Origin of the sequence: Enterobacter sp. Res13-Sevr-PEC09-46 (genome assembly GCF_015672585.1) — a bacterium.
GTDB lineage: Bacteria > Pseudomonadota > Gammaproteobacteria > Enterobacterales > Enterobacteriaceae > Enterobacter > Enterobacter hormaechei_C.
The window spans coordinates 115343-171888 of record NZ_JADABR010000020.1 but is presented as its reverse complement, the minus strand read 5'-3'; the positions used below and the strand labels follow the sequence as shown (position 1 = coordinate 171888).

Annotated in this window: 55 protein-coding genes (2 of these 55 running past the window's edge); 15 read left to right on the top strand and 40 right to left on the bottom strand. The window is 56.0% G+C overall.

Translation table 11 applies throughout. The features are described from left to right. From IMQ56_RS14455 to IMQ56_RS14440, 4 genes are all read right to left on the bottom strand, one after another. A protein-coding gene (locus IMQ56_RS14455; protein ID WP_196063982.1) for a peptidase domain-containing ABC transporter crosses the window boundary here: on the bottom strand, positions 1-977 show its start. It extends 1231 nt beyond the left edge of the window; only the first 977 of its 2208 coding nucleotides appear in the window; it begins with the start codon at positions 975-977; the stop codon falls past the left edge of the window. Continuing rightward, on the bottom strand, positions 977-2230 hold the full coding sequence (locus tag IMQ56_RS14450; protein WP_032624257.1) for an HlyD family efflux transporter periplasmic adaptor subunit: 1254 nt from the start codon (positions 2228-2230) through the stop codon (positions 977-979). The genes IMQ56_RS14455 and IMQ56_RS14450 overlap by 1 nt, the downstream gene beginning before the upstream one ends. Before the next feature lie 14 nt (positions 2231-2244). Beyond that, a complete protein-coding gene (locus IMQ56_RS14445; protein ID WP_023300106.1) occupies positions 2245-2889 on the bottom strand; it encodes a type II CAAX endopeptidase family protein in 645 nt (214 codons plus the stop codon). Between the two features lie 497 nt (positions 2890-3386). Further along, positions 3387-3719, bottom strand: coding sequence for a hypothetical protein (locus IMQ56_RS14440; RefSeq protein WP_071524110.1), 333 nt, complete (start codon positions 3717-3719; stop codon positions 3387-3389). Between the two features lie 444 nt (positions 3720-4163). Here IMQ56_RS14440 and IMQ56_RS14435 point away from each other — a divergent pair, with 444 nt between their 5' ends. Beyond that, complete coding sequence (locus IMQ56_RS14435) at positions 4164-4712, top strand: GNAT family N-acetyltransferase (protein ID WP_023303733.1); 549 nt, start codon at positions 4164-4166, stop codon at positions 4710-4712. On the opposite strand, the gene IMQ56_RS14430 is transcribed toward IMQ56_RS14435, so the two are convergent. The 8 genes from IMQ56_RS14430 to sad form a co-directional block, all read right to left on the bottom strand. After that, positions 4700-5614, bottom strand: a complete 915-nt coding sequence (locus tag IMQ56_RS14430; RefSeq protein WP_003857155.1) for a bestrophin family protein — start codon at positions 5612-5614, stop codon at positions 4700-4702. The two genes, IMQ56_RS14435 and IMQ56_RS14430, sit on opposite strands and share 13 nt — an antisense overlap. Positions 5615-5815: 201 nt before the next feature. Further along, positions 5816-7267 carry a tagaturonate reductase gene (locus IMQ56_RS14425; RefSeq protein WP_150325889.1) on the bottom strand — a complete coding sequence of 484 codons (1452 nt, stop codon included), beginning with the start codon at positions 7265-7267 and terminating at the stop codon, positions 5816-5818. A 117-nt stretch (positions 7268-7384) separates the two neighbouring features. Next, positions 7385-7912 carry a GNAT family N-acetyltransferase gene (locus tag IMQ56_RS14420; protein WP_150325890.1) on the bottom strand — a complete coding sequence of 176 codons (528 nt, stop codon included), beginning with the start codon at positions 7910-7912 and terminating at the stop codon, positions 7385-7387. A gap of 82 nt (positions 7913-7994) precedes the next feature. Beyond that, positions 7995-8960, bottom strand: a complete 966-nt coding sequence (locus IMQ56_RS14415; protein ID WP_048220057.1) for a sensor domain-containing diguanylate cyclase — start codon at positions 8958-8960, stop codon at positions 7995-7997. A gap of 58 nt (positions 8961-9018) precedes the next feature. Next, entirely contained in the window at positions 9019-9381 is a 363-nt protein-coding gene (locus IMQ56_RS14410; protein WP_003857163.1) for a DUF4186 domain-containing protein, read from the bottom strand. Beyond that, entirely contained in the window at positions 9381-10307 is a 927-nt protein-coding gene (gene glsB, locus IMQ56_RS14405) for a glutaminase B (RefSeq protein ID WP_023303730.1), read from the bottom strand. Before glsB ends, IMQ56_RS14410 begins: the two co-directional genes overlap by 1 nt. A gap of 62 nt (positions 10308-10369) precedes the next feature. Beyond that, positions 10370-11959 carry a methyl-accepting chemotaxis protein gene (locus tag IMQ56_RS14400; protein ID WP_023296615.1) on the bottom strand — a complete coding sequence of 530 codons (1590 nt, stop codon included), beginning with the start codon at positions 11957-11959 and terminating at the stop codon, positions 10370-10372. A 127-nt stretch (positions 11960-12086) separates the two neighbouring features. Then, positions 12087-13469, bottom strand: coding sequence for a succinate-semialdehyde dehydrogenase (gene sad, locus IMQ56_RS14395; protein ID WP_196063983.1), 1383 nt, complete (start codon positions 13467-13469; stop codon positions 12087-12089). A 99-nt stretch (positions 13470-13568) separates the two neighbouring features. On the opposite strand from sad, the gene IMQ56_RS14390 reads away from it, so the two are divergent. After that, a complete protein-coding gene (locus tag IMQ56_RS14390; protein WP_196063984.1) occupies positions 13569-14447 on the top strand; it encodes a LysR family transcriptional regulator in 879 nt (292 codons plus the stop codon). On the opposite strand, the gene IMQ56_RS14385 is transcribed toward IMQ56_RS14390, so the two are convergent. Together IMQ56_RS14385 and IMQ56_RS14380 are read right to left on the bottom strand one after the other, a co-directional pair. Beyond that, positions 14444-15256 carry a PhzF family phenazine biosynthesis protein gene (locus IMQ56_RS14385; RefSeq protein WP_196063985.1) on the bottom strand — a complete coding sequence of 271 codons (813 nt, stop codon included), beginning with the start codon at positions 15254-15256 and terminating at the stop codon, positions 14444-14446. The two genes, IMQ56_RS14390 and IMQ56_RS14385, sit on opposite strands and share 4 nt — an antisense overlap. A 22-nt stretch (positions 15257-15278) precedes the next feature. Continuing rightward, on the bottom strand, positions 15279-16067 hold the full coding sequence (locus IMQ56_RS14380; protein ID WP_039270760.1) for a PhzF family phenazine biosynthesis protein: 789 nt from the start codon (positions 16065-16067) through the stop codon (positions 15279-15281). Between the two features lie 176 nt (positions 16068-16243). Here IMQ56_RS14380 and IMQ56_RS14375 point away from each other — a divergent pair, with 176 nt between their 5' ends. Next, positions 16244-17440, top strand: a complete 1197-nt coding sequence (locus IMQ56_RS14375; RefSeq protein ID WP_023296611.1) for a sugar transporter — start codon at positions 16244-16246, stop codon at positions 17438-17440. A gap of 237 nt (positions 17441-17677) precedes the next feature. On the opposite strand, the gene IMQ56_RS14370 is transcribed toward IMQ56_RS14375, so the two are convergent. After that, entirely contained in the window at positions 17678-18343 is a 666-nt protein-coding gene (locus tag IMQ56_RS14370; protein WP_196063986.1) for a MarC family NAAT transporter, read from the bottom strand. 255 nt (positions 18344-18598) lie between these two features. Here IMQ56_RS14370 and marR point away from each other — a divergent pair, with 255 nt between their 5' ends. From marR to marB, 3 genes are read left to right on the top strand one after another with little or no spacing between them, the layout of a single operon-like run. Further along, on the top strand, positions 18599-19033 hold the full coding sequence (gene marR, locus IMQ56_RS14365; protein ID WP_017383983.1) for a multiple antibiotic resistance transcriptional regulator MarR: 435 nt from the start codon (positions 18599-18601) through the stop codon (positions 19031-19033). Between the two features lie 20 nt (positions 19034-19053). Then, positions 19054-19434: an MDR efflux pump AcrAB transcriptional activator MarA gene (gene marA / locus IMQ56_RS14360; protein WP_001303241.1), complete on the top strand. Its 381-nt coding sequence runs from the start codon at positions 19054-19056 to the stop codon at positions 19432-19434. A gap of 32 nt (positions 19435-19466) precedes the next feature. Continuing rightward, positions 19467-19682, top strand: a complete 216-nt coding sequence (gene marB, locus IMQ56_RS14355; protein ID WP_015570538.1) for a multiple antibiotic resistance protein MarB — start codon at positions 19467-19469, stop codon at positions 19680-19682. A gap of 38 nt (positions 19683-19720) precedes the next feature. On the opposite strand, the gene eamA is transcribed toward marB, so the two are convergent. Continuing rightward, on the bottom strand, positions 19721-20620 hold the full coding sequence (eamA, locus tag IMQ56_RS14350) for an O-acetylserine/cysteine exporter (RefSeq protein WP_023303725.1): 900 nt from the start codon (positions 20618-20620) through the stop codon (positions 19721-19723). A gap of 193 nt (positions 20621-20813) precedes the next feature. Here eamA and ydeE point away from each other — a divergent pair, with 193 nt between their 5' ends. Then, complete coding sequence (gene ydeE, locus IMQ56_RS14345) at positions 20814-22031, top strand: efflux MFS transporter YdeE (protein WP_196063987.1); 1218 nt, start codon at positions 20814-20816, stop codon at positions 22029-22031. A 46-nt stretch (positions 22032-22077) separates the two neighbouring features. Here the strand turns inward: ydeE and zinT are convergent, their stop codons facing one another. From zinT to IMQ56_RS14305, 8 genes are all read right to left on the bottom strand, one after another. Next, on the bottom strand, positions 22078-22716 hold the full coding sequence (gene zinT, locus IMQ56_RS14340; RefSeq protein ID WP_017693437.1) for a metal-binding protein ZinT: 639 nt from the start codon (positions 22714-22716) through the stop codon (positions 22078-22080). Positions 22717-22768: 52 nt separating this feature from the next. Next, complete coding sequence (gene urtE / locus IMQ56_RS14335; protein WP_032103021.1) at positions 22769-23467, bottom strand: urea ABC transporter ATP-binding subunit UrtE; 699 nt, start codon at positions 23465-23467, stop codon at positions 22769-22771. A gap of 9 nt (positions 23468-23476) precedes the next feature. Further along, entirely contained in the window at positions 23477-24274 is a 798-nt protein-coding gene (gene urtD / locus IMQ56_RS14330; protein WP_015570541.1) for an urea ABC transporter ATP-binding protein UrtD, read from the bottom strand. Further along, positions 24274-25347, bottom strand: a complete 1074-nt coding sequence (urtC, locus tag IMQ56_RS14325; protein ID WP_015570542.1) for an urea ABC transporter permease subunit UrtC — start codon at positions 25345-25347, stop codon at positions 24274-24276. Before urtC ends, urtD begins: the two co-directional genes overlap by 1 nt. Beyond that, positions 25347-26921, bottom strand: a complete 1575-nt coding sequence (gene urtB, locus IMQ56_RS14320; protein ID WP_015570543.1) for an urea ABC transporter permease subunit UrtB — start codon at positions 26919-26921, stop codon at positions 25347-25349. Before urtB ends, urtC begins: the two co-directional genes overlap by 1 nt. Positions 26922-26943: 22 nt before the next feature. Beyond that, entirely contained in the window at positions 26944-28215 is a 1272-nt protein-coding gene (urtA, locus tag IMQ56_RS14315; protein WP_015570544.1) for an urea ABC transporter substrate-binding protein, read from the bottom strand. 200 nt (positions 28216-28415) lie between these two features. Continuing rightward, positions 28416-29519, bottom strand: a complete 1104-nt coding sequence (locus IMQ56_RS14310; RefSeq protein WP_047062814.1) for a cobalamin-independent methionine synthase II family protein — start codon at positions 29517-29519, stop codon at positions 28416-28418. Between the two features lie 156 nt (positions 29520-29675). Further along, a complete protein-coding gene (locus tag IMQ56_RS14305; protein WP_015570546.1) occupies positions 29676-30086 on the bottom strand; it encodes a rhodanese-like domain-containing protein in 411 nt (136 codons plus the stop codon). Positions 30087-30159: 73 nt separating this feature from the next. Here IMQ56_RS14305 and ftrA point away from each other — a divergent pair, with 73 nt between their 5' ends. After that, positions 30160-31158 carry a transcriptional regulator FtrA gene (gene ftrA, locus IMQ56_RS14300; protein WP_047062812.1) on the top strand — a complete coding sequence of 333 codons (999 nt, stop codon included), beginning with the start codon at positions 30160-30162 and terminating at the stop codon, positions 31156-31158. Between the two features lie 148 nt (positions 31159-31306). Here ftrA and IMQ56_RS14295 read toward each other — a convergent pair whose 3' ends face one another. After that, on the bottom strand, positions 31307-31669 hold the full coding sequence (locus IMQ56_RS14295) for a hypothetical protein (RefSeq protein WP_015570547.1): 363 nt from the start codon (positions 31667-31669) through the stop codon (positions 31307-31309). Positions 31670-31912: 243 nt separating this feature from the next. Between IMQ56_RS14295 and IMQ56_RS14290 the strand changes: the two genes are divergently transcribed. Next, the gene (locus tag IMQ56_RS14290; protein ID WP_047062810.1) at positions 31913-32146 is read left to right on the top strand and encodes a DUF2554 family protein; all 234 of its coding nucleotides are present in this window, start codon (positions 31913-31915) and stop codon (positions 32144-32146) included. Here the strand turns inward: IMQ56_RS14290 and IMQ56_RS14285 are convergent. Then, positions 32143-34107 (bottom strand): U32 family peptidase, encoded by a 1965-nt coding sequence (locus tag IMQ56_RS14285; protein WP_015570549.1) that lies wholly within the window; start codon positions 34105-34107, stop codon positions 32143-32145. The genes IMQ56_RS14290 and IMQ56_RS14285 overlap by 4 nt on opposite strands. An 80-nt stretch (positions 34108-34187) precedes the next feature. Beyond that, the gene (locus IMQ56_RS14280) at positions 34188-34715 is read right to left on the bottom strand and encodes an XRE family transcriptional regulator (RefSeq protein ID WP_015570550.1); all 528 of its coding nucleotides are present in this window, start codon (positions 34713-34715) and stop codon (positions 34188-34190) included. Positions 34716-34807: 92 nt separating this feature from the next. On the opposite strand from IMQ56_RS14280, the gene IMQ56_RS14275 reads away from it, so the two are divergent. Then, positions 34808-35974: a benzoate/H(+) symporter BenE family transporter gene (locus tag IMQ56_RS14275; RefSeq protein WP_196063988.1), complete on the top strand. Its 1167-nt coding sequence runs from the start codon at positions 34808-34810 to the stop codon at positions 35972-35974. Here the strand turns inward: IMQ56_RS14275 and IMQ56_RS14270 are convergent. Beyond that, positions 35954-36826: an AraC family transcriptional regulator gene (locus tag IMQ56_RS14270; RefSeq protein ID WP_006810606.1), complete on the bottom strand. Its 873-nt coding sequence runs from the start codon at positions 36824-36826 to the stop codon at positions 35954-35956. The genes IMQ56_RS14275 and IMQ56_RS14270 overlap by 21 nt on opposite strands. A 174-nt stretch (positions 36827-37000) precedes the next feature. Between IMQ56_RS14270 and IMQ56_RS14265 the strand changes: the two genes are divergently transcribed. After that, on the top strand, positions 37001-37897 hold the full coding sequence (locus IMQ56_RS14265) for an EamA family transporter (RefSeq protein WP_023303719.1): 897 nt from the start codon (positions 37001-37003) through the stop codon (positions 37895-37897). Between the two features lie 34 nt (positions 37898-37931). Here IMQ56_RS14265 and IMQ56_RS14260 read toward each other — a convergent pair whose 3' ends face one another. Both IMQ56_RS14260 and IMQ56_RS14255 read right to left on the bottom strand, forming a co-directional pair. Beyond that, positions 37932-38606, bottom strand: a complete 675-nt coding sequence (locus tag IMQ56_RS14260) for a DUF3313 domain-containing protein (RefSeq protein ID WP_003857221.1) — start codon at positions 38604-38606, stop codon at positions 37932-37934. A gap of 134 nt (positions 38607-38740) precedes the next feature. Continuing rightward, positions 38741-40336: an ABC transporter substrate-binding protein gene (locus tag IMQ56_RS14255; protein ID WP_196063989.1), complete on the bottom strand. Its 1596-nt coding sequence runs from the start codon at positions 40334-40336 to the stop codon at positions 38741-38743. A 111-nt stretch (positions 40337-40447) separates the two neighbouring features. Here IMQ56_RS14255 and pepT point away from each other — a divergent pair, with 111 nt between their 5' ends. Beyond that, entirely contained in the window at positions 40448-41677 is a 1230-nt protein-coding gene (gene pepT / locus IMQ56_RS14250) for a peptidase T (RefSeq protein WP_196063990.1), read from the top strand. Here pepT and tehB read toward each other — a convergent pair. Further along, a complete protein-coding gene (tehB, locus tag IMQ56_RS14245) occupies positions 41674-42267 on the bottom strand; it encodes a tellurite resistance methyltransferase TehB (protein ID WP_048220065.1) in 594 nt (197 codons plus the stop codon). The genes pepT and tehB overlap by 4 nt on opposite strands. Continuing rightward, on the bottom strand, positions 42267-43262 hold the full coding sequence (gene tehA / locus IMQ56_RS14240; RefSeq protein WP_023296595.1) for a dicarboxylate transporter/tellurite-resistance protein TehA: 996 nt from the start codon (positions 43260-43262) through the stop codon (positions 42267-42269). The genes tehB and tehA overlap by 1 nt, the downstream gene beginning before the upstream one ends. Positions 43263-43383: 121 nt before the next feature. Between tehA and ydcK the strand changes: the two genes are divergently transcribed. After that, complete coding sequence (gene ydcK, locus IMQ56_RS14235) at positions 43384-44364, top strand: YdcK family protein (RefSeq protein WP_196063991.1); 981 nt, start codon at positions 43384-43386, stop codon at positions 44362-44364. On the opposite strand, the gene rimL is transcribed toward ydcK, so the two are convergent. The 4 genes from rimL to IMQ56_RS14215 form a co-directional block, all read right to left on the bottom strand. After that, positions 44359-44898, bottom strand: a complete 540-nt coding sequence (rimL, locus tag IMQ56_RS14230; protein ID WP_047050892.1) for a 50S ribosomal protein L7/L12-serine acetyltransferase — start codon at positions 44896-44898, stop codon at positions 44359-44361. The two genes, ydcK and rimL, sit on opposite strands and share 6 nt — an antisense overlap. Positions 44899-45003: 105 nt before the next feature. Then, positions 45004-46659 carry a glucan biosynthesis protein gene (locus tag IMQ56_RS14225; RefSeq protein WP_032619695.1) on the bottom strand — a complete coding sequence of 552 codons (1656 nt, stop codon included), beginning with the start codon at positions 46657-46659 and terminating at the stop codon, positions 45004-45006. A 230-nt stretch (positions 46660-46889) separates the two neighbouring features. Then, positions 46890-47663 carry an ABC transporter substrate-binding protein gene (locus tag IMQ56_RS14220; RefSeq protein ID WP_003857237.1) on the bottom strand — a complete coding sequence of 258 codons (774 nt, stop codon included), beginning with the start codon at positions 47661-47663 and terminating at the stop codon, positions 46890-46892. Between the two features lie 10 nt (positions 47664-47673). Further along, positions 47674-48843, bottom strand: coding sequence for a pyridoxal phosphate-dependent aminotransferase (locus IMQ56_RS14215; protein WP_196063992.1), 1170 nt, complete (start codon positions 48841-48843; stop codon positions 47674-47676). Between the two features lie 113 nt (positions 48844-48956). Between IMQ56_RS14215 and IMQ56_RS14210 the strand changes: the two genes are divergently transcribed. Further along, the gene (locus tag IMQ56_RS14210) at positions 48957-49799 is read left to right on the top strand and encodes a LysR family transcriptional regulator (protein WP_196063993.1); all 843 of its coding nucleotides are present in this window, start codon (positions 48957-48959) and stop codon (positions 49797-49799) included. On the opposite strand, the gene IMQ56_RS14205 is transcribed toward IMQ56_RS14210, so the two are convergent. Both IMQ56_RS14205 and IMQ56_RS14200 read right to left on the bottom strand, forming a co-directional pair. Further along, positions 49786-51291 carry a carboxylesterase/lipase family protein gene (locus tag IMQ56_RS14205; protein WP_196063994.1) on the bottom strand — a complete coding sequence of 502 codons (1506 nt, stop codon included), beginning with the start codon at positions 51289-51291 and terminating at the stop codon, positions 49786-49788. The two genes, IMQ56_RS14210 and IMQ56_RS14205, sit on opposite strands and share 14 nt — an antisense overlap. A gap of 42 nt (positions 51292-51333) precedes the next feature. Continuing rightward, positions 51334-52677 (bottom strand): VOC family protein, encoded by a 1344-nt coding sequence (locus IMQ56_RS14200; protein ID WP_196063995.1) that lies wholly within the window; start codon positions 52675-52677, stop codon positions 51334-51336. Between the two features lie 227 nt (positions 52678-52904). Here IMQ56_RS14200 and IMQ56_RS14195 point away from each other — a divergent pair, with 227 nt between their 5' ends. Beyond that, on the top strand, positions 52905-53828 hold the full coding sequence (locus tag IMQ56_RS14195) for a LysR substrate-binding domain-containing protein (protein WP_003857247.1): 924 nt from the start codon (positions 52905-52907) through the stop codon (positions 53826-53828). A 41-nt stretch (positions 53829-53869) separates the two neighbouring features. On the opposite strand, the gene IMQ56_RS14190 is transcribed toward IMQ56_RS14195, so the two are convergent. Continuing rightward, positions 53870-55561, bottom strand: a complete 1692-nt coding sequence (locus IMQ56_RS14190; RefSeq protein ID WP_196063996.1) for a methyl-accepting chemotaxis protein — start codon at positions 55559-55561, stop codon at positions 53870-53872. A gap of 159 nt (positions 55562-55720) precedes the next feature. Then, positions 55721-56546 carry the 3' portion of an S-(hydroxymethyl)glutathione dehydrogenase/class III alcohol dehydrogenase gene (locus IMQ56_RS14185; RefSeq protein ID WP_017693450.1) on the bottom strand. It continues 293 nt past the right edge of the window, so the window shows 826 of its 1119 coding nt (coding positions 294-1119); its start codon lies off the right edge, out of view; its stop codon occupies positions 55721-55723.

The following is a 56546-nucleotide window of genomic DNA, read 5'->3' as shown; positions in this document are numbered from 1 at the left end:
GGATACCACAGTGCCCTCAACACACCATAGAAAATGGCTGCAAGTACGGCGATCAATGTCATTTCAGGACTGTACAGCAGCATCATGCAAAGCGCAGTCACCACGAGCAACACATCCAGAATACCTTCCAGCACTTGCGTAGTCAGCGCCTGCTGGATGGTATCTACCGCCTCAAAACGAGCATTAATACTCCCCTTACTGCGTGCATCAAACCAGGCCAGAGGAAGATGGACCAGATGATGGAAAACCCGTGCTGTCCACTGCATGTTAAAATTGACGGACAGTGTAATACTCGCCCACTGGCGGGCCAGTGACAGCAGCATCTGGGTCAGTGACATCAGCAGAAGCGCAATAATAATGACGGTCAACAAACTCTGGTCGGCAGCCACCAGGACTTCATCAATCACCAGCTGGTTGAGAAGCGGGCTTCCCAGTGTCAGGATTTCGAGTGCCACGGCAAAAACGATAATTCGCGACATTGCCGACAACAGACCCGGTGTTTTACCTGTCAGTTGGCGCAGATGGATTTTTTTCCTTTCATCCCGAGCGGTAAAATCACTGGCTGGCATCAGCTCCAGCGCGACGCCGGTGAAATGTTTTCCAGCATCCTGTAGGGAGAGCGTTACTTTTCCCTTTTCCGGATCATGAATAACCAGCCTGCTTCCGCGAACTTTATGTAGCACAACAAAATGATTCATGTTCCAGTGGAGAATACACGGGAGAGAAAGGGATCTTAGGTCCTCAAGCTCCAGCCGAACTGCCCGGCTGGATAATCCGATACCGGCCGCACATTCAGTCAGTCTCTGCGGGGTCATCCCTTGTGAGCTGATACTGAAACGTTCGCGCAGTGTGGGTAAGTCTGTTTGCAGACCATGCCAGCAGGCCATCATGACCAGGCATGCCAGACCACATTCCGCTGACTCTGTCTGTCGGGTGAGAGGAAGCTGTTTTCTCCCGGTCCATTTAAGTGTATCCATCACAGCTTTCCTTTCAGGCTCCAGAGCGGCTCAGTCAGCCACTCCCACAAATTGCGGGTATCCAGGCTGACATCCCCCTCAAGAACCATGCCGGGGCGCAGGGCTTCCTGTTTCCCATAAGCCAGAATAAAAGTATTTTCAGGTTCAACGATGACGCGGTAATGACCTTCATTCTCCTTCCAGGTCACAGGAGATACGGAGAGTAAATCAGAAGATGTCAGCGTTGTATGGCTTATTTCACGGATAGTCCCGTACTGCACACCAAACTTCTGATAGGGGAAGGCAGAGAACCGCAGGGCAACACGCTGCCCCGCCTGAATAAAGCCAGCATTCTGACTGGTAGCATAGAGTTCTATCTGCAAACGGGCATTGTCGGGAATGAGGGTCATGACAGGTTCAGATGCCCTGACAGACTGTCCCTGTCTGACCAGCACGGCAGCAACGGTTCCGGATACCGGTGAAGTCAGCGTGAAATTTTCCTTACCTGCCAGTTCGTCCTGCTGTTGCCTGATCACCTGCAACTGCCTGTCCATTTCAGCCTTCCGGCTTTCACCCTGAACGATGAGATGGTCAAGGTCGTCTTTAGCAGCCTCCATCGCGGTGTGCAGTTGCAGAAGCCCCTGACGCTGATCCTCAACGTTTTGCTGTGACGTTGAAACGTCAATCTGCTTCTGCTGGTATTCGATATCTGATACGTAATGCGTATCAGCAAGTTTCTTATAGCGCTCCATAACAGACACGGCCAGCGCAGCCTGATGCACGGCAAGTGACAGACGCTTTTCTGCACTTTTAACCTGAGGTTTCAGGGAAACTATTCGCTGTTGTATGGCATGCTGCTGCTGACTGTTGTCACGCAATTCCAGGGTCTGTTGAGAAGTCAGCATTGTAAACTGAGTTTGTAGGGAAAGTCTTATAGCAGCGAGTGTACCTGCCCCCTGTTCGTTGAAATGTTCACCGCTGATATGATAAAGAGTCTCACCGGCAATAATGTGTTGACCTTCTGAGGCGGTCAATTTGGTTACGTAGCCAGCATATTGAGGAGTGATTTTTACCAGCCCGGATGAGGGCATAACGATTCCGGAAAGGTGAGCCTTACGTGTATAGCTACCATAAAGAATAAAGAGTATCAGGCACAGAAATATGAATAACGTTGTGAGTGCGCTTACTGATAAACCGAATGACGCAGGTAAGACAATCTCACCATAATCAGAATCTGTTTGATGATTTAAAGCCTCTTCCCTGAAGATATTCATATCCCAAATACCCTTCAAAAATTTAACGACAAAACAAAAGCATTCATGCACGAATGAATTATAATAGGATAAAAAAGCCCTCTGCTTCTTATTCTAACTATTAATAGCAATATTGACACCAAAAAAAGAATGGATTGATCTAAAATGTTATAATACTGTCCATGCATCAGACAAAAAGACAATGAAGTCAATATACATGGGATAATATACTTTTTATTAAAAATTGAGTGGAAAACACCGAAGATACAGCCCCTGTATATAATCTCCTCATAATATGGGACTACGAAGGTGGCTATTATAAATGCTATAAAACTAATATGGGAAGGTCCATAATGATATAAATTATCCCTGTAAAGATAAACATTATACTGAACCAGCAAAATGACAAACAACACAACAATAGAAAATTTTATTGAAGTTAAATCTCTACTTGGGCGTAATTTAAAACCATCCAACTTCCTTAAGTAAAAAATATACAAGAAAAATGCAATTGAAAATTCCGCAATAAACAATAAGAAAAATGACACATCGAGAGTAAGATAGCGGAGGGTTATGGATGGCGATAACGTAATTATTATTGAGATAACAGACGCAATAAAAAGAACAATTACGTTTTTCTTACTATAAATGAATGGATAGACATGCCTAAAGATTATCATGTTCAACCTATTATTAATTCATATTTTATATAAGAATCAACAAATATGGCTATGATATCGTAATCATTTTTTGATATCATGCACTTTAACTTCAGTGAACATTTGTAATGATTCCATTCTGCAACACAACAATTTTTATCGGAGTGTACTTTATTTACTTTTAAACCTATTCATCAAGTTAACGCCCCATCGAGTTACTGCTATTAATACAATCAACGCAATAAGAAACCTTGATATAATCCCTGGCCGTGATACTTCGTCAAACTCAAGAACTTCAGCATATTTCAAAAGGGTAAATGCGATAATGAAAAAAAATAAGTAAATTAGGAAATTTAAAAATTGTTTCATGCTTAACCCGATACTTGTGATTACATTAACTTTATCAAAAATTATAGCTCATCATGACTACTTCGAATAATCATTAAATATCGAAACACCTAGAATAACATTCAGTTATAATGAGCTTTTAAATTATTATCACACACAACTCAAATTACTTACCAACGGCATTGTCCGGGGCCGTTGTAATTATTACTTTTATCTTTACTACCACGATCTGAAAAACTATCTTTTGTGCACTGACCAGCTATAGCTCCACCAATTACCCCAGCGGTCATACCCACTGGCCCCCCAGGAGAGCCGGCGATTAGACCACCGATGATTCCTGCGCCGCATGAGTCAACGCCCTTGTAAATAGAGCCATTGTTTCCTTTTGAATTACCAGGTTTAGAGCTGGTGTTACGACTACCGGCACCTTCATAATTACCGCTTCCATTGCCGCCACTTACTAATGCTATCTCATTAAGGCTTAATGCTCTTATATTCGACATAAATCATCTCCATTTAATTTAGTTTTGCATTTTGTGCTAAAAAAATATCTTACATTACTTAATGTAAAGAAAGTGTATTTATGTAAGCAAATGTAAATAAGCTATTGAACTTCGTAAACCGTAGCTCCATTTGGGAGCAGTTCAGCTCCTGCATGGGCAGGCCTATAACACGAAATCGACCTGGAGGTACGGTAATGTTCAGGCATCTTTTCTGACGTCCAGCGCGCAATCACTTCTGCGTCGTAATAGATTATACAGCCATGGCGCATCGCTTCGTTACGGACGTGCCAGAGTGTTTCGGCTTCTTCGGGCCTGGCTTTTCTTGGCATTACATACTCCTTTATGGATAAATCTGAATAACAAAAGCACGACCAACTGGAATGTGATATTGATGAAATATCAGAACCCAAACAAATGATAACGCTCAAATATGGAGATCACCGGATGACGATACCCACGCTTACGACAGAACGCTTATTACTTAAACCCCTTGTTGCCGCCGATGCCGTCCAGATCCAGCAACGCTATCCGCGCTGGGAGATTGTCCGCTATATGGTGGCTTCAGTCCCCTGGCCCTACCCGGAAAACGGTGCAGAAAATTATGTCAACAACGTTGCACTGCCCGATATGGCCAAAGGTATTGCGTGGTTCTGGACGATTCGCCGTCGCGAAGCGCCTGACGAACTGATGGGGTTGATTTGCCTGTATGACGTGGAGGACAACAATCGGGGCTTCTGGCTCGCGCCGGAATTTCAGGGCCAGGGATATATGCGCGAGGCGAGTATTGCGGCCACGGATTACTGGTTCAATACGCTCAATAAACCGGTGTTACGCGCGCCGAAAGCGGCGGCCAACAGCCGCTCCCGACGTATTTCAGACAGCAGCGGCATGCGGCTCATCAGGACGGAGAAGAAAGCCTATGTCAGCGGCCTGCTGGATTCGGAGCTGTGGGAAATCACCCGCGACGAGTGGAATGCCCGTCAGGTCAGCTGATAATGCTTATCAGGCATCAGTCTTTCAGGGATATTCTCTTCATCGTTCATCTGCAACAGATCGCGCTCCATCATGTTGCAGATGGCGTCCAGCGGCAGATCGTTATCTTCCGTCCCAAACGGATCTTCCAGCTCTTCCGCCAGCGTGTCCAGCGAGATAAAGGTGTAGGAAATCAGCGCAGAGACAAAGGGCGTCATGTAATGCAGATCAACTACCAGCGCAAACGGCAGCATGATGCAGAACAGATACACCGTCCGGTGCAGGATCAGCGTATAGGCAAACGGGACTGGCGTATTGGCGATACGCTCACAGCCAGCCAGCACGATGGACATATCATTCAGGCGGTTGTTGAGGCTGTGAAACAGAATGTCTGAAAGGTGCCCGCTACGCCGCCGTACGGCCAGCCACTCCCCCATGATCAGCAGGATACGGTTCGCCGGCGAGTTGGCGTCCATCACTTTGCGTAAATCGTCAGGAGCCAGATAGCGGGACAGCTGATCGGCATTGGTTTCTCTGCGAAGGGTCATACGCAGACAGTTAGCAAACGCGATTTGCAGGCGGACAAACTCTCCAAGATGTTTATCATCCGGCAAGGTGTTTTTTACCTCGCGAAACAGCGAGCGCGCCGCTATCATCAACTGCCCCCAAAGCAGACGCGCCTCAACGTAGCGCGAATAACAGGCGTTATTGCGAAATCCCAGGAAGATGGCGATAGCCACGCCCAGAATGCTGAACGGCGCGACGGTAAACCGGATACCCAGCGAGGTGTACCACGGCAGCATGACAATCACGGCGATGGAAAGCAGGAAGTTAAGCAGCAGTCGGGTATAAATTTTGGGAAGTACCGAACCATGCCAGACAAAAATCAGTTGCAGCCAGTGCTGTTGAGGACGAACAATCATAATCAGCTTCAGAAAAGTAAAGAGCGCGGCTATTAAACGTGATCCCCCTCACGGTTGCAAGCATGTTAATAGTTCATTGCATTTTCTGACCTGTTAAGCCTCAACCGCACGGTGCTGCATGTGCTTTTTAAAAAAAGAACGTATAGTATGTTGTAACTAAATTGGGTCTCTAAAAAACCCGGCCAACGCCGGGCATTATGATTAGCAGAGCGGTTTTACCGCATCGCGCATGCCTTTGCTTAAAATTGCATCCAGATCCAGCACAACCTGGTCTACCAGTCCGTTCACCAGAGTGAGATCCTGTTCCCAGTGCTCGCTCACGCTTAACACTGACGATACCAGTTCACGGGTAGTGACCTGTTTGTCGTGATGTTGCGTCCACAACTGCTGGTAACGTTCAAGCCAGTGCGCATCGTCCTGCACCGGATAGCGCTCACCGTTGCGCTCGGCACGGTAAAATGCAATCAGCGCCGCCAGAGCAAAGGTCAGACGTGCTGGCAGTTTGCCGGTCGCCTTCTGCCCTGCCAGCAGTTGCGGCAGAATGCGGGTGCGGTACTTGGTCATCCCGTTCAGGGCAATCGACAGCAGCTGATGCTTAATGTACGGATTTCGGAAACGCCCCGTTACGGCACTGGCGAAGGAGTGCAGCTCGTCGCGCGGCAGATCCAGGACCGGAATAATCTCCTCATAAATAGCCTTCTCTACGAACGCGCAAATTTCCGCGTCGTTCATGGCTTCCCCTACCGTATCCAGGCCGGCCTGAAAAGCGACCGGAACCAGCGCCGTGTGCGCGCCGTTGAGGATCGCCACCTTACGCTCTTTATACGGCTTGATATCGTCAACAATCAGGACGTTGAGCGGGTATTTATCCAGGCGCAGTTCAGCTGCAAGTGATTTCGGCCCCTGAATAACAAACAGATAGAAATGTTCCGCCGTGTCGAGGAAGCTGTCGTGATAGCCCAGCCCGGCTTCCAGCTCTGCCACCTCATCACTCGGATAGCCGGTAACAATGCGGTCAACCAGCGTCGAACAGAAAGTGTTAGCATCATTCAGCCACGCAATGAATGCCGCCGGCAGCGCCCACTCCTGTGCATAGCGCAGCACCAGTTCACGCAGGGCATCGCCGTTGTAGTCGATGAGTTCGCAAGGAATGATAATCCAGCCTTTATCCGCTGCCCCGTTAAAGTGGGTAAAGCGCTCGAACAGCAGACGCGTCAGTTTGGCCGGATAGCTGACAGCTGGCGCATCGTCAAACTTATCCCCCGCGTGATAGCTGATCCCCGCCTCCGTGGTATTGGAGAAGACAAACCGCATGTCCGGGTTATGGGCGAGCTTCAGAAATTCATCGTACTGGCTGTAGACGCTGATTTCACGATTCACGGAACGAATAAGACGCGCATCGCTTACCGCTTCCCCCTGCTCATTCAGACCACGAATAATCGTGGTATACAGACCATCCTGGGTGCTCAGGGACGGCGGAAAATCGCTCTGGATCGGCCGCACAATCACCACACCTGAATTGAGATCGGTATGCTCGTTTAAGAGGTCGATTTGCCAGTCAACGAACGCGCGCAGGAAGTTACCTTCGCCAAACTGGATGATACGTTCAGGATAGCGCGCACCGGGGAAATCACGACGGTTGAGTGTGTTCACAATGGAGGTCCTTTATGATTAGTCATACAGCCTGATAAGATTGGTGTGATAACTTATCAAAACTTCAGGACCATAACCCCTGTCTGGATCAACTCAGGACGCGATGGTGAAAAATAATCACAGAAATTTATAGAACACCGAGGTCGCCGTCATGTCCCCGTTCGGCATCAGGGCGTAGCGTGGGATCTCCCCCGCCTTTTGCCAGCCTGCTCTCTGGTAAAACGTCTCCGCGCCGCTGCCGGTCGAGGTATCAAGCACCAGCACCGTAAGCGCTTTTTTACGCGCAACCGCCTCCAGGGCTTCCATCAGCGCCATTGCCGCCCCTTTACGGCGCGCGTTCTCATGAACCAGCAGTTTCGCGACATCTGCACGGTGCGGCTGGTTTTCAGGCTGATCGGTGATCAGCTGGACCGTGCCAACCAGCCCCTGCTCCGCATCAAAACAGCCCAGGACGGTACGCTCGTCGCGCCCGACGCTGTCTGCGACGCCGACCCAGAAGGTTTGGGCTTTCCCGGCAGAAAAAGGCAGCATAAAGCTGACGGAGGCGCCGCCGTTGACACAGTTGACGAGAATATCGTTCAGGGCATCGATGTGGGTGAGGATGTCCTGCCGGGAGAGAGGTTTAATCAGCATGGGAGAGTTCATTGCGCGTCCTTAGGTTGAATCTCTCCACTTTGCTATTAACATTTTTGTAACGCAATAAGTGATGACATAGGATTTCGTTATGTCATTTCTCGCCGTGGTGTTGCCGCTTCATGGCGTACATTTGCGCATCCGCGTGTTTTAGCCATGCCTGCATATCGTTGCGGTGATGATCGAACTCGCTCAGCCCCCAGGAGAACTGTAACGACCAGGGATGCAGCTGACGCGCGTTATACTTTTCCGTTTGTTCCACGAGATACTGCATGGCGATCCAGGCGCCAGGCTCATCGGTATCCGCAAACAGCACCGCGAACTCATCTCCCCCGAAACGTACCAGCAGATCGGCCTCGCGGAACGAGGAACGCATCAGGGCGGCCATAGCTTTCAGAGCTTTGTCCCCCTCCTGATGTCCGAAGCGATCGTTAATGGTTTTGAAATGGTCCAGATCCAGCCAGCCAAGGGTTAAGGGTTCTGCCCGACGCTGCGAAACCGACAGTGCAAACTGCGCAAACTGGTTAAACCCGCGACGGTTAAACAGCCCCGTGAGTTCATCGGTTGTGGCCGCGCTAACGGCCGCAAATTCATCCTCTGCCAGCGCGCTGAGATCGGCCAGTACGGCGGCATCCGCCGCGGTAAACTCACGAGGCGCGTAATCAATAAGACACAACGATCCCACGCACGCCCCGTCACGTAAACGCAGCGGGAAACCGGCGTAAAAGCGCACGCCCGGATCTCCCACCACCTGCGGATTATCCGCAAAGCGTTCGTCCAGCTGCGTGTCACTCACCACCAGCGGCGCGTCACCCAGGATCGTATGACCACAAAACGAGAGATCGCGAGGCTGGGTGGCAGGTACCTGGCCGTCGGCAGACTTCACGATCGCGGCGTGGTCATCCACCAGCGTAATCATCGCCAGCGGCACCCTGAAAAAGCGTGTTGCCAGCCGAGTAAGACGATCAAACGCGGGGTAATTGTCGATCTCAAGCAGACCGGACTCGCGCAGAGCATTCATGCGCTCCGCTTCATTCACGGGAATTTGAGGTGCCTTCATAACGTCTCCTGACGCTGAGCATTAGTAAAAGCGTAGCTTAAACAGAGACATTGTCAGTTCAGGAGGCACGATTTACCTCTATGACCAGCCAATGATGGATTACGTTGACGATATACTGTTGCTGCTGCGCACTCAGCGGCACGCCCTGCGGGATAGCGTGCCACTTAGCCAGACAGCCCCGACAGCAGGTTGCCGTGGCATGCTGGGCGATAAAAACCGGATGGCCGCGCATTGGCGTCTGCTTACCGTCATTCACCGGGTGTGCAGGCGCCAGCCGCGCGGCGACAAAATCAGCAGCATGCTTATCGATAGTCTCCGCGCCCTTATCCCAGCAGTATTGCCGCTCTTTCGTCCCTAAATGAAATCGTGAACGGAACGTGGAGCGAGCCAGGCGCGCGAACAGAGGATCTAACGTGGACATCAGTATACGGACCGTCCAAGGCGTTTGGTCAGCTGTTCCAGCGCCGCCACGCCCGCCAGTGAATTTCCGGTCTCGTCCAGTTCCGGGCTCCAGACGGCAATCGCCATCTCGTGAGGGACAATCGCCACGACCCCACCGCCAACGCCGGATTTAGCCGGCAGCCCCACGCGCCAGGCAAACTCCCCGGCATTCTGATACATCCCGCTGGTTGCCATTAAGGCGTTGATCTGCCGGGCCTGCATCGGGGAGACAACGTCCTCGCCCAGATGCGGGGCATGGCCCTGATGCGCCAGAAACAGAAAAGTCTGCGCCAGTTCGACGCAGTTCATCTTCAGCGCGCAGTAATGAAAATAGTTTTGCAGCACCGTGGCGACGTCATTATGAAAGTTGCCGAAGGACTTCATCAGCCAGGCAATGGCGGCGTTACGTGCAGAGTGTTCAAACTCAGAGCGCGCTACCACCGGATCGTAGGCGATGTCCTGCACGCCGGAAAGCTGCCGCACAATCTGGAGCATCCGCTGGCGCGGCGCGCTAAGCCGGCTTTGCAGCATATCGCACACCACCAGCGCCCCGGCGTTAATAAACGGGTTACGCGGCTTACCCTGTTCGATTTCCAGCTGGAGAAGGGAGTTGAACGGCTGACCGGACGGATCTTTGCCCACCCGCTGCCAGATCTCCTGCTCGTCATACTGGCGCATGGCGGCAACGAGGCTAAGCACTTTTGAGATCGACTGAATCGAAAAGCGCTCAAGCGCGTCTCCCGCCTGAAAACGCTGACCGTCGACAGTACAAATGGCGATACCGAGCTTATTACCGCTGACCGAAGCCAGCGCGGGAATGTAATCGGCAACCTTACCCTGCCCCAGTAACGGACGAACCTGCGCCAGAATCTCGTCCAGCATCTCATTATGGATGACCGCAGCCACACTTTGCTCCTTGCCCTCAGGCTAAAACGGGCTGCGAGTATAACAGAGGCTGATACGTCACGTCAGGCAGGGAGACGAAAACGCGAGACGGCCTGCAACAAAAGATCGGACTGCTGATGCAGGCGCTCAGAGGCATTTGACGCTTCGCTAACCAGCACATCTGTCCGACGCGATACCTGATTCAGCGCCTGAAGCTGACGGGTCATCTGATGAATGCTGTCCCCCTGATTCAGGGTGGCCAGCGAAATATCATTCAGCAGGCTGCTCAGATTCGCCACCAGCCCGGTGACCTGTTGCAAATTCTCTTCCAGACGGTTTACCACCTGAGAACCTTCTTCAATGCCCTGTAGCGAGTGGTTAATCAGCGCCTGGATGGTTTGCGTAGAGTGACTGCTTTTTCTGGCCAACAGCCCCACTTCCCGGGCAACCACCGCAAATCCGCGCCCCTGCTCTCCTGCATGGGCGGCTTCAATGGCAGCGTTGAGGGCGAGAATGTTGGTCTGAAACGCCACGCTGTCGATCATCGCGACGATCCCGCGCATCTCTGAGGATCGGTCGACGATCGTCTGCATCGAGCCATTCACCGCTGACATCATTTGCTCCCCACCAGCGGCAGCCTGTCGGGCTTCATCCGCGCGCGAGCGGGCGAGTTTTGCATAACCCGTGTTCCCCTCAACGTGGGTTTCGAGATCGGCGATGTGTGCGGTCACCTCCTCCAGCTCTTTGGCCTGTCGCGTAGACTGCTGATAAAGCTTCTGATTCCCCTGCGCAAGCGATCCGATATTTTCAACCATGGAGGTAGTGGCCTCGCTGACCTGGGTCACCAGTTGCTGGAGCCCGCGCTGCATGGCGGTAATACTGCCGCTGAGCTGGCTGATTTCACGGTTAAAGCGCACAACGTCAGGCGGCGTGCCTGACAAATCCCCTGCCGCAAGCTGGTTAATATGGATAATCAGACGGCGTAGCGGGGATATCACCCACTTCGCCATTCCGAACCAGACGGCTATGGCAATGGCCAGTAGCGCCAGCGGCGCAAACAGGAACAGCCGTTGCAGACCTGAGAGTTGTTCCATGAGCGACTGACGCCCCTGTATCGTCTGCTTCTCACTCCGTTGCTGATAGCGTGCGAAATTGTCATTAAAATCGGTCTGAAACGCCTGGGCGGGTACGGCGAAAAAGAGGTCGATGCTGTTGGTTTTCACCAGCCCCTCCGCCTGCTCTCGGATGGCGTCGAAAAACAGCTGATAGCTGTTAACCAACCCCTCGTCTTTCGGCGGATTAAGCGCGAGCCAGGCCTGCCATGCCTGCTGTGACGCAGCCAGGGATTTTTGCGCCTCGTCCATCAGGCTATGCCAGCTCCCTTCCGAGCCGGTCTCCTTGTCCTGCATAAAGTACACGCCGGAGCGGTTGAGCAGATCGCTGGCCGCCAGCAGAGAAATACGGGCCTGATCCAGCCTGCTCTGCTGCTGCCAGGCCAGCTGATTGCGCTGTTCGTTACGCTGGGCTTCATTCAGGGAGGCGGTCAGCAGGAAGGAGGAAGAGAGTTGCAGGGCGGAGAAAAGGCCAATAATACAAAAGATGCCGGTCAGCAGGCCAAACTGACGAGGGATAAAGCGCGGCGCAAGACGACTAAAAATTTGCGTTAGGTTCATAATTTTCTTCTGTAACAATACGTTAGACGCGAGCGAGTCTACGAAACGAAAATGACAGAACCATTACGCAAAAATGACAGGAAACGTGAATTGCCGGGTAGCGGCCTGGCCTTACCCGGCAACAAGACTAGACGCGATCCTTCCACACCGTCTGCACATTACAGAACTCATGCAGGCCGAAATGAGAAAGCTCTCGCCCGAAGCCGCTCTTCTTCACCCCTCCAAACGCGACGCGCGCATCGCTGGCGCTGTAGCCGTTGATAAAGATCCCGCCGCACTCCAGCTCGCGCGCAAAGGTTTCAGCCAGCGCATCGTTCTCGGTAAAGACCGTCGCCGATAAGCCAAAATCGCTGTCGTTAGCCAGCTGCAATGCGTGCGCCGCATCGTTCGCGATGGTAATTGCCGCCACCGGACCAAACAGCTCCTGACGAAAGGCCGTCATCTGTGGGGTGACGCCGCCGAGTACGGTTGGGGCATAATAGTTACCGGTCCCGGACATCTTCTCTCCGCCCAGCAGCAGGGTCGCCCCTTCCGCCAGCGTAGCCTGCACCTGCTGATGCAGTTCATCGCGAAGATCAAATCGCGCCATCGGGCCAATATAGTTATCTTCCTCATCCGGTGCGCCCATCTTCAGCGCCTTGACCGCGTCAACAAAGCGTTGGGTAAAGGCGTCCGCCACGCCCGCTTCCACAATAAAGCGTTTTGCCGCCGCGCAAACCTGCCCGGTATTCTGATAACGTCCGGCCACCGCCGCGTTGACGGCCAGATCCAGATCGGCATCGTTCAGAACGATAAACGGATCGGAACCGCCCAGCTCCAGCACGCATTTCTTCAGCGCCGCGCCCGCCTGCGCGCCAATCGCCCCACCAGCCCGAACGCTGCCGGTTACGGTCACCGCCGCGATACGACGATCGTTAATCGCCTGGCTGACGCCGTCATTCGTCGCGTTCACCCAGCCAAAGACCCCCTCCGGGAAACCGGCATCCGCGAATACCTTCCCGATCAGCTCCGCCGAGCCGAGCACATTAGGCGCATGTTTAAGCAGATAGCTGTTCCCTGCCAGCAGGATCGGCACCGCACCGCGCAGCACCTGCCAGAGCGGGAAGTTCCACGGCATCACCGCCAGAACGGGCCCAAGCGGACGGTACTCAATCACCGCATTTTCGACCTGGGTAGATTCCGGGTGCAGCATCGCCGGGCCGTGTTCAGCGTACCAGTCGCAAAGGCTGGCAGACTTAGCCACCTCCGCACGCGCCTGCATAATGGGCTTGCCCATCTCCCGGGAGATAGTCTGCGCCATCTCTTCCGCACGACTACGCAGCGCCGCACCCAGATCGCGAAGTTTTTGCGCCCGGTGCGCCACGCTTTCGCGTCGCCACTGACGAAAACCGGTATCCGCCTGCGCAATGGCACGCTCAACGTCATGGGACGTTGCCCACGGGTAAGCAGCCCGCGTTTCGCCGGTAGCCGGGTTGACAGAGTGGGCATGGGTAGCAGATGAATAGGTCATGATGTTCTCCACGTAATAACAGTTGATTGATTGTGGCCTACTCTGCTATTTCTTAAAAATGAATAATACTCACCACCTTATTCACAATACGAGAACGGTATGGACTTAACTCAGCTTGAGATGTTTAACGCCGTCGCACTGACCGGCAGCATTACCCAGGCGGCGCAGAAGGTACACCGGGTGCCGTCAAACCTCACCACCCGCATCCGAAAGCTAGAAGCGGATCTCGGCGTGGAGCTGTTTATTCGCGAGAATCAACGCCTGCGGCTTTCCCCCGCCGGGCACAATTTTTTGCGCTACAGCAAGCAGATCCTGGCGCTGGTTGACGAAGCGCGAATGGTCGTCGCCGGGGATGAACCGCAGGGATTATTCTCGCTCGGCGCGCTGGAAAGTACCGCCGCCGTACGCATTCCGGAAAGTCTGGCGCGGTTTAACCAGCGCTATCCGCGCATTCAGTTTGCGTTGTCTACCGGGCCCTCCGGCACGATGATTGACGGCGTGCTTGAGGGGACGCTCAGCGCCGCCTTTGTCGACGGGCCGCTCTCGCACCCGGAACTGGAAGGGATGCCGGTTTACCGGGAAGAGATGATGCTGGTCACCCCTGCGGGTCACGTAGAAGTATCAAAAGCCACGCAGGTGAGCGGCAGCGACGTGTATGCCTTTCGCGCCAACTGTTCTTACCGGCGTCATCTGGAGAGCTGGTTCCATGCCGACCGCGTAACGCCGGGAAGGATCCATGAGATGGAGTCCTATCACGGGATGCTCGCCTGTGTGATTGCCGGGGCAGGCATTGCGCTGATGCCCCGCTCCATGCTGGAGAGCATGCCGGGGCATCATCAGGTGGCGGCGTGGCCGCTGGCGGAAAACTGGCGCTGGCTCACCACCTGGCTGGTGTGGCGGCGCGGGGCGATGACTCGCCAGCTTGAGGCGTTTATAGGGCTGCTAAACGAACGTCAGCCACCAGCGCCCAGTTGTTAATGATGAACGTAGTCCTGGAGTCGAAGGAAAATTTTTCCCTTCATATACAGCGTGGCCTGCCCGCCAATCAGCACGCGGTCGCCTTTCAGCTCGCAGCGCAGATCCCCGCCGCGCAAGGAGACCTGGCGGGCCGACATCTGCGTTTTACCGAGCTTTTCGCTCCAGTACGGGATCAGCATGCTGTGAGCTGATCCCGTCACCGGATCTTCCGGCACCCCTTCCCCTGGGCAGAAGAAACGGCTGACGAAATCATACTCATCCCCCCGCGCCGTAACGCAGACCATTTTCCCCAGCGGGAGCATGGCCGCGATATCCGGCGTCAGCGCCTCCACCTGACGCTGGCTGTCGAGCACCACCATGTAGTCACGCCCCACACGCACCTCGTTTGCCGCGTTAATGCCCAGCGCGCTGAACAGCACTGCGGGTGGAGTATCGACAACCTCGGTTGACCACGCCGGGAAATTAAGCGTCAGCCAGTCGCCGCTGCGTTGTACCGTCAGTTCGCCGACAAAGCGCGTGGTGAAGGTGATTTCCGTATGCGGATAATCCAGGTATTCGAAAATAACGTGAGAAGCCGCGAGGGTTGCGTGGCCGCAGAGGTTAATTTCATCCTGCGTGGTAAACCAGCGCAGTTCAAACCCGTTATCCGTTCGGACAAAGAACGCCGTCTCTGACTGATTATGCTGCTTCGCCATCTTCAGCAGCGTCTCATCCGGCAGCCACGCTTCCAGCGGACACACCGCCGCCGCATTGCCGCCGAACGCCCTGTCGCTGAAGGCATCTACCAGATAAAAATCAATTTCCTGCATCGTTGGTTCCTCTTAGATTTGTTCAGCGCAGAAATACTGTGCCCTTCAGATACAGTGCCGCCTGCCCGCCCATCCGCACGCGGTCGCCCTTGAGTTCGCAGCGTACGTCGCCACCACGGGCAGAAACCTGGCGGGCAAACATCTGTGTTTTGCCAAGCCGTTCACTCCAGTACGGGATCAGCATGGTGTGCGCGGAGCCGGTGACAGGATCTTCCGGCACGGCCACGCCTGGCGAGAAGAAACGGCTGACAAAGTCGTATTCCCCCTCGTCCCGGGCAGTGACGGCCACTTTATGCTCGCCCGGCGTCATGGCGGAGAAACCCGGATTAAGGGCTTCAACCTGCTCGCGGCTTTCCAGTACCAGCACCCAGGCGCGGCCTTTTCGCGCCTCGACGTAGTGGCTGATACCGAGTGCGGTGAGCATCTCCGGTGGCGGCGTCTGTGCCTGCGTCGGGCAGGCCGGGAAGTCCAGCGTCATCCAGTCACCTTCACGACTGACGGTCAGGCGACCAGAGGCGGTGTCAAAATGAAGGCGTGAGTCCGGATAATCCAGTTCGTGAAACAGTACATACGCCGCGGCAAGCGTCGCGTGACCACAGAGATTAACCTCGGTGAGCGTGGTGAACCAGCGCAACTCGATCCCCCCTTTGGTACACACAAAAAACGCGGTTTCTGACTGGTTATGCTGTTGTGCCATTCGCAGTAACGTCTCATCCGGCAGCCACGCGTCGAGCGGGCACACCACCGCCGGGTTGCCGCCAAAGGAGGACGCGCTGAACGCATCTACCAGATAAAAATCAATCTCCTGCATCGTGTTACCGCCTGTTTTTGTTGTGTTGTTCTTTATCTTCGATGAAAACAACCCCGTTCGCTACCGCTGCATGAAGGTAAATTTTGTGATTCACATCACATAACGGTTGAGTTTTCGCCGTTTAAGGCTTTAAGATCGTCTCCTCATCTTTCAGGCAACGAATCCCAGATATCCCTATGACAACACACACGGTTTCCCGCAGAGTCGCGTGGCTACGCGTGGTCACGCTCGCCATCGCCGCGTTTATTTTCAACACCACGGAATTTGTTCCGGTTGGGCTGTTGTCCGACATCGCCGCCAGCTTCCATATGGAAACGGCACAGGTTGGCATTATGTTGACCATCTATGCATGGGTGGTGGCGCTGATGTCGCTGCCGTTTATGCTGCTGACCAGCCAGATGGAACGCCGTAAGCTGCTGATTGGGCTGTTTGTGGTGTTCATTGCCAGCCATGTGCTGTCATTTATGGCATGGAACTTTACCGTACTGGTCATCAGCCGCGTTGGCATCGCGTTTGCCCATGCCGTTTTCTGGTCGATCACCGCGTCCCTCGCCATTCGTCTGGCTCCGGCGGGAAAACGCGCCCAGGCGCTGAGCCTGATTGCCACCGGTACGGCGCTGGCGATGGTGTTAGGCCTGCCGATCGGGCGCATTGTGGGACAATACTTCGGCTGGCGCACCACCTTCTTTGCCATCGGCATGGGGGCGCTGATCACCCTGGTGTGTCTGATCAAACTGCTGCCAAAACTGCCCAGCGAACACTCCGGCTCGCTGAAAAGTCTGCCGCTGCTGATGCGTCGACCGGCGCTGATGAGCATCTATCTGCTGACCGTGATTGTGGTGACCGCCCATTACACGGCCTACAGCTATATTGAGCCGTTTGTTCAGGTTGTGGCGGGCTTTAGCGCTAACTTTGCCACCGTTCTGCTGCTGATCCTGGGCGGCGCGGGGATTATCGGCAGCATCCTGTTCGGGAAGCTGGGCAATAAGCACGCGTCTGCGCTGGTAAGCAGTGCGATTGGTCTGCTGCTGGCATGCCTGCTGTTACTGATGCCTGCGGCAGGCAGCGAGAGTCATCTGGCGATCCTCAGTCTGTTCTGGGGCGTGGCAATCATGATTATTGGTCTGGGAATGCAGGTCAAAGTGCTGGCGCTGGCCCCGGACGCCACGGACGTAGCGATGTCGCTCTTCTCCGGGATTTTTAATCTGGGGATTGGAGCCGGTGCGCTGGTGGGAAATCAGATCAGCCTGCATGTATCGATGTCGGCCATTGGTTATCTCGGGGCGATTCCGGCGCTGATCGCGCTGATCTGGTCGGTGCTTATCTTCCGTAAATGGCCGGTCGCGATGGAAGAACAGTCCAGCCACGGTTGACGTTTGTTATGCCGGGTGGCGGCTTCGCCTTACCCGGCCTACGAAGCATTAATATCCGTGTTCTTCATCACCGCCAAGATAACGGAATCTTTCATCTGTCATTTTGGTCTGACAATCATAGATACCCATTCTCGTTGCCAGAGGAGTGGTTGCAGAAGACGCATCGCTTTATATTCATAAGAATTATATCCATTGCGAGTAGGCCGGGTAAGGCGAAGCCGCCACCCGGCAACGTTCTCAATGATACGTCTTAACAATCTCCAGCACGCCGTTAATAATAAACTGCACGCCCATACAGACCAGCAGAAAACCCATCAGTCGGGAGATAGCTTCAATCCCCCCCTTACCCACCCAGCGCATAATCGCCCCGGAGCTGCGCAATGACCCCCAGACGATAATAGCGATAAGCGCAAAAATGATCGGCGGCGCAACGGTGATAACCCAGTGCGGAAATGTCGACCCATCACGCACCGTTGAGGCGGAACTGATGATCATCGCAATCGTCCCCGGCCCCGCCGTGCTCGGCATGGCTAACGGCACAAACGCGATGTTGGCGCTCGGTTCGCTTTCAAGCTCTTCCGATTTGCTTTTGGCTTCCGGGGATTCGTGCGCTTTATGCGCCGGGAACAGCATCCGGAAACCAATAAAGGCCACAATCAGCCCGCCAGCAATACGCAGACCGGGAATCGAAATACCAAAGGTATTCATCACCAGTTGCCCGGCGTAATAAGCCACCATCATTATGGCAAAGACATGGACAGAGGCCATCATCGACTGCTGATTGCGCTCTGCGCTGTTCATGTTCCCCGCCAGCCCCAGAAAAAGCGCCACCGTCGTTAACGGGTTCGCCAGCGGCAGCAACACCACCAGTCCAAGCCCCACTGCTTTAATCAAATCCAACATAATGCACCGCAGTCCTTATCCTTATTCAACATCGCAATTATAGGGGCAAATCCTCGTCCGGAGCCATCCGACAGCGTAACCATAATTGTCTCGCGTAATTCATAACCCCAGATTATCTGTATGATTTAAAAGCGTACAGAATAAGTTCCTGAAGCGTTTTAGCATTTCGTGGCATCGGCCGATTCATTCAGTTGACTTATACTTGCCTGAGCAATAATATCTGCCGTGACTAAACTACTTGCCAGGGCAACCATTGTGAAAAGCACCAGTGACCTCTTTAACGACATAATTCCACTGGGTCGTCTTATTCATATGGTTAACCAGAAAAAAGATCGCCTGCTCAATGACTATCTGTCACCGCTGGATATCACCGCAACACAGTTCAAAGTGCTGTGTTCCATTCGCTGCGAAGTGTGTATCACGCCGGTTGAGCTGAAAAAGGTGCTCTCTGTCGATCTGGGTGCGTTAACCCGCATGCTGGATCGTCTCGTCTGTAAAGGATGGATAGAACGAAGCCCTAACCCGAATGACAAACGTGGCGTACTGGTGAAACTGACCAGCGATGGCGCGGCCATGTGTGAGCAATGTCATCAATTAGTAGGACAAACACTGCACCAGGAACTGACAAAAAACTTATCGGCAGATGAAGTGGCAACGCTTGAGCTCTTACTCAAGAAAATCCTGCCGTAAACAGAAAAAGAGGTATGACGATGTCCAGACGCAATACTGACGCTATCACCATTCATAGCATTTTGGACTGGATCGAAGATAACCTGGAATCTCCACTCTCTCTTGAGAAAGTGTCTGAGCGTTCAGGTTACTCAAAATGGCACCTGCAACGGATGTTTAAAAAAGAGACCGGCCATTCATTAGGACAATATATTCGCAGCCGCAAGCTGACGGAGATTGCCCAAAAACTGAAAGAAAGCAATGAGCCGATCCTCTATCTGGCGGAACGCTACGGATTTGAATCGCAACAGACCCTGACGCGTACGTTCAAGAACTACTTTGACGTGCCGCCTCATAAGTACCGTATTACCAGTATGCCGGGTGAATCCCGTTATCTGTATCCGCTAAAACATTGCAGTTAATCATCGCCTGTTAAGACGTAACCGAGGAAATCATGAAATTTATCGCCTCCGCCGCCCTCACCTTGCTGGTGCTGGTTTCCGGCCAGAGCTTCGCGGAGCAAACCCCCAATGCGGGGCAGCAAAATAATCGTGACACCATGATTATGCCGTCCACGCAAAACCAGTCGCCCTGGGACTTCAATCACATGGGCGCTGGCAGCGACAAATCCGACGAATTAGGCGTGCCGTATTACAACCACGACCTGTAATTCGTTTTTGCCCCGCTCATGCGGGGCTTTTTTCTGCCTTAACCCCGCACCTGCGTTGCCCGACGCACCCGCAAGCCAAAGACGTTGATATACAGCCCGGCCATAATCAGCCCTGCGCCACACAGTTGCAGCGCGCTGAGCGTTTCATCCAGCAACAGTGCGGCGCTGGCAAGCCCGACCACCGGTACCAGCAGCGATAACGGCGCCACACGCCAGGTTTCATAGCGTCCGAGCAGCGATCCCCAGATACCATAGCCAATGATTGAGGCGACTAACGCCAGGTAGATCAGCGACAAAATGGTCGTCAGGTCGATCTCCACCAGGCTTTTCAACATCGCCTGCGGACCATCCAGAATAAACGACGCGGCCATAAACGGCACGATTGGGATCAATGCGCTCCAGACCACCAGCGATAAGACCGGCGGACGCGTCTCGTGCTGCATTATCAGTTTGTTAAAGATATTGCCGCACGCCCAGCTCAGCCCCGCCGCCAGGGTGAGCATAAAGCCCAGCAGCGCGACATGCTGACCGTTGAGGCTGCCTTCAATCAGCACCAGCACGCCAAAGACCGCAAGGCTAATGCCCGCCAGCTGCTTGCCCTGCAAGCGTTCGCCGAAGACAAATGCGCCGAGAATGATGGTAAAGAACGCCTGCACCTGAAGCACCAGCGAAGCCAGGCCCGCAGGCATACCGAATTTGATGGCGCAAAAAAGAAACGCAAACTGACCAAAGCTGATGGTAAGGCCGTAGCCCAGCAGCAGCTTAAGGGGAATTTTCGGGCGGGCAACGAACAGCAGCGCCGGGAAGGCCACCAGCAGGAAGCGCAGCCCCGCCAGCATCAGTGGAGGCATGTTGTGCAACCCCATTTTGATGACCACAAAATTGAGTCCCCACACCACGACAACCAGCAACGCTAACAGCCCGTCTTTCCGCGTCATTTTCCGCCCCTGAATTATTAAAATTTTGTAAACACTTCAAGGTAACAGAAAAAATAGCCCCGCGAGAAGATCATTAATTCTGGTACTGGAGAGAAGCACCTGCGGATAAATTGGGTGCTATACAAGCTGCCGATCCCATGATAATCCTGTAATAACACAACAAAAAAAGCATAAGCATTTGTCGGGCAGGAAAATGAAACCATCAATCAGGCGCTCAACCGCAGCGCTGCTGGCATCGTCATTGTTATTAACAATTGGCCGCGGGGCAACGCTGCCCTTTATGACCATATATCTCACACGCGTGTACGATATGAGCGTGGAGAATATTGGCTATGCCCTTACCGTGGCGTTGACCATCGGCGTGGTGTTTAGCCTGGGGTTTGGCATCCTGGCGGATAAGTTCGACAAAAAACGCTATATGCTGATCGCCATCGTGGCCTTTATCGCCGGGTTTGTGGCGATTCCGCTGGTGAATAACGTGACGCTGGTGGTGCTGTTCTTTGCCCTGATTAACTGCGCCTATTCCGTCTTCTCAACGGTGCTGAAAGCATGGTTTGCCGACGTGCTGACCTCCAGCGAAAAGGCGCGCGTTTTCTCACTCAACTACAGTTTCCTGAACATTGGCTGGACGATCGGGCCGCCGATCGGCACCCTGCTGGTGATGTACAGCCTGCAACTGCCGTTCTGGCTGGCCGCCTTCTGCGCCGCACTGCCGCTCGGGTTTATCCATTTCTTTGTGCAGAAAAGCATAGCCTCAGACAGCCCTGAGGAGAAAATGCCGTGGCAGCCCTCGGTGCTGCTGAAAGACCGGGCGCTGTTCTGGTACACGCTCTCCGGCCTGCTGGCGTCGTATGTGGGTGGATCGTTCGCCACCTGCATTTCCCAGTATGTCCTCGCCGCACATGCGGACAGTGATTTCGCAGAAAAGGTGGTGGCCGTTGTGCTGCCCGTCAACGCGGCGGTGGTCGTCACCCTGCAATACGCGCTTGGACGTAAGATCACCGCCAGCAATATCCGTCCGCTAATGACCGCCGCGACGCTTTTTTTCATCCTCGGGCTGGGCGGGTTTATGCTTTCCGGCGAGAACCTGATTTACTGGGGGCTCGCGGCGGCGATTTTCACCCTGGGTGAAATTATTTATGCACCGGGTGAATACATGCTGATCGACAATATCGCCCCGCCGGGCATGAAGGCGAGCTATTTCTCCGCCCAGGCGCTGGGCTGGCTCGGCGCGGCGGCGAACCCGATGATCACCGGGCTCATCCTGACCCATCTACCGCACTGGTCATTATTTATCATTATGATGGCCGCCATCATTGCGGCCTGGCTGATGATATTGCGCGGGATGCGCGTGAAAAGTGAAGATAGCGTGTCGGGTGGCGCTGCGCTTACCCGACCGACAAAACCCTAATCGTAAGCCGGGTAAGGCGAAGCCGTCACCCGGCAAAACCAACACCCTAGTGGTGCAACATCTCCTCCACCACCTGCTCTTTGTACATCTCATTCGGGTAGTAGGTCGGCCAGTTATCCATCTCTTTCAGCAGCGCCTCGTGGGAGGTGTTGCCCATAAAGATATGGAAGTGTGAAGAGGCTTTCGGCCCGATGATATGGTCGCTGAACTGCACAAACTTAGGCGCCTGGCTCGCGTTATCCTTGCATTCAAACAGGTAGCGCACGCCTTTTTTCCCCGACGCATAGGTCAGAATTTTGTAGCCGCTGTAGTCGTAGCGGCAGCTGCTCACCGTTTTGCCTCGGTGGAATTCCATCACGTTGTTTTCAATGCCGATGGCGTCCACGTCCGTCGCGTACCCCTTACGGTAGTAGGCCTTCACCTCGGCAGCGGATTTTTCTCCCTTCTGCGCTTTCTTTTCGAAAACCGGATCCAGCGAACCATCAAGCAGGAACGGATAAACGGACTGCCAGGTCCCGTCCCAGTCAGACAGCTTCCTGTCCCTGACGTCTTTATCCTCAAAGACGCCGTTTGCCGCCTTCTGTTCCGCCTCTGTCATCTGATGACCGTGCGAATGGGCAAAAAGCGAGCCGCTTACCAGCAGCGTTCCCAGAGTCAGCGCAATTTTTGCAAGTTGTGCAGCCACAGCAAAATCCTCATTCCGTTTTATAAGAATGAGGATGTTATATTATAACATTTCAGATCGCAACCAGCCCGCGAACGCCCTCCTGCTCCATGTTCTCCCCGCGCCCCTGCTGGACGATGCTGCCGCGCGACATCACCAGATAGCTGTCGGCCAGCTCTGCCGCAAAATCATAAAACTGCTCCACCAGCAGGATGGCCATATCCCCCCGGTTCGCCAGGCTGCGGATCACCTGCCCAATCTCTTTAATCACCGACGGCTGAATACCTTCCGTGGGTTCATCCAGAATCAGTAACCGTGGACGGCTCGCCAGCGCGCGACCTATCGCCAGCTGCTGCTGCTGACCACCGGAAAGATCGCCTCCGCGTCGGTGCTTCATCTCCTTCAGCACCGGGAAAAGCTGCCAAATCTCCTCTGGTACGCTCCTTGCGTTTCCCGCGGAGAAGCGTGACAGCCCCATCAGCAGGTTTTCTTCTACGGTCAGACGCGGAAAAATCTCCCGCCCCTGCGGAACATAGGCCACGCCGGACTGCACCCGCTGGTGCGGTTTACTGTGAGTGATGCTCTTTCCCTGCCAGACCACCTCCCCGCCTTTCACCGGGATCAGCCCCATCAGGCACCTCAGCAGCGTGGTTTTGCCCACCCCGTTGCGCCCCAGCAGGCAGGTAACTTCCCCGACGACCGCCTCAAAGCTCACCCCGCGCAGAATATGACTTCCGCCGTAGTACTGATTCAGTTCGCTAACCTGTAACATCACCTCTCCTTAACGTCCCAGATAGACGTCAATTACCTGTTCATTGGCCTGTACCTCGCGAAGCGAACCTTCCGCCAGTACCCGCCCCTGATGCAGCACCGTGACGTGGTCGGCGATGGTCTCGACGAAACCCATATCGTGCTCAACCACCATCAGCGAATGCTTGCCTGCCAGGGTGCGGAACAGCTCGGCAGTGTATTCCGTCTCTGCGTCGGTCATACCGGCGGCGGGTTCGTCCAGCAGTAACAGGTGCGGGTCCTGCACCAGCAGCATGCCGATCTCCAGAAACTGCTTCTGTCCGTGGGAAAGCAGTCCGGCACGGCGATCGCGCTCGCTGCCAAGCCGCAGCAAAACCAGCATCTCATCAATGCGGTCGCGCTGCTCGCCGCTGAGCGTGGCCCGCAGGCTCGCCCAGACGGACCTGTCGGCTTTCATGGCGATTTCGAGGTTTTCCCCTACGGTCAGCGCTTCAAACACGGTCGGCTTCTGGAACTTACGGCCAATGCCCTGACGGGCGATGGCCGCCGGTTCCAGGGCAGTCAGATCGATGGACTGATCGTAAATAGCTTTCCCGCTTTTTGGCCGGGTTTTGCCGGTAATCACGTCCATCAGCGTGGTTTTACCGGCGCCATTAGGGCCAATGATGCAGCGCAATTCTCCGACGCCGATGTTCAGCGAGAGATCGGTCAACGCCTGAAAACCGTCGAAACTGACGTTAATGGCCTCGAGCTGCAACACCGGATCGGTCTGCTCGCGGTAACGGTCGCCCGGTAGCTGGCGGGTAAATAGTCCTTCAGAGGGCTGCATTAATTCTCTCCCTTACGAAACAGACCGAACACGCCGCGCGGTAAAAACAGCGTCACGGCGATGAAAATCAGCCCCAGAAACAGCTGCCAGTACTCCGGCATCGCCACGGTGAAAAAGCTCTTCGCACCGTTGACCAGCGCCGCGCCAATCACCGGGCCCACCAGAGTGCCGCGTCCACCCAGCGCTACCCAGATGGCCGCTTCAATCGAGTTGGTCGGCGACATTTCACCCGGGTTGATAATGCCCACCTGCGGAACGTACAGCGCTCCCGCCAGGCCACACAGCACGGCGGAAAGTGTCCAGACCAGCAGCTTGAAACCGCGCGGATCGTAGCCGCAGAACGTGAGACGGTTTTCCGCATCGCGCACCGCCGTTAAAATGCGGCCAAATTTACTCTTCGCCAGCGCGTAGCCTGTGCCCAGGGCCAGAAGCAGCAGCACGACCGTTGCGAGAAACAGCGCGATCCGCGTGGTGGTCGCCGTGACGGAAAACCCGAGCAGCGTGGTAAAGCCGGTAAAGCCGTTATTGCCGCCAAAGCCGGTTTCATTGCGAAAGAACAGCAGCATGCCCGCGTAGGTCAGCGCCTGGGTCATGATGGAGAAATAGACCCCTTTGATCTTCGAGCGAAAAGCAAACCAGCCGAAGACCAGCGCCAGCAGGCCGGGGATCGTCACAATTAACACCAGAGCCCATGCAAAATGCTGCGTTCCCCACCAGAACCAGGGCAGCTCGCTCCACGAGAGAAACGACATAAACGCGGGCAGCCCGTCCCCGGCCGCCTGGCGCATCAGGTACATGCCCATCGCATAGCCGCCCAGAGCGAAGAATATGCCGTGCCCCAGTGAGAGCATACCGGCATAGCCCCAGACCAGATCGAGGGCCACGGCGACAACTGCGTAGCAGAGGATCTTGCCGATGAGCGTCAACATCCACGTAGAAACGGCCAGCGGATGCGTTGCGGGCAACAGCGCGAGAAAAGGCAGCACCAGCAGCGCCGCAACCAGCAGACTGCCGAAGATTTGCGTGGAGCGCGGTGCCCTGCGCGCCAGTGTTAAGGTCAATGGCTGGCTCATCAGTCTGTCACCCTCCCTTTAAGTGCGAATAACCCCTGCGGACGTTTCTGAATAAACAGAATGATCGCCACCAGAATCAGGATTTTGCCCAGCACGGCGCCCATCTGCGGTTCAAGAATTTTATTGAAGATCCCCAGACCAAAGGCCGCCGCGACGCTACCGGCCAGCTGGCCGACGCCGCCGAGCACCACCACCAGGAACGAATCAATGATGTATCCCTGGCCCAGCTCCGGTCCCACGTTCCCCAGTTGGGACAATGCCACGCCGCCCAGCCCGGCAATGCCGGACCCGAGGCCAAACGCCAGCATATCTACCCGTCCGGTGGGGACGCCGCAGCAGGCCGCCATGCTGCGGTTTTGCGTCACCGCCCGCACGTTCAGCCCCAGACGCGTTTTATTCAGAATGAGCCAGGTGAAGAACAGCACCATCAGCACAAACCCGAGCACCACAATGCGGTTCCACGGTAGCGTCAGGTTGGCGAAAACCTGCACCCCGCCGGACAGCCAGGCCGGGTTTGCGACCTCAAGGTTCTGGGCGCCAAAGGTCATGCGCACCAGCTGGATAAGCATCAGGCTGATCCCCCAGGTGGCGAGCAGGGTTTCCAGCGGGCGGCCATACAGATGGCGGATCACCGTGCGCTCCAGCACCATCCCGATACCTGCCGTCAGGCAAAACGCCACCGGCAGCGCCACCACCGGATAAAGCGCCAGCCACTGAGGCATCCACTGCGCCATAACCTGCTGCACCATCCAGGTGGCATACGCCCCGAGCATCAGCATTTCGCCGTGGGCCATGTTAATCACCCCCAGCAGACCATAGGTGATAGCCAGCCCGAGCGCGGCCAGCAAGAGTACCGATCCCAACGACAAGCCCATGAAGGCCTGCCCCAGCAGTTCGCCCCACATCAGCCGGTGCTGAATACGGTCCAGGCTCTCAGCGGCGGCGGCACGTACACGTGCGTCCGGCTCGGTTTGCGCCCGGGTGAACGGCGTCAGCGTGGCCTGAACGTCCGGATCGTCAGACTGTCCCAACAGTTCAACCGCGTTGAGGCGCGTTTCCGCCTGCGGACTCGCCAGCTGAAGATTTGCCAGCGCCAGCCTCAGCGACTGTCGGGTGACGTCATCCGTTTCGCGGTTAGCCCGCTGTTGCAGAAACCCGAGCATATCCGGCTGGGCGTCACGCTGAAGTTGCCGCGCGGCATGACGCCTTTCGGTGACACTGTCACTGACAAGCTGATGCGTCGCCAGCGCCGTGACGGTTAACACGCGCAGCCGGTTGGTCAGCCGCACGGCTTTGGTCGTTCCTTCGGCGCTCTTTGCCGCGCCCAGGGCAACCATTTCGCCGTCGATGCGGGTAAAAGCCTTCTTCTGGCTGTCGGTGTAGAGGTTCTCCTGTTGCAGCGCTTTAAGCAGCGGCAAACGTGCAGGTTCCGGCGTGGCTGCCCAGCGGGTCAGCATGGCGGTCTGCTGGCTGCGGCTAGCGGCAACGAAATCATCGGCATCCGATGCCTGCACCATCCCTGGCAGCAGTCCGGTAAGCCACACAATCGCAATAATTATGCGCATGGCGTTCATGACGTCTCTCCCTGGTGGTGGCTTAGTTGCTGGCGGTTTTCATCGGCTGGTCAGGTTTTTTGTCATTCCCGGCGATAAACGGGCTCCACGGCTGAGCGCGTACCGGCTGTTCGGTTTGCCAGACGACATTGAACTGGCCGTTGCCTTCGATTTCACCAATCATGACGGGCTTATGCAGGTGGTGGTTGGTGGCATCCATGGTCAGCGTAAAGCCGGACGGCGCGTTGAACGACTGGCCCGCCATTGCCGCGCGCACTTTGTCCACGTCGGTTGTCCCCGCTTTTTCAACCGCCTGCGCCCACATATGCAGGCCGACATAGGTCGCTTCCATCGGATCGTTGGTGACGACGGTATCGGCATTCGGCAGCTTATGGGCTTTCGCGTAGGCTTTGTAGGCCGCGACAAAGGTCTGGTTGGTCGGGTTATCGACGGATTCAAAGTAGTTCCACGCCGCCAGGTTACCCACCAGCGGTTTGGTATCAATGCCGCGCAGTTCCTCCTCGCCCACCGAGAACGCCACCACCGGCACGTCCGTGGCTTTCAGCCCCTGGTTCGCCAGCTCTTTATAGAAAGGCACGTTGGAATCACCGTTGATGGTGGAGACCACTGCCGTTTTACCGCCCGCGGAGAATTTCTTGATACTGGCGACGATGGTCTGGTAATCGCTATGACCAAACGGGGTGTAGACCTCTTCAATATCTTTATCTTCCACGCCTTTCGAGTGCAGGAAGGCGCGCAGGATCTTGTTCGTGGTGCGCGGGTAAACGTAGTCCGTTCCCAGCAGGAAGAAGCGTTTCGCGCTGCCGCCGTCCTCGCTCATCAGGTACTCCACCGCCGGGATCGCCTGCTGGTTAGGCGCCGCGCCGGTATAGAAGACGTTTGGTGACATCTCTTCACCTTCATACTGCACCGGATAGAACAGCAAACCGTTCAGCTCCTCAAAAACCGGCAGAACTGATTTACGCGATACGGAGGTCCAGCAGCCAAACACCACGGCGACCTTATCCTGGCTCAGAAGCTGGCGGGCCTTTTCGGCAAACAGCGGCCAGTTGGATGCCGGGTCAACCACCACCGGCTCCAGCTTTTTCCCGAGCACGCCGCCTTTGGCGTTGATTTCGTCGATGGTCATCAGGGCGACATCTTTCAGGGGCGTTTCTGAAATGGCCATCGTGCCGGAGAGTGAGTGCATGATCCCGACTTTAATGGTCTCTGCGGCCTGGACGCCAAAACTGACCCCCATGGCGACCACGGAGGCGGATAAGGCGAACGCTTTTATAAAGGTACGACGGTGCATATTTTCACTCCTGAAAAAGAAAGCTGTGCGAAGACGTCCGTTACCGCCCGGACGCAGAAAAAGTAACGTCAGTTTCAGGAGAGCAAAAAGGGTGCCAGGTTGCAGAGGCAGGATTTAAACGGGTTCGAAGAGAGGACCTACGGGAAACGACTCAGAATGGTACAGCGCTGCACTGTAATAATGCAGCGCTGTGAACGATGTTACCAGACGTCGCTGGCGATTTGCGTCACCAGGCGAACTTTATCCCACTGCTGGGCTTCGCTCAGGCTGTTACCCTCTTCCGTGGAGGCAAATCCGCACTGTGGGCTGAGGCAAATCTGCTCTTTCGCCACGTAGCGCGCGGCCTCTTCCAGACGCGCTTTCACTCCTTCCGGGTTCTCCAGTTCACCGCGCTTGGTGGTGATTAGCCCCAGAACCACCTGCTGTTTACCCGGGCGCACAAAACGCAGTGGCGCAAAGTCGCCGCTACGGTCGTTGTCGTACTCCAGGAAGAACGCGTCGACGTTCACCGTACCGAACAGCACCTCCGCCACCGGCTCATAGCCGCCTTCGGAAATCCAGGTTGAGCGGAAGTTGCCGCGGCAAACGTGTAGCCCAATGGTCAGATCGTCCGGTTTGCCCTCCAGCGCCTTATTCAGCACCCGGGCATAGGTTCGGGCAAGTTCGTCTGCATCATCACCGCGCTCGCGGATCTGCCGGCGCTGGTCTTCTGAACAAAGGTAGGCCCAGACGGTATCATCCAGTTGCAGATAGCGGCAGCCTGCATCGTAAAAGGCCCGAATGGCATCGCGCCAGGTGGTCGCCAGATCGTCAAAGTAATCTTTCAGATCCGGGTATACCGTGGCATCAATATCCTTGCGGCCACCGCGGAAGTGCAGCACGCTCGGGCTCGGAATGGTCATCTTCGGCTGTGCGTTACCGCTGATGCTTTTGAGGTAGCGGAAATCTTCCAGCATAGGATGATCGCCGAAGCCCAGTTTGCCCGTTACGCGCACGCCATGGGCTTTGGTCTGCACCCCGTTGAACTGAATGCCCTGCTGCGAATCATAACGCTCTACGCCCTGTAGCCCGTCAAAGAAGTCAAAGTGCCACCAGGCGCGGCGGAATTCACCGTCCGTTACCACATGCAGACCGCAGGCGCACTGCTGCTCGACAACATGGCGAATGGCCTCGTCCTCAACAGCGCGAAGCTGACCGGCATCGATCTCACCGCTGGCGAATTGCAGACGGGCCTGTTTAACAGAATCCGGGCGTAAAAAACTGCCGACTACATCGGCGCGGTACGGGGCGTGGTGTCGCTGCATGGAAATCTCCTCTGTCTGTCGGCGTTAATTGCCCACAGTGATAATTCATCTCTTGAATCTTTAGACTTCTGGATGTCTAAACGTCCTGAAAAGATGTCATACCGGCTCGCCGCCGACAAACGAGAAAATTTCATCTGTGTTGAAATAAATTCATGTTCACAGGGCGGGTGATGAAGATCCTGCAAACGCGAACCGCTCATCTTCCCAGCCGGTCATGCCTCCGAGCATAACCTTGACCGGCAGACCCAGACGCGCCAGCTTCAGCGCCGCCCTGTCCGCCCCGTTGCAGTGCGGGCCTGCACAATAGACGACAAACAGCGTGCCCTCTGGCCACGCTTTCATCCGCTCGGCGGTGATCTGGCTCCAGGGTAAATGCAGCGCGCCGGGCAGATGCCGCCGGGCAAAATGTTCAGGTTTTCCGACAACGTGCAGCAGAACAAAGTCCTGCTCACCGCTGGATACCGCGTGATGGACATCGGCGCAGTCCGTCTCGACGCTCAGACGACGCAGAAAATGCCCCACGGCTTCCTGCGGCTCAGCAGCCGGAAATTCAGTAACATAGCTCATGAATCTTCCTCATTTGTGGTGTTTGTGTTAACACTACTCTATCCCTTACTTCAGCCCATGAATGCGTCCGCCTATGCCAGAAAACAGCAAAAAGATGACAAACTTAAGACATCCCTCGCCGCGCGCGGTCGTGCTGGCATATGACGGTTTATGTACCTTTGAGTTTGGCGTGGCGGTAGAAATCTTTGGCTTGCCGCGCCCGGAGATGGGCGATGACTGGTATCAGTTCGCCGTGGCGAGCGTGGATGACGGCGAGCTCCGGGCAACGGGCGGGATCCGTATTCTGGCCGATGGCGATCTGCGTCTGCTGGAAACGGCGGATCTGGTTGTCGTACCCGGCTGGCGAGGGCTGGATGACCCCGTACCCGAAGCGCTCTGCCAGGCGCTCCGCGCGGCGCATGCCCGCGGCTGTCAGCTACTCTCGATCTGTTCTGGCGTTTTCGTTCTGGCAGCCTCAGGCCTGCTTGACGGGCGGAAGGCAACCACCCACTGGCGCTACACGCAAGCTCTGAAAGCACGCTATCCCGCTATCACCGTGGTTGAGGATGTGCTGTACCAGGACGAAGGCGATATTCTCACTTCCGCAGGCAGCGCCGCGGGGATTGATCTGTGCCTGCACGTGGTGCGCCGGAATTACGGTATTGAAGCGGCAAACCGCGTGGCGCGTCGGCTGGTGATCCCGCCCCATCGGGACGGCTCGCAAACCCAGCAGCTTAGCCGACCGGTGGCTCAGTTGCGGGAGAGCCAGCGCCTGGGCCAGCTGTTTGATTATCTTCACCAGCATCTGGCCGTTTCCCATACCGTCGAATCGCTGGCCCTGCGGGTGGGTATGAGTCAGCGCACCTTTCTGCGCCGTTTCCAGGACGCGACCGGAACAACGCCCGCGCGCTGGTTATTAACTGCGCGATTGCAGCGGGCAAAAGATTATCTCGAAAACAGTCGGCTCAGCATCGACAATATTGCGGAACAAACCGGATTTGGACAAAGCGGCACGCTGCGCCACCATTTCCGGCAGCAATTTGCGCTTTCGCCCGCGCAATATCGCAAACAATTTTCACAGCCGGTACGATAAACGGGCAAAAAAAAACCGCCATAATCTGGCGGTAAATGCTTGCATGGATAGATTTGTATTTTGGTATCTACGCTCCGGTATTCCATACCGGGATGTGGATCATCTGCAATCTACCACTGTGAGCCTCAACGAAGCATAAACGAATCGATTAACCCGCTTTGGTATTAATTTGCAGATAACGCATCAGCCCCTGCTCTGCACTCTGGCGGGCATCATCATTAATCGCTTCGAGATAAAACGCACGAGAGACCCCATACGGCGCCTGCTCGGATGGATAAACGGCGAACTGGAAGGTTTTGCCCCTCGCCTTATTGGTACAGCCCAGCTCCCAGCGATCTTCACTTACCTGGGTGCTATTACATTCGACACGTCCGTAATCGCTGGTTAAATACGATCCGACACGGCTTTTTGCTGACTGAATATATTCTGGTTCTTCATTTGAATAGATGCTGGCCGCAGCACCCACCGCAACCACTACGCCCAGAAGTGATAGCACGATTATTTTTTTCATTTATTCGATCCAATCCTTAGCCAGAAAAATCTTATTGTAAATGATTTCCCAATAAATCTAGCTGCTCTTTGCATACCAGAAATGGGAGTTTACAACGGCGATATTGCTTTTAAGAATAGTCTTAAGTGGGTTTTATTGCGACCACAATTTTTGACAGTCTATTTTCTCAAATTTAAACAGTCGAATAATTACTCTATGAAATTATCCCTACGATGACCGTAGCGTATTTTCAGGGGATAAAGGATGTTCAGAAAAGAATTTTCGCTACTGCTGGTGATTAGCGCCCTGTTCTCAGGGCAGATTATGGCGGAGCACAAAGGGCATGAATTTGTGTATGTGAAAAACGCCGACCATCAGCTTCGTCATGAAGCTGACAGCGACGAGTTACGCAGCGCGGCTGAGGAGTCTGCGGAGGGGTTGCGCGAGCACTATGCCTGGCAGAAATCGCGCAAACCGGATACCCACTCTGCGGGTTAGCTGCCTTTACGCTTCGGCAGGGTCTTCATCAAATCGTCAGGGCTGACGGAGGCCACAATGCTTCCCGGCGGCGGCATTTTGAAGATGTGATTCTTCATCTTGCCGATAACGTGCATTTCACACGGACGGCAGTCAAACTTCAGCGTCAGCACTTCATCGCCATTCACCAGCTGCATCGGCGTCGCTTTCCAGCTTTTAATATTGCCTTTCGCCTGTTTCGGACAAAGGTTAAAGGCAAACCGCAGGCAGTGTTTGGTGATCATCACCGGCACATCGCCCTTCTCTTCATGCGCTTCATACGCGGCGTCAATCAGCTGCACGCCGTGACGATGGTAAAACGCACGCGCTTTGTGGTTGTAAACGTTCGCGAGGAACGAGAGATGCGTGTCCGGGTAGACCGGCGCAGGCACCGTTTCGGCCTTACGGCTGCCGCGCGGATAGTTTGCCAGCCGTGCTTCATCCAGCATCTCTGCCGTTTCACGGCGGAACTGGTTCAGCAGGCTGTTCGGCACGAACAGCGCGTCCGGCAGATTCACCTCAATATTGCGCGCGTAATAAATGGTCTGCCCCAGCTTCGCCACGCCATCCTTGAGGTTGCTAAGCGCTTTCTCCGCATTGTTCGCCACCTCGAACAGGCCGTCGAGCGTATGCGTCACGCTGATACCGTCTTCGCAGGTCATGGTCAGGATCAGCTGCTCTTCCCAGCCCCCCAGCGCGATATCCACCGCAATGCGGCGCTCGCTGGAGGTCTTGAGCAAGGCCTGCTGCCAGTTGTGATCCAGGTTACGGTTAAGCGCCGCATTAGGACGGGCTTTGTAGAGATCGGCAGGCATTTCGTTCGGCCAGACGCGATAGCGATTTTCGCCGGTTTTCTCCACCGTATTGGCGCGGAAACCCACTACTTCACGTTTGATCATCACGTTGAGACCATCGCCGTTCGCCAGCGGCTCTGTAACCTGAACGTCAAGATGATCTTTCGCCACTTTCAGCACTTCACCCACCGGCAGGCCGATAAACTTCGGTGAATCGAACGCGCCAATATCCCCTTTACGGGCATTCACGAAATAGTCCGTGCTGCCGCGGTGGAAGGTCTTGTCCGTCGACGGAATAAAGAAATGCTCTGTACGACCGGCGGACGCGCGCGCCAGGTCACCGCGATCGTCGATGATGGCATCCAGCATCTGACGATAATGGGCGGTGATATTTTTCACGTAGCTCATGTCCTTGTAGCGCCCTTCAATTTTGAAGGAGCGTACACCGGCATCGATCAGCGCGCCGAGGTTGGCCGTCTGATCGTTATCTTTCATCGACAGCAGGTGTTTTTCGAATGCCACCACGCGGCCCTGATCGTCTTTCAGGGTATACGGCAGACGGCAGGCCTGAGAGCAGTCGCCCCGGTTAGCGCTGCGCCCCGTCTGGGCGTGAGAGATATTACACTGCCCGGAATACGCCACACACAGCGCACCGTGGATAAAGAATTCAATGGTCGCGTCGGTCGCCTGGTGGATATCGCGGATCTGGTTCAGGTTCAGCTCGCGCGCCAGAACAATCTGCGTAAACCCGACGTCCGAAAGAAACTTCGCCTTCTCAACGGTGCGGATATCGCACTGGGTGCTGGCGTGCAGCTCAATCGGCGGGATATCCAGTTCCAGAACGCCCATATCCTGAACGATCAGGGCGTCAACGCCGGTCTGGTAGAGATCGGTAATAAGACGCTGCGCGGGCTCAAGCTCATCATCATGAAGAATGGTGTTCAGGGTCACGAACACCTTCGCCCCGAAACGGTGGGCGAACGGGACCAGCTCGGCAATGTCGCGCAGGCTGTTGCTGGCGTTATGACGGGCACCGAAGCCAGGGCCGCCAATGTAGACGGCATCTGCTCCGTGAAGAATGGCTTCACGGGCAATGGCGGCGTCGCGGGCCGGGCTTAGCAGTTCAAGATGATGGGAGTGCAGGCGCATACTTCGTCGTTATCCGTTATGGTCAAAATGGCGGCTATTGTAGTCAGAAGTCTGTGCCAGTGAAACCGTTTTGCGACGCTTTAGCGGGGATAATGGATCAGAGAGTGAAAATGCACCGTCCGGGCGCTGCTGTTGCGGTACGCGTGCGGTTTATCGCCGGCAAAACGCACGCCGGAATCAGCGTATAGCGTGCGCCAGACACCGTCAATCTGCATGTCCAGCTCACCGCTTATCACCACCACGTGCTCGATCACCCCGGCTTCGTGCGGCGTGGACTCACTCAGTGCGCCGGGCGACAGGGTGATGGAGAAATGGTCGAACTTAAGCTGTTCATCCCAGGGGAAAAGCGGTTTCACCACCATCGCCTGCTGCTGCGGATCGAACACCGCCTGCGGTTCGCTTTCTGGAGTGATAAACGCCGAAAAAGGTACGTTCAGCCCGGTGGCGATTTTCCACAAGGTAGAGACCGTCGGGCTGGACTCATTGCGTTCGATTTGCCCAAGCATCGCTTTCGACACGCCCGTCTCTTCCGCCAGTTTCGACAGGCTCCAGCCCCGCGCCTGACGCAGCGCTTTCAGTGTGGTTGCCAGGTGTTGAGTGATATCCATAGTTCCTCCCGTTGCGGCAAAGCATACCACTTGTACGCTATAGCGCACAGTGATACCTTATCCCGGACGTTATAACGCACAACGGAGTTTCCATGCGATCGACTGCCTCTCTCTTTCCTGCCGTGCTGGCCGGTTTTGTTGCCGTGCTGGTGGGCTATGCCAGCTCTGCCGCCATCATCTGGCAGGCGGCTGCGGCGGCTGGCGCCAGTACACAGCAAATCGCCGGATGGATGACCGCGCTGGGGCTCGGGATGGGGATCAGCACGCTGGCATTGTCGTGGTGGTATAAAGCCCCGGTGCTGGCCGCCTGGTCGACGCCCGGCGCGGCGCTGCTCGCCACCAGCCTGCATGGCGTGACGCTGGCGGAAACCATCGGGGTATTTATATTCGCGAATGCGCTGATTCTGCTGTGCGGCGTCACCGGCCTGTTTGCCCGGTTGATGAAACTGATCCCGCACTCGCTTGCCGCCGCTATGCTGGCGGGCGTGCTGTTACAGTTTGGCCTGAAGGCATTTAGCAATCTTGAGGGACATATTTTTCTTTGCGGCAGTATGCTGGCCGCCTGGCTGGTGGCCAAAGCCGTCGCGCCCCGCTACGCCATTGTCGCCACGCTGCTGGTGGGCGTGTTCGTGGCATGGGCTGGAGGTGACGTTGTCACGAACAGGATGACGTTGTCAGTCATCATGCCGGAATTCATTGCCCCTGCGTTCACCTTCACCAGCCTGATCAGTATCGGCTTACCCTTCTTCCTGGTGACCATGGCGTCGCAGAATGCGCCCGGCTTCGCCACCATGCAGGCATCGGGCTATCCGCTGGCGGTCTCACCGCTGATCGTTGCCACCGGCGGGCTGGCACTGCTGTTATCCCCCTTCGGCGTTTATTCTATATGCATCGCCGCCATCACTGCCGCCATTTGCCAGAGCCCGGACGCCCATCCGGATGCCAGTAAACGCTGGCTGGCCGCGGCGGCGGCAGGCGGGTTTTATCTGCTGGCGGGGGTGTTCGGCGGGTCGATTTCCGGTCTGATGGCCGCCCTGCCGCTGAGCGGCATCCAGACGCTGGCCGGGCTGGCCCTGCTCGGCACTATCAGCGGGAGTTTGTATCAGGCACTGAACCATGAAGCAGAACGCGACGCGGCGATCGTTACCTTCCTGATGACCGCCAGCGGCGTCACGCTCCTGGGAATTGGCTCCGCCTTCTGGGGGCTGGTGCTGGGGGGGATCTGTTACGCCGTCTTCTCACGCCTTCGCCGCGCGTAGCTGTGACGGCGTGATGCCGGTCATGCTGCGAAAACGGTTACTGAAATGGCTGGCGGAGTTAAATCCGCAGGCCAGCGCGATGTCGGTGAGCGGCGTGGTCGTGTGCTGTACCAGCGCTTTGGCCTTCTCCATGCGGCGCTGCATAACGTACTGATGCGGCGCCAGCCCCATCGACTGGCGGAACATCCGCGCAAAGTGATACTCACTGAGTGCGGCCTGGCCCGCCAGTTCCGCCAGGGTTAAGGGTTGTGCAAGGTTTTCCTCGATAAAGGCCAGCACGTTGCGCAGTACAAACGGTGATAACCCGCCGGTCACTACCGGCAGCTTCCACTGTACGCTGGAATAGTGCTGGACCAAATGCGTCAGCAATAAGGTCGACGCGGTGCTCAGGGTGAGCTGATTGGCGTTTTGCTGCCAGTCGCAGCCGAGCAAAAACTGGCGATAAAGGGCGGTGATTTTCGGATCGCTGCCGAAGATTTTTTCCTCCAGCGTCAGCGATAGCGGTCGTTTATCCCAGATTTTCTCCCCCACGTCCCGCAGGTGTTCATCGGTGCAGTAGAGGTGCACAAACGACAGGTCGTCACGAATATCCCACGTGGATTCGCTCTCTTCCGGCATCAGACAAAAACGGTCCGGCCCGCCGCCATTTTTCCAGCCACCCGGCGTTTTTTGATAGCTTTCATAGCCATCCGCCACGTACAGGCTAAGGGTGTGATGGTTGCTTTTCACCGTGATCGTGTCGTGCTTGTTGTACCACGCCGCCAGTTGAATGCCAGTATTGAGCGCGACGGTTTCCCGCAGCACTGCATTTTGTTGGCGTAACGTTTCAAAGGTGTCGTAAACGAGAGACATGGCCGTAAACAGGTGATTAATCAGACTGTCAGTCTAAGAAGTGTTGCAGCCTGTTACCAGCCATTGTGCGAGAAAAAAGCGCAAGAATTTGCAAGTCCGGCGCAAGGCGATGAAAGCCGGCCCCCCCTTCTTTCGCCACACTGTCGTTTTTCGCGGTATGAGAAGAGAGACACCATGAACGCATTACTCTATGGGCTGGTCGTTGTTATCTGGGGCACGACCTGGATCGCCATTTTTTTACAACAGGGGCCGGTTGCAGCGCCGGTCTCCATTTTCTGGCGCTTCGCCGTGGCCAGCGCCACGATGATGATCGTCCTGGTCGCCCTTCGCCGTCTGCGCAGGCTGGCGCTGCGGGATCATCTCTACTGCATGCTTCAGGGCTGCTGCGTTTTCTGTTTCAACTTCTGGTGCTTTTACACCGCCGCCGCCCATATCAATACCGGCCTTGAGTCGGTGATTTTCTCGATGGCCGTGCTGTATAACGCCATCAACAGCTTTATCTTCTTCGGCCAGCGCCCACCCGCACGCTTCTGGACGGCGGCAGCGCTGGGGCTTATCGGGATCATTACCCTTTTCTGGAACGATCTGCTCGCCAGCGGCTGGAGCGCGTCGTTGCTTACGGGCATCGGGCTTTCCGCCCTCGGCACCTACGGCTTCTCGCTGGGGAATATGATCAGCATGCGTCATCAGCGAAACGGGCTGGAAACTATGACCACCAACGCCTGGGCGATGCTTTACGGCACCGTCGTGATGGGCCTTATCGCGCTCTTCAGGGGCGATAGCTTTATGCCGGAATGGACGGTGAGCTATATGGGGGCGCTGCTCTATCTTGCGCTGTTTGGCTCGGTGATTGCCTTCGGCGCCTACTTTACGCTGGTAGGCCGCATTGGTCCCGGTAAAGCCGCGTACAGCACCCTGCTGTTCCCGCTGGTGGCGCTCTCGATTTCAACGGTGTACGAGGGTTACGTGTGGCATCTCAACGGGATCGTCGGCCTGCTGTTGATACTGGGCGGGAATATGGTGATGTTTACGAAGCCAGAAACCTGGTTCCGCCGCCTGCGGACGGCATAAAAAAACGGCCTGCGAAAATGCAGGCCATTTTTTATTAATTTGCTGTCTGATGAACATCAAACATGGTGGCATCCGTCGCCATATCATCCACAACCTGCTTCAGGGTGCCGAAGCCCATTGGCGTATTCTCGTTCGCCAGCTCTTTCCCTTCACCCTTACGAACAACCTTAATCACTGGTTTGTTCGTGGCCGCATCGATTAACTCACCTTCGAAGAACAGATGCGTATCCATGGTACGATGGCCCGTTGCCATCTGCGTACCCGCAACCAGCAGCGCCACAGGCACCACTTCATAGAACTGCAAACCTTCTTTGTCTGAGCTCACACCCGTGATGGCGCCGCGGAAGATCAGGCTATGTTTGCCCGGCGTCGTCACAATCGGCTTACGCTGGCCAATCGCGGTTTTCAGTTTGGTATTGGTATAATTCAACAGCTCATCAAGCGTTTTTTGCCCAAGCTGAGTGGTCGGTTTTGGCGTCGGATAATAGGTTATCGGCGTCCAGATAATGCTGTCGTAATTCGCCTCATTATAGGACGGGTCAACCCAACGCAGGGTTGGCTTCCCGGTTGCAGATTTCATCTCCTGCAAGCCGGAGTAATCTTTTAAAAAGCCTGAATATTGATCGGGGGCTGCGACTTTTGACGCACAGCCGGAAAGGGCCAACAGACCAGAAAGCACTGCAACTTTAAAAAAAGTGTGAGTACGCATGATGGTATTCCATGTTATCTGCAAGTATGCACTTGAAGTTATAACAAAAAACCGGGCGATGTGTTGTGGCAAAAAATGACGAAGGCAGCACAAATAGCGAAAAAACTGCCCGAACGAAACCGGGCAGTGAAAAATTACTCCTTAAGGTCCACTTGCCAGAACAGGTGCTTGCCGAAGGGATCGATTTCATAGCCCGTGACCTCTTTACGGACTGGCTCAAAAATCGTCGAGTGGGCAATCATTACCGCCGGCATTTGATCGTGCATCATCTGCTGCGCCTGCTTGTACAGCGCCACGCGTTTTTCGCGATCGGTTATCGATTTAGCTTCGGCAATCAGGTTATCAAACGACTTATAGCACCATTTGGCCGAGTTCGACCCGCCGTTGGCGGACGTACAGGTAAACAGCGGGCCGAAGAAGTTATCCGGATCGCCCGTCGCCGTTGTCCAGCCCATCAGTGCGGCCTGATGCTCCCCGCCCTTCACGCGCTTCAGGTATTCGCCCCATTCGTAGGTCACGATTTTGGTCTGCACGCCCACTTTCGCCCAGTCCGCCTGGATCATCTCCGCCATACGCTTCGCGTTCGGGTTATACGGCCGCTGCACGGGCATGGCCCATAGATCGATGCTTACGCCGTTGGCAAATCCCGCCTCCTTTAACAGCGCTTTCGCTTTTTCTGGATCGTAATCGTAGTCTTTCAGCTCGCTGTCGGCACTCCAGACGCCAGGCGGCAGCAGGTTTTTCGCCGCCGTGCCGGTGCCGTGGAAGACCGCCTCAATGATGGCGGGTTTGTTAATCGCCATCGCCAGCGCCTGACGCACTTTTACGTTATCCAGCGGCGGCTTTTGCGTGTTAAACGCCAGGAAACCGGTATTCAGCCCAGCCTTGCTCATCAGGTTGATGTCTTTGTTAGCCCTCATACGCGGCAGGTCCGCCGGGTTCGGGAACGGCATCACCTGGCACTCATTCTTCTCGACTTTGGCAAAACGTACCGAGGCGTCCGGCGTGATGGTGAACACCAGACGATCCAGCTTCGATTTTCCCTGCCAGTAGTCCGGGAAAGCGGTAAAGAGGATGCGGGAATCCTTCTGGTATTGCGCCAGCTTAAACGGCCCGGTGCCAATCGGCTGCATATCGACCTTTTCTGGCGTGCCCGCTTTCAGCATGGCATCGGCATACTCCGCCGACAGGATGGAGGCAAAGTACCACGCCAGATCAGCGACAAACGGCGCTTCCGGGTGCGCCAGGGTGAAGCGCACGGTGTGGTCGTCAACTTTATCAATGGCGGTAATCAGGCTGCCGAACTCCAGACTTTCGAAGTTGGAATAACTGCCGTTGGAGACGTTATGGTAGGGATGATTCACATCCTTCTGGCGCATAAACGAGAAAATCACGTCATCCGCGTTGAAGTCGCGCGTCGGCGTGAACAGCTTATTACTGTGGAATTTCACCCCTTTGCGCAGGTGGAAGGTGTAGACCTTGCCATCCTCGCTTACCTCCCAGCTTTCCGCCAGGCTCGGCACCAGTTCGGTAGTGCCCGGTTTGAAATCGACCAGACGGTTATAAACCGGTACGGCGCTGGCGTCCACGCTGGTCCCCGACGTATAGAGCTGAGGATTGAAATTTTCCGGCGATCCTTCAGAGCAATACACCAGCGTTTTTGCCGCGACGGTGGAACTGACCGTCAGCGCAGCAAGCGCCAGCGTTATCATTGTGAATGTGCTTTTCATCATTTATTCCTGTCTTTTTAATTCGACGGCTAATTACTTCTTTTGCCATTTCATAAATAACATTAAAGTGATGGCGCAAACACATGAAAAATAAATACAGAAGGAAACACTATGGGCTCAGAACTCTCCAGACAATTAACCCAACGCTTTTTCCGCTATCTCGCCATCACCAGCCAGAGCGACCCGAAAGTCAAAACCCTGCCCTCCACCCCGGGCCAACACGACATGGCGCGGGAGCTGGCGAAGGAGCTGGAAACGCTGGGGTTAGACGATATTGTGATTGATGAGTTCGCCACCGTTACCGCCGTGAAAAAAGGCAATGTTCCCGGCGCGCCGCGGATTGGTTTTATTACCCATATCGACACCGTCGACGTCGGTTTATCCCCGGATATTCATCCACAAATATTAACGTTTACGGGGGATGATCTCTGTCTGAATAAAGAGAAAGATATTTGGCTGCGCGTAAAAGAGCACCCGGAAATTCTGGCTTATCCTGATGAGGAGATTATTTTCAGCGACGGAACCAGCGTATTAGGCGCAGATAATAAAGCGGCCGTCACCGTGGTCATGACGGTGCTGGAAAACCTCACCGCTGAACATAAGCATGGCGATATTGTGGTGGCGTTTGTGCCCGATGAAGAGATTGGCCTGTGCGGGGCGAAAGCGCTGGATTTGAAGCGCTTCGACGTCGATTTTGCCTGGACCATCGACTGCTGCGAGCTGGGGGAAATTGTATACGAGAACTTTAACGCGGCGGCGGCTGAAATTCGCTTTACCGGCGTCACGGCTCACCCGATGTCCGCCAAAGGGGTGCTGGTCAATCCGCTGCTGATGGCAACGGATTTCATCAGCCATTTCGATCGCCAGCAAACCCCGGAATGCACCGAGGGGCGCGAAGGTTATATCTGGTTTAACGGCATCCTGGCCGGGCAGAACGAAGCAATACTGAAAGCCAATATCCGTGATTTTGACAAAGACGGCTTTGCCGCCCGCAAGCAGCACATTGCCGATGTGGCGGCGCAAATAGCCGCGCAGCATCCCACGGCAAACGTGGAATACCGCATTGAGGATACCTACAGCAATATCAGCAACGCGATTGGCGAAGACCGCCGCGCGATCGACCTGATGTTCGAGGCGATGGAATCGCTCGGCATCACCCCAAGACCGATCCCCATGCGCGGTGGCACGGATGGGGCGGCCCTGTCAGCTAAAGGCCTGCTCACCCCGAACTTCTTCACCGGCGCCCATAACTTCCACTCGAAGTTTGAGTTTTTACCGCTGTCGTCGTTCGAGGCCTCCTGTCGCACTGCCCTGCAACTCTGTCTGCTGGCGGCGCGTTAAGCGGGCTTGCGTGCGAGCAGGGTGGCGAAGCGCAGCTTGATTCGGTTCCCGTTGGCATCGGTACGGTGGAGTTCCCCCACCTCTTCGTTGTACTTGATCAGCTCCCAGCCTTCGTAGTAGTTGCTCAGTTCGCCGGTTTTGAAGGCAAACGGGAAGCCGACGGTGCACGGATAATCCTCCGTATCCATGGCGGCAACGATCAGGTTATAGCCGCCTGGTTTAGTGCAACGCTGCATATTGGCGATAAGACCAGGGATGGTTTTCGCTTCGAGGAACATCAACACGACGGTGGAAAGAATAAAGTCATATTCGCCGTCAAAGGTCAGGTTGTTCAGATCCTTAATCGCCGTTTGCAGATTCGCGATCCCTTCCGCCGCCTTAATGCGCTCGATGTTATCGATGCTCATCGGGTTTTTATCCCACGCCGTCACGTCATAGCCATTGGCAGCGAGGTAGAGGCTGTTGCGGCCATTTCCGCACCCGAGATCGAGCGTTTTTCCCGGCTTAACAATGTCCGCGCTGAGCAGCACCTCTGAGTGCGTGCGGGTCAGCCCATATTTCTCAGTAAAGTAGTTTTCATCGACAGTCATTATTTTTCCTCAGATTGCATAAGCAGTGCCTTATCAGCGCGCACCAGAAGTTTGCCCTGCATCAGCAAGATAAAAGTACGGACCAGCAGCATCGCGATGATGACGTTGGTGAAAATAAACAGGGGAACCGCGAGGGCATGAAAGAACCCTGACGGACTGCTCTGCCCAAGATGTAAACCGGTGGTCGCCAGCGCCGACACCCCGAACGAGAAGCTCCAGAACGACGCGTTAAACGGCTGCGACAGATACCACGGCATCAGACGCAGCATAAACAGGAGTTGCAACAGACCATAGCCGAAAAGCATTTTGGCGAAGGTATCCGCTTCGCCGCCATTGACGCTAAACCAGGCGCTACAGGCTACCAGGGCAGGCGCAAGCTGGATCCCGAGCGAGGTACGAAGGGCAGCGGGCAGTTCGCCCGCGCTGCGCAGGCGTTGCAAAATGACCGGCTCCAGGCTCAGCCAGGAAAAGACCCCGGCACCAAGGAACACCAGCCCCGCGTCGTGGAAGCCTAGCGCACCGCAGGCCATCGCGCTGATAAAATTGTTCGCTACCGTCGGCAGATACAGTCCCGGCGTCGTGGCTTCTTCCGGATGCTTGCCGCGCCACAGCCCGGCGCTTTGCCAGGCGGCATACGCAAGCTGGATCACCACGCCCACGCTAAACAACCCCAGCGCCAGCGGGCGATACCACGGCACAAAGCCGATGGCCACCAGCAGCGTTGTGGCAGGAAACAGGCTGACAAAACTGCTCATTACCGGATGCCGCATCTCGGCCAGCACGCTATGTGGAAACCGTACCGCACGGGTAAGAAACGCCACGCTCAGAAGGAACCAGATCCCCACCGCCAGCGCCACCAGGATCTCGCCCGGCCAGCGCGTCACCGGCCAGATGGTGCCGGCGTAACGCCAGGCGAACCCCATGCCTATGGTCCCGAGGACCATACCGAAATACCCGGCGGGCAAGTTAAGAACACGTTGGTTTTGGTTATGCATTTTTTTTAAAGTTTAAAATGTATTTTAAATGCCATTTTAAGGGGTTTCCTGAGCGGACGCCAGCACTTCGAAAAACCTAAACTTTGCTACGTTTATTGAAAGGCTTTTCAGGGATAACACGATGACAAAATATCGGCTCAGCAATGAAACGCGTCTCTGGCGCTGGCAGGACGGATCAACGCCGTGCACAACGTCTCTCAAACAAATTATTGCCGTGAAGGATTTTAACGATGTGACCCGCGGGACTAAAGGCGGTTGGGTTGAGGATGAACACGCGCTCGCCCAGGACGGGGGTTGCTGGATTTACGATGAAAACAGCGTGGTGTTTGCCGGGGCCAGGATATCCGGTAACGCCCGCCTCACCCAACCCTGCATCGTCAGCCACCGCGCACACGTGGGCGGCAACGGCTGGCTTGACGCGGCAGAGGTGAGTCACGGGGCGGTAATAAGTGACAACGTCACCATTCAGCACTCCACCGTACGCGGGGAATGCCGTATCGCGGGTGACGCGCGGGTGCTGCATAACAGCCTGGTGATTGCAGCCAAAGGGCTGACACCCGACCGTGAGCAGATCCTGCAAATTTATGACCGAGCCACGGTCAGCCAGTCGCGTATTGTGCATCAGGCGCAAATCTACGGTGATGCCATGGTGACCTGGGCCTTTGTTGAGCACCGCGCCGAGGTGTTCGATCGCGCCATTCTTGAGGGCAACGCGCTGAATAACGTCTGGGTGTGTGACTGCGCCAAGGTGTACGGCAACGCCCGTATGCTGGCCGGTCTGGAGGATGATGCCATCCCGACCGTGCGGTACAGTTCACAGGTCGCGGAAAACGCTCTCGTTGAAGGCAACTGCGTCATTAAACACCACGTATTAATAGGCGGCGAGGCGTGGTTACGCGGCGGGCCGATTCTGATTGATGACAAGGTGGTCATTCAGGGGCGGGCGCGTATCAGCGGCGATGTCCTGATTGAGCATCAGGTGGAAATAACGGACGATGCGGTTATCGAGGCGCTGGAGGGTGACAGCATTCACGTCCGGGGAGCCAAAGTGATCAACGGCGACACGCGGATCACCCGGACGCCGCTGCTGGGAGCGCTATAGCGGGAAGATTCTGGCGTACAGGTTCACGTCATCGTAGCGACCGTTGAGCATTTCCGCTTCCCGCAAACAACCTTCGAGCGTGAAACCGTTGCGCTGCGCCACCCGGTTACTGCTCTGGTTATCCACGCGACACTTGATCACAAAGCGGCGGATCTCGCCGCGCTCAACGTAATAGCGCATAAACGCCTGGAGCGCCTGAGAAAGTATTCCCTGCCCCTGATGCGCTTCGTCGAGCCAGTAGCCAATGTACCCGGCCTTATTCGCAGGCTCGATCGCGTTGAAGGACAGCACGCCCACCAGCTCGTCATTCATAAAAATCAGGAACATTTTGGCGTAACCGCGCTGGTGCAGCATCTGGTTGCTCTGCACGTTACGGCGCGTGTCCTCTTCGCTGCCGACATGCTGCGCCCAGTCGAAGGCGCTTTGCAGCCAGGTTTTGTTTTTGATTACGAGGTTATGCAGATCGGTGGTATAGCGCTCTTCGACGGCGCGAAGCTCGATTTCCTGTGTTACGGGGATGATTTCTGAAGACATGGTGCCTCTTAATTGCCGGGTGGCGCTAACGCTTACCCGGCCTACAAATGCGTCCAGAGCAGGCCGGGTAAGGCGAAGCCGCCACCCGGCACAAACCCATAAGGACTAGCGCATGATCCGGTCGTCAACGTAGTTACGTTTGTCCGGCGCGGGCGGGAAGTACTGGTACAGCCAGGTCTCGCTGATGGCATCGCCCTGACAGCGCAGGAACAGGCGCATATCCACCGGCTCGGTGGAGTCAGAGGTTGGATACCAGTCAAACAGAATGCGATACCCGTCGAACGGCTCGACGTAGAGGATCTCCACCTGCTTCGCTTCACCGCTGGACAGGGTGATCACCGGCTCAATGCCCTTCGGTGCGGCGGCCTTCAGATCGCCCCCGACGAAATCAATGGCAAAGCGACGGGCCCACACTTTCGGGTAATTTTCACCCGGCGCCCAGCCCTCCGGGAAGCCGCCCATACCGGTACGGGTGGCGTAGACGTTTGCCAGCGGGGAACGCACCGGCGGCTGTGCGCTCCAGTAGAGACGGTATTTGAAGTCCAGCTCATCACCCGCCTGCACCGGTTTCTCTGGCTGCCAGAAGCAGACCACGTTGTCGAGCGTCTCGCCGGTTGTCGGGATCTCCATCAGGGCAATGGAACCTTTCCCCCAGTTGTTGCGCGGCTCGACCCACAGGCTTGGTCGCTTGTTATACCAGCCCATGACGTCCTGGTAATGGGAGAAGTCACGGTCAAGCTGCAACAAACCAAAGCCTTTCGGGTTTTTATCCAGGTAGGCGTTAAATTGCAGCTTTTGCGGGTTGTTCAGCGGTCGGCAGATCCACTCCCCGTTACCGCGCCACATCGCCAGGCGGTCTGAATCATGGATCTGCGGATGAATGGTGTCGCACATGCGGCGTTCGTTGTTGCCGCAGCTAAACATGCTGGTCATTGGCGCGATGCCGAGCTGCTTGATGTCTTTGCGCGCATAGAGATGGTTTTCGACGTCCATGATCACCTGGCTCTTCTCGCAGTGGATCACAAACTTATAGGCACCGGTAATGCTCGGGCTGTCCAGCAGCGCATAGACGGTAAAGGTGGTATCACCTGGCTTCACGGTTTCAAACCAGAAGGAGGTGAAATCAGGGAACTCTTCCGGGGTGTCGGTAAAGGTATCCACCGCCAGACCACGCGCGGAGAGGCCGTACTGGTAGGTATCATCCACCGCCCGGAAGTAGCTTGCGCCCAGGAACGAAACGATATCGCGTCGCGCCAGCTCCGGCGCTTTAAAGACGCGGAATCCGGCGAAGCCGAGGTCGCTCTGCCCTTCAAGCTGGCGGGTATCCACGCCCGTATCGCCGTAGCTGAACAGCTCAGGCCGGAAGTGGATCTCACGCGCCTGAGAGGTGGTTTGATCCAGCGAGAACATGCGCACGCGGCGGCGGAATCCCATCCCCATATGGAAGAACTGGGCGTCCAGCTGACGGCCTTCAATGTTATTCCACAGCGACTGCTTCTCATCGTAACGGATGGCGTTGTACGCCTGCGGCGTCATGGTGGCCAGCGTTTCCGGCAGCGGACGCGGCGCACCGCCCCACGGGGTTTTCGCCAGATCGTGCGCCATGGATTGCAGAACAGAGAAGTCAAAGCGACGGCTCTGACCGTCGGCAATGTCGGAGTCAGCAGCATACGCCGCCTGGGAAAAAAGAGAAGCAAGGCCAGAAGTGCCGCTCAGGGCAGCCATTGCCAGGGAACCTTTGAGAAAACGTCTGCGATTCATGCCTGAGAAAACGTCCTTATGGTCGTGTGAATGAGTTTCGCGCGCAGCGAAATGACGGCAAGAAAGAACGCACAGCCTAAACAAAAACGGTTAAGAATCCAATTGTTGGCGGGTGATTATCTGAACAAACCGAGAAATATTTTCTGTCGACCAGAACGGCCTGAAAAAGGGGTAAAGTTATGTATAAAAATGTCCCGGCTGGACATCAACAGCCGGGACCAACGAGGCGGTTATTTTACGCTGACATCGATACCCGGGAAGTACTTATCAGCCAGTTTAGCGATCGTGCCGTCGGCACGTACTTTATCAATTGCGGCATCAAGCTGCTTTTTGGTGGCCTCATCCCCCTTACGCAGCCCAAAGCCGATCCCACTGCCGAGGATGGTGTCGTCCGACACCGGTTTGCCGATAAAGCCAAACCCTTTACCCTGCGGCTTACTGAGGAAACCTGCCTGCCCGGCCGCTGACATGACCAGCGAGGCATCGATGCGGCCATTCAGCAGATCTCCCCAGGCCATATTCTGATCTTTATAAGACACCACGGTGACACCGTGCTTTTCCCAGTGCTCTTTGGCGTAAGTTTCCTGAATGGAACCCTGAAGAACGCCGATGGTTTTGCCCTTAAGCCCCTCGGGGGTAGCCTCTACCGCAGAACCGGCTTTGCCCACCAGCTGGGAGGGAATACGATAGATGGGCTGGGTAAAATCAATGCTCTTGCGACGCTGTTCGGTGATGTTCATCGCCGAGTTTATGGCGTCGAACTTCTTCGCCACCAGACCGGGGATCAGCGCATCAAACGAGGTTTCAACCCAGCTGCACTTCAGCGCGGCGGCTTTACAGATGGCATTCCCCAGCTCTACGTCAAACCCTTCCAGCTCGCCTGATGCATTGCGGCTTTCAAACGGCGGATATTCCGCTTCCAGCCCGTATCGCAACTCGGTAGCGGCAAACGACGAGAATGAACACAGCAGTCCCATGCCGACAACTAACGCGCGTAATTTCATCTCAAATTCCTTAACGTGGTGTAACCCGACAAAGGGCCTGGGCACCTGCCCGTAACGTCGCCTCATCCTTCGCAAAAGAGAGACGGATTAACTTATTGTCCGTGCCATCGGCATAAAACGCCGACAGCGGAATGGTGGCAACACCGTACTCGACAATCAGCCTTTTCACCATCTCGCTGTCGCGCTCGTCGCTAAAGCCGCTGTAATCCGCCAGCAGGAAGAACGAACCGGCACTTGGTAGCAGCCTGAACGGTGAGTCGGCGAGCAAACTTTGCAGCAGATCGCGCTTGCGCTGATAAAACGCCGCCAGCGACAGCCAGGTTTGCGGATCGGTCATGTGTTCGGCAAACGCGTACTGCATCGGCGTATCGGCCGAGAACATTAAAAATTGATGGACCTTACATATCTCATCCATCAGCTCCGCGGGCGCCACACAATAACCCACACGCCAGCCGGTGACGTGATAGGTTTTTCCGAAAGAAGAAATAATCACGCTGCGCTCCGCCAGCTGCGGGTGCGTCGCCATTCCGTGGTGCGGTTCGCCATCAAAAACGACGTGCTCATACACTTCGTCAGACAAAATGATGATGTCGGTGTGGCGCGTCAGCGCTGCCAGCTGGTGCAGATCGGCGGCTGAAAACACCTGTCCGCTCGGGTTGTGCGGCGTATTGACGATGATCATCCGCGTGCGCGGGGTAATGGCCGCCCGTACTTCATCCCAGTTCACGGCAAAATCCGGTACCGTCAGCTTAATGGCGATCGGCGTCGCCCCTTGCAGACGGACAATCGGCGCATAGCTGTCAAAGGAGGGCTCGAAATAGATCACCTCATCACCAGGATGAACCAGCCCGCTGATGGCTGAGTAAAGCCCTTCGCTGGCGCTGGCGGTCACCAGCACCTCACTCGCCGGGTCATAGCGCGTGCCATAGAGCGTGGCAATTTTGTCCGCAATGCGCTCCCTGAGCGGTTGCAGCCCGGTCATGGAGGCGTACTGGTTATGCCCTGCCTCCATGGCGCGGGTCACGCCGGAAATAAGTTTTGGGTCGCAGGAAAAATTCGGCGCACCCTGAGAAAGGTTGATGGCGTTATGCCGTGCTGAAAGCTGGCCGATAACGGTAAAAATGGTGGTTCCTACATCGGGCAATTTGGATCGTGTCTGCACCGGCGTTTTCAAAGTCATCCTCTGTCCCTTCTCGTGGTGAATGCATAACTATTCAAACAACAACTTCATTGCCGGGACAATCGAATTGTTGTCATAATAGCCATGACAAAAACGCATAGCTAAGGTGAGATATGTCGCGTCGTTCATTTCCGCTCAATGCCGTAGAGACGTTCATCGTGACCGCGCGTCACCTGAATCTTACCCATGCCGCGAAGGAGCTTTGTCTGACGCAGGGGGCGGTAAGCCGCAAAATTGCCTCGCTGGAAAGCTGGTTCGGCTTCCCGCTGTTCGAGCGCCATGCGCGCGGCCTGCGCCTCTCCTCACAGGGAAGCGCCCTGCTGCCGGAGCTGCAATCTGCGTTCGAGCACCTGCTGAACGTTGCTGAACAGGCGCGAACGCACCAGACCGTTATTCGTCTGAAAGCGCCTACCTGCGCGATGCGCTGGCTGGTGCCGCGTCTGCTACAGGTGGAGCGCGAACAGCCGGAACTCCAGATTGCGCTGACCACCACCACCGATCATAACGTCAATTTCAAAACCGAATCCTGTGACGCGGCGATTGTGTTTGGGACGCACATAAGCGCCGGCGATCTGCTGTTCGAAGAGGCCTTAACTCCAGTGATGAGCCCGCTGCGGGCCGGTTCTGCGCTGGAAACACTCACCTTCCTTCACCCCACGCGGGACAAAACGGACTGGACGCTGTGGCTGGCGAAACAGCCGGGTCCGCCGCCAGCTATGCTCAAAAATCAACACTTCGAAACCATGGATCTGGCCATTACCGCCGCCATTCAGGGGCTGGGCATCGCCATCGCGGATGAAACACTGGTGGAGGAGGATGTGCGCGCCGGACGGCTGATGCGGCCTTTTGACACGAGCATAAAGACGGGGGCGAGCTACCGGCTGGTATTACGCGACGCACCCGGCCCGGAGAACGGGCTGGATGCGTTTCGCGCCTGTCTGCTCAGTCGAGGCTGACGTGGTGTTTCATCACCCGTTTGAAGAGGCTCATACGGGCACGCATGAAGCGGTTTTCAAGCCGAAAACCTGCATGTTTATTCACACCAATACGTAACAGCACGTCCCGCCCTTTCCGGCAGGCGGGCCAGCGCGTGGGCCCTGCCAGGCTATCGCGTGCCCCCGCATCCCGGGCGAAGCTCACCCAGTAGTCCGCCACCTGAGCGGCGAAGGCCAGATCGCGTTCATTCACATACTGCCGCGAGGGTTCCACCTGTCCAAGGGTATCGAACACGTAGGGCACTTCGTTGCCGTGCCAGGCGCCGTTGATGTACGTCGCGTGCTCCGCTTCGGCCACATAATCAAACCAGTATCGCCAGCACAGGCCTCCCGCCCGCTGCTGGGCCTGCATCACCACGTATCCCATGGTGGTGAAGGCCATATCGCGGCATACCTGCCTGCCAAGTTCCTCATCGCCCTTCACGCCGGGATAAAGCAGCTTAATCAGCCCCAGGCCAAAGCGCCGTTCACGGCGAAGCTTCTGGATCTGCCCGGCAAGATCGACCCCGAATACCGACATCACGCTGGCTTCGTCGCTGTTTGACCCAATCATCACCGGTACAGGATGCTGACGGGCCGCGAAAAAGACGTCGAGCATGGCCTCAGGCAAAACGCAGTCACCCACGATGGGCGCAGGAGCGATATTCAGCGGCGAGGTCAGCGGCCAGAACGCCTCAGGCGGGATCGCGCGAAGCTGTTCCGCGGTGGCATTGTGCAGGCCGAAATGGTCGGCAATCGCTTCACCTTTATGCATGGCCTGCTCGCGCGAGGTGTCGGGCAGTGTGTACCCGCTTTGCACAATGGCTTTATGGAACAGTCCTCCCGCAAGCGGAGAGGCCATCAGCGACAGCACGCTGCGCGCACCGGCCGACTCGCCAAATACGGTGATGTTCTCAGGATCGCCGCCGAATGCCGCGATGTTATCGCGCACCCATTCCAGGGCCTGAATCTGATCGAGCAGCGCAAAGTTATGCACCACGCGCTCTTCTTCCCCCTCCAGCGCCGGATGGGCAAAAAAGCCGAGGTGTCCGAGACGGTAATTGATCGTTACCACCACCGCGCCGCGCTTCGCCAGCGCCCTGCCGTTATACGGAGGCAGCCCGCCAGCGCCGAGGGTAAATCCTCCGCCATGCAGCCAGACCATCACCGGAAGCGGATCGGCGCGTGCGACTGGCGACCAGACGTTAAGGTACAGGCAGTCTTCAGAGAACTGGCCGGGATCGCCGCCGCCCAGCTCCTGACAGCTTTCGCTGCTCTGCCAGCTGGAGGCGGAGAACGCCGTCGCCGGACGTACGCCGTCCCAGCGCGCGGGGGGACGCGGGGAGCGCCAGCGCCACGGGCCAACAGGGGGTGCCGCATAGGGAATGCCGCACCACACGTGGGTATCGCCTTCAGTAAAACCAATCAGTGCGCCCTGGCGCGTTTCAACCACAGGGGCGGAGGGATTTTCCATACCAACCTTCTTTTTCCATCACACCCTTGCAGAGTAACGGTTTCAGAGCAAACCGCAACGCTGTTTGCTGCGCGCTTCCGCCTCCTCGTAAAGCGAAAACTCGTCGTACACCGCACAGCCGAGCGCGGCTTCGAAGGCATTGCGGCTGGCATTGCCGTGGCTGCGCGCCTGCGTTTCATTGCCGAGATTCGACTGGAAGATCCCCGCTGCGCTGACGGGCAGAAAATCCTCGTAGGTGATGGGCTGTGCCACAACCCAGCCGCGTTCGATCAGCGGCTGCGGATCGTCGCCGGGACGAAACGCGTGGCGATGCGCCTCACCTGTCGGGGTCAGACGGTAGCGGAAATAGGCCAGCCCCTGACGGCGCAGGAACATTTCGCTGTCCGGGAACGTGCTGAAGATCTCGCGCAGGTGAAGCTGGTGGGTCAGGTTGTCTTTGCCGGTCCCGGCCTGATTTAACAGACTGTCGTACAGCTCGCGCCCTTTCGACGTAAGCGCCACGCCGCGCTGCTCAATCTCACCGAAACGCGCGGTATGGGTGCCCTTGTGTTCTCCTGCGAAAAGCACCGGCTCCTCCAGCGCCTTAAAGCTGGTCTGGCGCAGGAGGATCGGCACCTCGCGGCGCGGCGGGCCTTCAATCAGAATTTTCGGCTCGATGCCGTACTTCGGCATCAGCTCCTGCACCCGGTCGATATCCAGCGTGCGCGGCGTGAGATGGTTGATATGGCACCCCGGGAAACAGACCACGTCGGCAATCAGGCGATGTTCGTTGCTCAGCGCCAGATAGGTTTCCTGATCGACCGTCGCATGGCGATGCCAGCGGAAGGTTTCCAGGGCTTCCTGCACAAATTCGCGCGCCTGTGCCTCAGTAAAGTGTCCCTGCGTATCATGCAGGTCGATCAGTTCCAGGCAGCGCGGCGTAAAGATGTTGCGCCGGGAGAGGATCTCCGCCGCCCTTTCGCGCAGCGCAACGTTTTCAATCAGCTCCAGGCGCAGCAGCGAGGTAAAAATGCGAAACGGATTACGGCAGAGCGCCGCATCGTCTGTCGGACGAAACGCCGTCGAGTGGACGGGCACGCCCGCCTGGGAGAGATCGTAATAGCTGACCGGGTACATGCCCATAATGGCGAAGATCCGGCGCAGGGTGGAAAGCTCCTGCGCGGTGCCAACGCGGATCGCACCGTGACGTTCAACATTCAGTCGCGCCAGTTCGTCTGCGTTTGCCAGTTGTTCATGTAAAAGTGGGTTATTTTCCAGAACCGCCAGGTTAACGTCCGCCACCAGTTCCAGCAAGGTGCCGTACTGCGGAACTTCCTGCTGGTACATCGCCGACATAGCCTGCGAAAAGTGTTCCCGAATATCATCAGCCGTGATGGTGTTCGCCATGATGTCATGCCTCCAGTGAATACTACCTGGAGTGTAGAGAAGCCCGTTCCTTTCGTTGGGAAGAATTTACGAATTGTGATCCAGGCAGACGAGTGGTCAAAGCGTGGGCATTTTCGAAAAACGGTTGTAACTCAAACAGATCAAATGTTAAAAATATTTTGCTATCAGGTTATCAAATTCAAACATCTTAACTTGTCACCCGCGTCGCTCTGTTTTTAACATCGCCTATGGAAAAAAATGGTCTGTTCAGTCAGCGCATACGCTTGCGCCATTTGCATACTTTTGTGGCCGTCGCTCAACAGGGAACGCTGGGGCGAGCGGCTGAAACCCTTAACCTCAGTCAGCCTGCACTATCCAAAACGCTGAACGAACTGGAACAGCTTACCGGGACCCGCCTGTTCGATCGCGGCCGTCTGGGGGCACAGCTTACGCTCGTGGGCGAACAGTTCCTGACGCATGCCGTTAAAGTTCTCGATGCCCTCAATACCGCCGGTCAGGCGTTAAACCGTAAAGAGGAACCGGCCAGCGATATCGTGCGCGTGGGCGCGCTGCCAACGGCGGCGCTGGGCATACTGCCTGCGGCGATCGGCCAGTTCCACCGTCAGCAAAAGCACGCCACGCTTCAGGTCGCGACCATGAATAATACCATGCTGCTGGCGGGCCTGAAGTCAGGCGAGCTGGATCTGGGCATTGGGCGAATGTCCGATCCGGAACTGATGAGCGGCCTTAACTACGAACTGCTGTTCCTGGAATCGCTGAAGCTGGTGGTGCGTCCGAATCATCCCCTGTTGCAGGACACCGTAACCCTGAGCCGCGTGATGGAGTGGCCGGTGGTGGTCTCACCAAAAGGAACCGTTCCGCGTCAGAATGCGGAAGCGTTGCTGCAAATGCAGGGCTGCACGCTGCCTTCCGGGTGTATTGAAACGCTCTCGGCGTCGCTGTCGCGCCAGCTTACGGTGGATTACGACTACGTGTGGTTTGTGCCGTCTGGCGCGGTGAAGGACGATCTGCGACGCGGCGTGCTTACGGCGCTGCCGGTAACATCACCCGGCGCGGGAGAACCCATTGGGATCCTGACGCGGGTAGATGCCCCGCTCTCTGAAGGCGCCCAAACGCTGTTAAGCGCCATTCGTAAATCAATGCCTCTCTGACCCTAAACGCAGAACCCGCCGCGAGGGCGGGTCTGTCTTACTCAGAACGTTTCCCAGTTATCACCTGAGACGGCCGCCGCCGGGGTTAAAGGCGCGGGTTTCGCTGCGGTTGCAGCGGCTGAAGTCCGTCCTGCGCGCGCCCCGTTGAGACGAAACGCGCCAACGGCTTCCGTCAGACGTGCGCCCTGCTCTTCCAGCGAGGCCGCCGCCGCAGAAGCTTCTTCCACCAGCGAGGCATTCTGCTGCGTCACCTTATCCATCTCGGAAATCGCCTGGCTTACCTGAACAATGCCGCGGCTCTGCTCATCGGACGCCGCGGCAATCTCCAGCATAATATCGGTGACGCGTTTAACCGCCTCGACGATCTCATTCATGGTATTGCCCGCCGCAACCACTTCCCCGGAACCCTGATCGATAAGCGACACCGATTCATTAATCAGGCTTTCAATCTCTTTCGCCGCATTCGCGCTGCGGCTTGCCAGGGTGCGGACTTCACTCGCCACGACCGCAAAGCCGCGTCCCTGTTCACCCGCACGCGCCGCCTCGACCGCCGCGTTGAGCGCCAGAATATTGGTCTGGAACGCGATACTGTTAATCACGGCGGTAATTTCAGAGATCTTCTTCGAGCTGGTGGAAATATTACCCATGGTTTTCACCACGCCGGAGACCATCTGCCCCCCGCGGCTGGCCTTACCGGAGGCATCTTCTGCCAGTTTACTCGCATGATGCGCGTTATCGGCGTTCTGTTTCACCGTCGCGGTGAGCTGCTCCATGCTGGCCGCCGTCTGTTCAATCGCCGCCGCCTGCTGCTCGGTACGGGAAGAGAGATCGGTGTTACCCGCGGAGATCTCGCTGGTTCCACGGTAGATCTCCTCCGCCCCTTGCCGCACGGTGCCCACGGTTGTCACCAGCGCGTGCTGCATCCTTTGCAGATCGCGCGTCAGGCGGCCAATTTCGCTGCGTCCGGTCGGTTCGTCCGGCATGGTCAAATCGCCTTTTGCGATATTTTCGATACGCGTAGCGGCTCGCTGGAGCGGGTTTATCACCGTACGGCGCAGCACCACAAAGGTGATGACCGCCAGCGCCAGCGCCAGGCCAAACGCGCCGAACATAAACATCAGCCCCAGCCGGGTGCGGGTGTGAGCCTGTGCCGTCAGCGCGTTGGCGCGTTCGGTGCGGATTTTTATCGCCTTCAGCAGCACCGCGTTATAGGCATCGTCCAGCGGACGCGCGGTCTCATTTTCGTGGTTAATAATGGCTTCAAACATGCCGTTTTTGGCATATTTCAGCATCGGCTGCATACCGGCGATGTAGGCGTCATAGCGGGCTTTCAGATCGCCATCCAGCGCTTCATCAGCCGGGGTACGAACGGTGCGCTTCATATAAGCGGCAAATCCATCCTGCGACTGCCTGATGCGGATCTCAGCCTCAGCGATGTTTTGTTTCATCGCCTCCATCTCCGCGATACGGCTGGCCGCACCCGCGTGGATCATGTTGATACGGGCAGTGCGTAAATGGTTGGAACTGTTTGACAGACCGGTGCGCACCTGGATTTCTGCCGTGACATCCTGCTGATCGTTATCGGCCTGGAGCAGGAAATAGCCTGCCAGACCTGAGCTCAATGCAAACAGGAGAATAATGCCACCGAGAATGGAGGAAAACAGCGGAACCAGCCGGATGTGATGCAAGAAACTCAGCTTAGGCTGCGCCTGCATCGATGTTGTGTTGTCCATGACCGTCGACTCTCTTATAGGTAAGATGCGTAATAACACGCCTGTAAAAGAGTCATCGGCACGCCAGGGAATTAAATTACGTCTAAAAGCGCCGGACAGGTCACACTTTAGAGAAGATCAGGGAAGAAATGCCAGCGGAAAAAACCGCTGGCAGAATAATCAGTTGTCGCCGAAATGGATAACGGTACGAATGGATTTTCCTTCGTGCATCAGATCGAAGGCTTCGTTGATCTGCTCCAGCGGCAGGCGGTGCGTAATGAACGGATCAAGCTGAATTTTACCGACCATCGCATCTTCAACCATGCCCGGCAGCTGAGTACGGCCTTTCACGCCGCCAAATGCTGACCCGCGCCATACGCGCCCTGTCACCAGCTGGAAGGGACGGGTTTTGATCTCCTGACCCGCGCCGGCCACACCGATAATGATGCTCTCGCCCCAGCCTTTGTGGCAGCACTCCAGCGCTGAGCGCATTACGTTGACGTTGCCGATACATTCGAAGCTAAAGTCCACGCCGCCGTCGGTCAGCTCAACGATCACGTCCTGAACCGGTTTGTCGTAGTCTTTCGGGTTGATAAAGTCGGTCGCCCCCATCTCACCTGCGAGCTTAAATTTCTCCGGGTTGGTATCCACAGCAATGATACGCCCAGCTTTCGCCTGTACCGCGCCCTGGATAACCGCCAGACCGATCCCGCCCAGGCCGAACACCGCCACGGTGTCCCCCTCTTTCACTTTCGCAGTGTTATGCACCGCGCCGATACCGGTGGTGACACCGCAGCCGAGCAGACAGACTTTATCCAGCGGGGCCTGCGGATTCACTTTCGCCAGTGAGATCTCGGCGCACACCGTGTATTCGCTGAAGGTGCTGGTACCCATGTAGTGATAAATGGGCTCGCCGTTATAGGAGAAACGGGTGGTGCCGTCCGGCATAAGTCCTTTGCCCTGCGTGGCGCGCACGGCCTGGCAGAGGTTAGTTTTGCCGGATTTG

Excerpts from the sequence above, each read along its gene's own strand:
- IMQ56_RS14450 (WP_032624257.1), bottom strand. The coding sequence starts at position 2,230 with ATGAATATCTTCAGGGAAGAGGCTTTAAATCATCAAACAGATTCTGAT.
- IMQ56_RS14445 (WP_023300106.1), bottom strand. The coding sequence starts at position 2,889 with ATGATAATCTTTAGGCATGTCTATCCATTCATTTATAGTAAGAAAAAC.
- IMQ56_RS14440 (WP_071524110.1), bottom strand. The coding sequence starts at position 3,719 with ATGTCGAATATAAGAGCATTAAGCCTTAATGAGATAGCATTAGTAAGT.
- IMQ56_RS14435 (WP_023303733.1), top strand. The coding sequence starts at position 4,164 with ATGACGATACCCACGCTTACGACAGAACGCTTATTACTTAAACCCCTT.
- IMQ56_RS14430 (WP_003857155.1), bottom strand. The coding sequence starts at position 5,614 with ATGATTGTTCGTCCTCAACAGCACTGGCTGCAACTGATTTTTGTCTGG.
- IMQ56_RS14420 (WP_150325890.1), bottom strand. The coding sequence starts at position 7,912 with ATGAACTCTCCCATGCTGATTAAACCTCTCTCCCGGCAGGACATCCTC.
- IMQ56_RS14415 (WP_048220057.1), bottom strand. The coding sequence starts at position 8,960 with ATGAAGGCACCTCAAATTCCCGTGAATGAAGCGGAGCGCATGAATGCT.
- IMQ56_RS14410 (WP_003857163.1), bottom strand. The coding sequence starts at position 9,381 with ATGTCCACGTTAGATCCTCTGTTCGCGCGCCTGGCTCGCTCCACGTTC.
- IMQ56_RS14400 (WP_023296615.1), bottom strand. The coding sequence starts at position 11,959 with ATGAACCTAACGCAAATTTTTAGTCGTCTTGCGCCGCGCTTTATCCCT.
- sad (WP_196063983.1), bottom strand. The coding sequence starts at position 13,469 with ATGACCTATTCATCTGCTACCCATGCCCACTCTGTCAACCCGGCTACC.
- IMQ56_RS14390 (WP_196063984.1), top strand. The coding sequence starts at position 13,569 with ATGGACTTAACTCAGCTTGAGATGTTTAACGCCGTCGCACTGACCGGC.
- IMQ56_RS14385 (WP_196063985.1), bottom strand. The coding sequence starts at position 15,256 with ATGCAGGAAATTGATTTTTATCTGGTAGATGCCTTCAGCGACAGGGCG.
- IMQ56_RS14380 (WP_039270760.1), bottom strand. The coding sequence starts at position 16,067 with ATGCAGGAGATTGATTTTTATCTGGTAGATGCGTTCAGCGCGTCCTCC.
- IMQ56_RS14375 (WP_023296611.1), top strand. The coding sequence starts at position 16,244 with ATGACAACACACACGGTTTCCCGCAGAGTCGCGTGGCTACGCGTGGTC.
- IMQ56_RS14370 (WP_196063986.1), bottom strand. The coding sequence starts at position 18,343 with ATGTTGGATTTGATTAAAGCAGTGGGGCTTGGACTGGTGGTGTTGCTG.
- marA (WP_001303241.1), top strand. The coding sequence starts at position 19,054 with ATGTCCAGACGCAATACTGACGCTATCACCATTCATAGCATTTTGGAC.
- marB (WP_015570538.1), top strand. The coding sequence starts at position 19,467 with ATGAAATTTATCGCCTCCGCCGCCCTCACCTTGCTGGTGCTGGTTTCC.
- eamA (WP_023303725.1), bottom strand. The coding sequence starts at position 20,620 with ATGACGCGGAAAGACGGGCTGTTAGCGTTGCTGGTTGTCGTGGTGTGG.
- ydeE (WP_196063987.1), top strand. The coding sequence starts at position 20,814 with ATGAAACCATCAATCAGGCGCTCAACCGCAGCGCTGCTGGCATCGTCA.
- urtE (WP_032103021.1), bottom strand. The coding sequence starts at position 23,467 with ATGTTACAGGTTAGCGAACTGAATCAGTACTACGGCGGAAGTCATATT.
- urtD (WP_015570541.1), bottom strand. The coding sequence starts at position 24,274 with ATGCAGCCCTCTGAAGGACTATTTACCCGCCAGCTACCGGGCGACCGT.
- urtC (WP_015570542.1), bottom strand. The coding sequence starts at position 25,347 with ATGAGCCAGCCATTGACCTTAACACTGGCGCGCAGGGCACCGCGCTCC.
- urtB (WP_015570543.1), bottom strand. The coding sequence starts at position 26,921 with ATGAACGCCATGCGCATAATTATTGCGATTGTGTGGCTTACCGGACTG.
- urtA (WP_015570544.1), bottom strand. The coding sequence starts at position 28,215 with ATGCACCGTCGTACCTTTATAAAAGCGTTCGCCTTATCCGCCTCCGTG.
- IMQ56_RS14310 (WP_047062814.1), bottom strand. The coding sequence starts at position 29,519 with ATGCAGCGACACCACGCCCCGTACCGCGCCGATGTAGTCGGCAGTTTT.
- IMQ56_RS14305 (WP_015570546.1), bottom strand. The coding sequence starts at position 30,086 with ATGAGCTATGTTACTGAATTTCCGGCTGCTGAGCCGCAGGAAGCCGTG.
- ftrA (WP_047062812.1), top strand. The coding sequence starts at position 30,160 with ATGCCAGAAAACAGCAAAAAGATGACAAACTTAAGACATCCCTCGCCG.
- IMQ56_RS14295 (WP_015570547.1), bottom strand. The coding sequence starts at position 31,669 with ATGAAAAAAATAATCGTGCTATCACTTCTGGGCGTAGTGGTTGCGGTG.
- IMQ56_RS14290 (WP_047062810.1), top strand. The coding sequence starts at position 31,913 with ATGTTCAGAAAAGAATTTTCGCTACTGCTGGTGATTAGCGCCCTGTTC.
- IMQ56_RS14285 (WP_015570549.1), bottom strand. The coding sequence starts at position 34,107 with ATGCGCCTGCACTCCCATCATCTTGAACTGCTAAGCCCGGCCCGCGAC.
- IMQ56_RS14280 (WP_015570550.1), bottom strand. The coding sequence starts at position 34,715 with ATGGATATCACTCAACACCTGGCAACCACACTGAAAGCGCTGCGTCAG.
- IMQ56_RS14275 (WP_196063988.1), top strand. The coding sequence starts at position 34,808 with ATGCGATCGACTGCCTCTCTCTTTCCTGCCGTGCTGGCCGGTTTTGTT.
- IMQ56_RS14270 (WP_006810606.1), bottom strand. The coding sequence starts at position 36,826 with ATGTCTCTCGTTTACGACACCTTTGAAACGTTACGCCAACAAAATGCA.
- IMQ56_RS14265 (WP_023303719.1), top strand. The coding sequence starts at position 37,001 with ATGAACGCATTACTCTATGGGCTGGTCGTTGTTATCTGGGGCACGACC.
- IMQ56_RS14260 (WP_003857221.1), bottom strand. The coding sequence starts at position 38,606 with ATGCGTACTCACACTTTTTTTAAAGTTGCAGTGCTTTCTGGTCTGTTG.
- IMQ56_RS14255 (WP_196063989.1), bottom strand. The coding sequence starts at position 40,336 with ATGAAAAGCACATTCACAATGATAACGCTGGCGCTTGCTGCGCTGACG.
- pepT (WP_196063990.1), top strand. The coding sequence starts at position 40,448 with ATGGGCTCAGAACTCTCCAGACAATTAACCCAACGCTTTTTCCGCTAT.
- tehB (WP_048220065.1), bottom strand. The coding sequence starts at position 42,267 with ATGACTGTCGATGAAAACTACTTTACTGAGAAATATGGGCTGACCCGC.
- tehA (WP_023296595.1), bottom strand. The coding sequence starts at position 43,262 with ATGCATAACCAAAACCAACGTGTTCTTAACTTGCCCGCCGGGTATTTC.
- ydcK (WP_196063991.1), top strand. The coding sequence starts at position 43,384 with ATGACAAAATATCGGCTCAGCAATGAAACGCGTCTCTGGCGCTGGCAG.
- rimL (WP_047050892.1), bottom strand. The coding sequence starts at position 44,898 with ATGTCTTCAGAAATCATCCCCGTAACACAGGAAATCGAGCTTCGCGCC.
- IMQ56_RS14225 (WP_032619695.1), bottom strand. The coding sequence starts at position 46,659 with ATGAATCGCAGACGTTTTCTCAAAGGTTCCCTGGCAATGGCTGCCCTG.
- IMQ56_RS14220 (WP_003857237.1), bottom strand. The coding sequence starts at position 47,663 with ATGAAATTACGCGCGTTAGTTGTCGGCATGGGACTGCTGTGTTCATTC.
- IMQ56_RS14215 (WP_196063992.1), bottom strand. The coding sequence starts at position 48,843 with ATGACTTTGAAAACGCCGGTGCAGACACGATCCAAATTGCCCGATGTA.
- IMQ56_RS14210 (WP_196063993.1), top strand. The coding sequence starts at position 48,957 with ATGTCGCGTCGTTCATTTCCGCTCAATGCCGTAGAGACGTTCATCGTG.
- IMQ56_RS14205 (WP_196063994.1), bottom strand. The coding sequence starts at position 51,291 with ATGGAAAATCCCTCCGCCCCTGTGGTTGAAACGCGCCAGGGCGCACTG.
- IMQ56_RS14200 (WP_196063995.1), bottom strand. The coding sequence starts at position 52,677 with ATGGCGAACACCATCACGGCTGATGATATTCGGGAACACTTTTCGCAG.
- IMQ56_RS14195 (WP_003857247.1), top strand. The coding sequence starts at position 52,905 with ATGGAAAAAAATGGTCTGTTCAGTCAGCGCATACGCTTGCGCCATTTG.
- IMQ56_RS14190 (WP_196063996.1), bottom strand. The coding sequence starts at position 55,561 with ATGGACAACACAACATCGATGCAGGCGCAGCCTAAGCTGAGTTTCTTG.